The sequence below is a fragment of the Rhodovulum sp. DZ06 genome, from assembly GCF_050586345.1.
Taxonomy (GTDB): domain Bacteria; phylum Pseudomonadota; class Alphaproteobacteria; order Rhodobacterales; family Rhodobacteraceae; genus JBOCEF01.
On sequence record NZ_JBOCEF010000027.1, the window covers coordinates 1 to 55,625 of the forward strand.

Sequence of the window (55,625 nt, forward strand, 5' to 3'; positions counted from 1 at the left end):
CCCCCCCCCCCCCCCCCCCCCCCCCCCCCCCCCCCCCCCCCCCCCCCCCCCCCCCCCCCCCCCCCCCCCCGGGCCGCTCAGAGTTGCCCGAGCTTCACCTCGGGCGAATACTCGCCCTCGGCCTCCTTCACCACGGCCTGTGCGCAGCGCACCACGCCGCGGGCGGCGTCGAAGGTCATGGTGGGAGAACCGTGGAGGCTCCAGCCCTTGTTCAGGGCGTCGGTGACCTTGTGGCAGAAGGCGGAGGTGTCGTCCTCGGTCAGCAGGCGGTAGGCGATCATCGGGTCTCTCCGTTATGCGGGTCAGCCCGGGACGGGGCTGACGCCCGCCCAGATATGGACCCAGACGATGACGCCGTAGAGGACGATGGTGGCGACCGCCAGCCCGATGTCGCGGGTGATGGGCGACTTGGGCGGCTTCACCCATTCGCCGTCCCGCTTGTTGAGCTGGATCATCGCCAGCACGGCCCAGCCGAGGATGCCGCCGAACAGGATCACCGAGGCGAGGTCGCCGTTCACCATCAGGTGCGCCAGCGCCCAGGTCTTGGTCCCGATCAGCATCGGGTGGCGCACCACGCGGCGAAGGTTGCTTTTCGAATCCCCGGCGCCGAGCAGGGCGATGGCGAACAGCATCAGCAGGTTGTTGATATGGGTGAAGAAGGTCGGCGGGTACCAGACGTCGATCCATTCGGCATGTGCGTAGCCGACGCCCATCAGCAGGACCGAGAACAGGATCACGACGGCCATGATCCCGCGGGCCTTCTTGTCGCCGTGCTTCGCCGAGAAGGCGGCGCGCTTTTCGGGGAACATCGGCTTGAACAGGTGTGCGCCCCACCAGAGGGCGAGGCCGAGGAGGAGGATGACGTAGAACATGTGGCGGCTCCGGCGGGCGGCGGCTTGCGGGGAAGGCGGATGCGCGCCGCCCGGGGACGGGCGGCGCGCGGGGGGACCTTAGCGCATTCGCGCGGGCGGGCGCCGCTCGCATTCCCGTGAAGGGTGGGAAGGTCGCGGGGGAGGCGCCGACGTCCCCCGCCCTGTCCGTGTCCGTGTCCGTGTCCCTGTCCGGTCTGCGCCGCGCCCGGCCCGGGCCTGGCCCCGCGGCGGCCCTTGTCCTGCAGGGCTTGTCCCGCAGCCCGGGGCCCGCCCCGGGACCGCGACAGGCCCGCGCGTATTTCAGCCGCGGTCGACGCCGGTCATCTGGCGCATGCGCTTGAGGGCCCATTCCCCGCGATAGCCCTGGGCGGCGACCTCCTGGATCCAGGACTGCTCGTAGGCGCCGCCGCGGGTGCGGATCAGCTGCTCGACCTCGTCCGGGGCGCGGGTCAGGGCGACGCCGCGCTCCTCGAACAGGGTGCGGCCCTTGTGGTCGACGAAATCGAAGCTCTTGGCCGCCAGCAGGGGCACGAACTCGCGCGACACCTGCTGCACCACGCGCCGGTCGCGGCGGCCGAGATCGTCCCAGGCCTTGGGCGACATGCCGAGGAACCAGGTGGCGTTGTAATAGCCCCCGGGCAGCTCCGACACCTCGGTGGTCTGGTCGACGATGCCGAAGGAGAGGCCGCCCTCGTAGGGGAAGGCGACGCCGTCGATGGCCCCGGCCTCCATCGCCTCGCGCGCCTTGAAGGGGGGCATGGGGACGGTCTCGGCCCCCAGCTCCTGCAGGAGCCTCGAGATGTAGCCGCCGGAGGTGCGCAGGCGCAGGCCCCTGAAGTCCTCGGGGCCGCGGATGGAGCGGTTCTTGAGGAACAGGAAGCCGGGCCCGTGCTGGAAGGCGGAGAGGAGCTTGATCTCCTGGTGTTCGGCCTGCGGGTCGAGCAGGTCCCAGTAGACCGAGGAGAAGGCCTGGGTGGCGGAGTAGCTGTCGCCGAGGAAGGAGAACTGGCCGACCTGGCTGCGCTTGAACGCGTCGTCGCCGGAATAGCCGTGGAGGGCGAAGGTGACGTCGGCCTTGTTCTCGGCGATGATGCCATAGGCGGCCGGCGGCGGGCCCATGGGTGTCTCGGAGAAGCGGAAGGTGACGCGGCCCTCGGTGCGCCGCTCGATCATCTGGGACCATTCGGTGAGGACGAGGTCCGGGACCAGGTGCTGCTGGGGCAGCCAGTTGTTGATGAGCATTTCGCGCGGCGCGGCGCGCAGCACGCCCGGGGCGGCGAGCATGGCGGCGGCGGCGGCGCCTGCCGCCAGCGCGCTGCGGCGATCGATCCTGGCGGAACCCTTGCGCATGACGTGTCCTCCCGATGACATGCGGTGGCGTGGCGGCCGCGGGCCGCCGACGGGGGAGACGGTACCACGGACCCCCGCCCGGGACCAAATCCGAAGCGCGGGAATTTCCACGTGGCGAAACGCGCAAGGCGTTGTTTTATTTTGCATTTTCAGGTTGTTCTGAGGGGGTGCACTACATGTCAGGGCTGAGCGGGGACGGCGCCGGGCCATGGGTTTCGGCGGAACTGGCGGCGGCGGTGAACCAGGTGCGGGCCGAGGCGGGGCTGGGGGCGCTTGCGGTGCACCCGGCGCTGGAGGCGGCGGCGCTGGCGCATGCGCGGGACCTGCTGTCGAACGGGGCGTTCGACCATGCGGGCTCGGACGGGTCGCTGCCGCTGGAGCGGGTGGCGCGGGGGGGGCTGGTTGCGCGGATGGCGGCGGAGAACATCGCGATGGGCCAGCCGGATGCGGCGGCGGCGATGGCGGCGTGGCAGGGCTCGGACGGGCACCGGGCGAACAACCTGGCGCCGGGGGCGGAGCTGGTCGGCGCGGCGGAGGCGGTTTACGGGCGGCGCGGGCTGGTCACGGATGGCGCGCGGCTTTGGGTGATGGTGGTCGGCGCGGGGTTCTGAGGGGGTCTGCGGGGGAGGCGAGCGGGTCTCGCTCCGGGCTTGCGCCCTGCGCATCGCCCGCCCGCCCGGCCCGTTCCGGGCCTCTCCCCGTGCGGGCCTTGCGGCCCGGGGCGCACCCCCCACCGGAATGCAAAAGGGCGCCCCGCGGGGCGCCCTTCGCGTGCGGTCGGACCAGGTGGTCTCAGGCCAGGTCGGCTTCCAGCGCCTTGATCGCATCGGCGAGCGCGAGGCGCGCCTTGGCGGTCTCGACATGCAGGTTCTCGACGATCTTGCCGTCGACCACCGCGACCGCCTCGCCCTTGGCGCGGGTCTCCTCGAACGCCGCGACCTGGCGGGCGTAGAGGTCGAGATCCGCCTGCGACGGCGCGAAGACCTCGTTGGTCACGGCGAGCTGCAGCGGGTGGATCAGGGTCTTGCCGTCAAAGCCCATGGCGAGGCCCTTCTCGCACTCGGCCCGCAGCCCCTCGTCATCCTTGAAGGCGTTGTAGACGCCGTCGATGCAGGCCAGCCCGTAGGCCTTGGCGGCCAGCAGGCAGATCGACAGCGACGCCAGCACCGGCGCGCGGTCCGGGGTGTGGGCGGCGTTCAGCTCCTTCACCAGGTCGTTGGTGCCCATGATGAAGCAGGTCAGCCGCGGCGCCTGGGCGATGGCCTGGGCGTTGAGGATGCCGAGCGGCGTCTCCATCATCGCCCAGATCTTCGTGGACTCCGGCGCGCCCTCTTCCTCCATGATCGCGCGCACCGCGGCGATGTCATCGGGCGAGGAGACCTTGGGGACCAGGATCGCGTCCGGCCCGGCCTTGGCCGCGGCGCGCACATCCGCCTCGCCCCACTGGGTGTCGAGGCCGTTGACGCGGATGATGACTTCGCGCTTGCCGAACGCCTTCGCCTTGACCTTCTCGACCACCAGGTCGCGCGCCAGGTCCTTCTCGGTCGGGCCGGTGGCGTCCTCGAGGTCGAGGATCAGCGCGTCGGCGGGCAGGCCGGCGGCCTTTTCCAGCGCGCGGGTCTTGGCGCCGGGCATGTAGAGGACGGAGCGGCGCGGGCGGACGGGGGCGTCGGTCATCGGCGAATTCCTTGGCATGGAGCGGCTGTCGGGGCAGGGCGTAGCGGAGATTTCGCAGGTGCGCAAGATTATGTCGCAACGCGGCGGGACGGGGTGGTTTCGTGTCGCGAAATGGGCGCGCCGTTGCGTCCCGCGGCGGGGAGCGCGCGGTCGTTAAGTTTATTTAAAGCATGGCGGCGCATTCTCGGCGTCAATACCGCACTGCGGCGGAGTCCGGGGTCCCCCCGTCCATGCCGCAAGCGGATTCGGCGGCGCGGGGGCTGTCTCCGGGGATCGCCCGCTCCGTGCGGACCATGACGCAGACACCATCGCACCGGCGCCATCCAAGGGTCGGGGGCGGGCGCTGGGCCCGTCCCGCGGGTCCCGATGCGCCTGATGAACAAGCGGGAGCGCACGCTGATGTCTTTCTTCTCCAATGCCTTCCGGGGTCTCGCCTCGGTCTTCACCCCCTCCCCCGCCCCGCGCGATCCCGCGGCCCCCGTGCCGCGGCCCGATCCGGCGGTCGGGTTCTGGGCGGGCCTGTTCCGCACCGCCGTCGACGTGGCCCTGACGAAGAAGGGCGGCGGCCGCCGGACGGAAAAGATCCGCAAGGCGCTGACCGGCGGCGCGGGCGCGCTGATGCTGGCCGCGGTGCTGGCGGGCGGCGCGGGCCAGCGGGCCGAGGCGCAGGGCGCGCTCTGCGCCGACCGCGCCGACGTGGTCCAGCGCCTGCAGGAAAAGTATGGCGAGAGCCGCCGCGGCATCGGCCTGCTGCAGGACCAGCGGGTGGTGGAGATCTGGACCTCGCCCAATTCGGGCACCTGGACCATCGTGATCACGCTGCCCGACGGCTCCACCTGCCTTCTCGCCGCCGGCGAGGACTGGGAGGTGATGGACGAACCGGCCCCGGTCGCCGACCGCGACGCCTGAGGGCGGCGCGGCCCACGCGCCGCGGCGGAGACGTGCCGACCATGGCGGCGCCCCTGGGGGCGCCGCCATTCGTGTTTTCTGGCGGGGGCCTCGCGGGCGGCATCAAGGCCGGGGCCGGGGCGGGGCCGGCGCCGGCGCGGGCCCGGCGGGCTCCGGCGAAAGCCCGGAGGCCGACCCCTGGCGCCGACCCGCGGCGCTGGCCGCCGACCCGCCCGCCGCCCGGGCGCGATCCGATCTTCGCTTTCTCCCGGCCTCCCTCCCGCGCCGCCTCCTCCCTCCCGCACCCGCCGCGCCCCGCGCGGCGCGGGCGGCCGAGCGGGGGCCTTGCGCCCCCCGAGGGCGCCCGCCCCCGCAAGGACCTGCCGCCCCGGTCTGCCGCCCCGGTCTGCCGCCCCGATCTTCCGGCCGGGCCGCCGCCGCGGACAGGGGCGCGCGCTGCTTCCCCCTCGGCGCTTGCCGGCCGCCTCGGCGCCCGCGCCCTTCTCGCCGCGGTCGCCTGCACATCTGCGCATCCGCCTAAAAAGCCGCGCCGCGGGGCGTGAACGCGCTCTTTGCACCCTCGCGCTTTCCCGCTAGGCTCGCTCGAGCGCCCTGTCGGGGCGGCGCGCACGCGCCGCGCGGCATGACCAAGTCGGCGAAACAGACCGACGCGCGCAGCGGGGGGAAGGAACGCCATGACGGCCAGCAAGGTGCTGATCGCAGAAGACGAACCGCATATCGTGGAATCCCTGGCCTTCCTGCTCGGGCGGGAAGGCTTCGACGTCCAGTCGGCCCCGGACGGAGAGGCGGCCTTCACGCTCGTCTCCACCATCCGGCCCGACGTGATGATCCTCGACGTCATGCTGCCGCGCATGAACGGGTTCGAGGTGCTGCGCCGGGTGCGCGCCGACCCGCTGCTCAAGGGCCTGCCGGTCATCATGCTCACCGCCAAGGGCCAGAACCAGGACCGCCAGCGCGCCGACGAGATCGGCGCCGACGCCTTCATCACCAAGCCCTTCTCCAACCGCGACGTGATCGACCAGGTCCGCGCGCTCGTGGCTGGATGACGGCGCCCGGGCGCGCGTCGCCGCCCGGGGCGGGCCGCCCCGCCGCGCCGCCGCCCCCGGGGCCCGCCGCGCCCGAGGTGTTCCCGCCGCGCCTGCGCCCGCGCCGCGCGCAGGCCCTCGCGGCCATGGCGCCCGTCGTCGGGACCTTCCTGCTCACGCCCCCCTTCATCCTCGTCTTCGCCGCCGACGCGACCGTGTTCGGCGTCCCGCTCCTGCTCGCCTACCTGCTGGCGGTGTGGGTCGGGCTGATCTTCGGGGCCTGGCGCCTGTCGGGACGCCTGCGCCGGCGGCTCGAGCTGCACGGCGCCGCCCGCCGCGCCGGCCGCCCCGCGCCGCGGAGCCGCCCATGACCGGGAGACGCCCATGACCCTGGGGCCCGACGTCGTCATCATGATCTGCGTGGCCTACGTGGCGTTCCTGTTCGGGGTCGCCGCCTGGGCCGACCGGCGCACGGCGCAGGGGCGCGCGCGGATCCTGCAGGGGCCGCTGGTCTACACGCTCTCGATCTCGGTCTACTGCACCAGCTGGACCTTCTACGGCGCCGTCGGCTCCGCCGCCCGCACGGGGCTGGAGTTCGTGACCATCTATCTCGGCCCCACGCTGGTCTTCGTCGGCTGGTGGTGGCTCCTGCGCAAGCTGGTGCGCATCGGGCGGGCGCAGCGCATCACCTCGGTCGCGGACCTGCTCTCCTCGCGCTACGGCAAGTCCCCGGCGCTGGCGGTGCTGGTGACGCTGATCGCGGTGCTCGCCTCCACCCCCTATATCGCGCTGCAGCTCAAGGCCGTGACGCAGAGCTTCTCGATCGTCGGCGGCGCGGATTTCGCCGGGGGCGTGGCCACCGCCTTCTGGGTGGCGGCGGGCATGGCGGTGTTCACCATCCTGTTCGGCACCCGCAACGTGGATGCGAACGAGCGCCACCACGGCGTCGTCGCCGCCATCGCCATCGAGGCGGTGGTCAAGCTCGGCGCCCTCGTCGCCGTCGGGGTCTTCGTGGTCTGGGGCGTGGGCGGGGGCGTCTCCGGCGCGCTCGACCGCATCCCGGCCGAGATGCTGGACCCCGAGCAGGTCTTCGGCCCGCGCTGGGTCACCATCATGGGCCTCTCCGCCGCCGCGGTGATCTGCCTGCCGCGCCAGTTCCAGGTGACGGTGGTGGAGAACGCGGACGAGCGGCACCTGGCCACCGCCTCCTGGCTGTTCCCGGCCTATCTTCTGCTGATCTCGATCTTCGTGCTGCCCATCGCCGGGGCGGGGCTGGCCGAGTTCGACGCGGGCGGCGAGCCGGACATGTTCGTGCTCACCCTGCCGCTGGCGCATGGGCAGCAGGAGCTGGCGATCCTCGCCTTCCTCGGCGGCTTCTCCTCGGCCACCTCCATGGTCATCGTCGCCTCCATCGCCCTGTCGACCATGGTGTCGAACCACATCGTCACGCCGCTGGCGCTGCGGGCGACGGGGGGCGAGGTGACGCGCTCGGGCGACGTGCGCAGCCTGCTGCTCATCTCCCGCCGCGCGTCCATCGTGGGCATCATGCTGATGGGCTTCGCCTATTACCGCCTGACCGAGGGGTCGGGCACGCTCTACTCGCTCGGCCTCGTCGCCTTTGCAGGCGCGGCGCAGTTCGTCCCGCCGCTGATCGGCGGGCTCTACTGGCGCCAGGCCACGGGGCGCGGCGCGGTGGCGGGGCTGACCGCGGGCGCGCTGGTCTGGCTGTGGTGCCTGGTGCTGCCGACCTTCCCGGGCACCTGGCTGATGCCCGCCTCGGTGCTGGCCGAGGGGCCGTTCGGGATCGGCCTGCTGCGCCCCTCGGCGCTGCTGGGGCTCGAGGGGTTCGACCCGCTGGTCCATGCCGTGTTCTGGTCCCTGTCCGTGAACATCGCGCTGCTGGTGGGCATTTCGCTGATGCGCGAGCCGAAACCCATCGAGTGGCTGCAATCCGCGCTCTTCGTCGACGTGTTCCGCACCGCCTCCGGCGATGCCGACCGCTTCGTGCAGCGCTCCGCCGCGGCCGAGGACCTGTTCATCCTCGCCCAGCGGATCCTGGGGGTGGAGACGGCCCGGCGCCTCTTCGCCCAGGCGGCGGCGGAGCAGGGGCTGGACGGCGGGCTTCCCGCCGCGACGGACGTGTTCATCGCGCGGCTGGAGCGGGAGCTGGCGGGCTCCGTCGGCGCCGCGTCCGCCCATGCCATGGTCTCCCAGGCCGCGGGGGGCGAGACGATTTCGTTGGGCGAGCTGATGCGCATCGCCGACGAGACCGCGCAGCTGGTGGAATACGCCGCCGAGGTGGAGCGCAAGAGCCGCGAGCTGGAGGCCGCGGCCGAGCAGCTGCGCGCCGCCAACGCCCAGTTGCGGGAGCTGGATGCGCGCAAGGACGACTTCCTCTCCCAGGTGAGCCACGAGCTGCGCACGCCGATGACCGCCGTGCGCTCCTTCTCGGAGATCCTGCTGGAGACGGAGGACCTGTCGGACGACCAGGCGCGCCGCTTCCTGACCATCATCCATGACGAGAGCCTGCGCCTGACGCGGCTTCTGAACCAGATCCTTGAACTCAACGTGCTGGAGCGCGGCGAGGGCGCCATTCCCACCGCCCCCGTCGATGCCGCCGACGCCGTGCGCCGCGCCGTCGACACCACCCGCGGCGTCGCGCGCGAGGCGGGCGGGCGGCTCGAGGTCGGGGCGCTGCCGATCCCCGCCCAGGCGCTGGCCGAGCCGGACCGGCTGGCGCAGGTCTTCATCAACCTCGTGTCCAACGCGCTGAAATACAACGACAAGGACGCGCCGCTGGTCACCGTCACCGGGCGGCGGGACGGCGAGCTGCTGCGCTTCGAGGTCGCCGATAACGGCCCCGGCGTGGCCGAGCGGGACGTGGAGCGGATCTTCCAGAAATTCTCCCGCGGGTGGGACCGGACCGATACCGGCGGCGCGGGGCTGGGGCTGGCGATCAGCCGCCAGATCATGCGCCGCTTCGGCGGCGACCTGGTGCTGGCGGAGGCCGCCGGCGGCCCCCATGGCGGCGCGGTGTTCGAGGTGACGATCCCCGCCATGGCGCAGGAGGCGGCGGCGGAGTGACGGGCGCGCCCGCGCCCCCGCCGCGCGGCGCCCGGAGCGGCGACCCGGAGAGGCGAGCCGGGAAGGCGACCCGGAAAGGCGAAAGGGGCGGCCCCGGCGGGCCGCCCCTTCGTTCATCCAGACCCTGAAGGCGCGGGTCAGGAAAGCCCCGCGCCGGGCGCCCTCAGCCGACGCGGCGGCCGGCCAGCGAATTTGGCATCGCCCCGGTGATCTCGACCTCGACGATCCGGCCCACGTCGGACGGGTCCGCCTGCAGGTGGACGGCCTGGAGCCAGGGCGATTTGCCGACCATCTGGCCCGCCTCGCGCCCGGCTTTTTCGATCAGCACGTCCATGCGCTTGCCGACCATCGAGGCCTGGAAATCGCGCTGATGCTCGGTCAGGAGCGCCTGCAGGCGCACCAGCCGCTCCTGCGCGACGTCCGGCGCGACCATGTCCGCGGCGCCCGCGGCGGGGGTGCCGGGACGGGGCGAATACTTGAACGAATAGCAGGCCGCGTACCGAACCTGGCGGCACAGGTCGAGCGTGTCCTCGAAATCCGCCTCGGTCTCGCCCGGAAAACCGACGATGAAATCTCCGGACATCGCGATGTCGGGGCGCGCGGATCGGATGCGCTCGATCAGCCGGAAGTATTCATCGCGGGTGTGCTTGCGGTTCATCGCCTTCAGGATCCGGTCCGATCCCGACTGCACCGGCAGGTGCAGATAGGGCATCAGCTTGGGTTCCTCGCCATGCGCGGCGATCAGGTCCTCGCTCATGTCGTTGGGGTGCGAGGTGGTGTAGCGGATCCGCGCCAGCCCCTCGATCTTCGCCAGCTCGCGCACCAGCCGCGCCAGGGTCCAGTCGCCGTCCGGCCCCTCGCCGAGATAGGCGTTGACGTTCTGCCCCAGCAGCGTGATCTCGCGCACGCCCCTGTCCGCCAGCGCCTTCGCCTCGTCCACCAGCCGCTGCGCGGGGCGGCTGACCTCGGCGCCGCGGGTGTAGGGCACGACGCAGAAGGCGCAGAGCTTGTCGCAGCCTTCCTGCACCGTCAGGAAGGCGGCGGGGGCGCGGGCGGCGCGCTTGTCCTTGGGCAGGTGGTCGAACTTGTCTTCCTCGGGGAAGTCGATGTCGACGCCGCCGTCGCGCACCAGTTTCGGCAGGCGGTGATAGGTCTGCGGGCCGACCACGAAATCCACCATCGGCTGGCGGCGGCGGATCTCCTCGCCCTCGGCCTGGGCGACGCAGCCGGCGACGCCGATCTTCAGGTCGGGCTTCGCCTCGCGCAGCGGCTTCAGGCGGCCGAGCTCGGAATACACCTTCTCGGCGGCCTTCTCGCGGATATGGCAGGTGTTCAGAAGGATCAGGTCCGCGTCTTCGGGGGTCTCGACGGTCTCGTAGCCCTCGGGCGCGAGGGCCGCGGCCATGCGCTCCGAATCGTAGACGTTCATCTGGCAGCCATAGGTGCGGACGAACAACTTGCGCGGATCGCTCATCGAGGGGTCCTCCGGGGCGCCCCGGGGGCGCGTGCAAACAGAAACAGGGCGACGTGCGGCGCCACTCCGCTCGTCGCCCTTTCATGAAGGGTGCGCGGCGCCACTCCGCACACCGATGCTCCTTACAGGCGCCCGGCCCGGCCCGCAACGTCGCCCCCGGAAATTGGCGGCGCCGCGCGCGGGCCCGGCCGGATCGCGCCGGCAGGTCGTCCCGATCAGGCCGCGGACTTGCGCGGCTTGCGGCCGAGGCCGATTTCCTTGGCCAGTTCCTGGCGCTTGCGCGCATAGGCCGGGGCCACCATCGGGTAGTCGGCGGACAGGCCCCACTTGGCGCGATAGTCTTCGGGGGTCATGTCGTAAGCGGTTTTCAGGTGCCGCTTCAGCATCTTGAGCTTCTTGCCGTCCTCGAGACACACGATGTAATCGTCGGTCACCGATTTCTTGATCGGCACGGCCGGGACCAGCTCGACCTTCGGTTCGGGCTTGTCGACGGCCAGCTCGTTGAGCTTGTCGTAGACGGACTGGATCACGCCCGGCAGGTCGCCGGTCGGGACGGGGTTGTTGGAGACGTGGGAGGAGACGATTTCCGAGGTCAGCGCGAGGATCTCGGATTTCTCCAGCATCGGGGAGTCGGTCATGTGTTCCCTCACTATGGAATGTCGTGCTTGTGCACGGATGGGTTCGGATGCGACCGGGAGTGTTCCCTGCGCCCGGCCGCGGAATATCCAGAGCCCGAGTTATGGAATAGATAAAAACAGAAAAGGGGTCAATTGCCCGTAAGGCGATTTCTGCGACGACTTTGGACAACCCGCAGGTTTGAACGACGCTCAAGGCCGATTCACGAAGTGTTAACGAATGGCCTTTTCAATCCATCCGCAAGCCGGTGAAACGCTGCTCGAATGTGGGGGCGACGGCCGGGAGGTCCGATGCGGTTTCATATGGGGCCTGCACGCCAGGTCGATCAAGGGCTGAAGGGGCTTCGCGCGGCGCCGCCCGGCCCGGTCGCGGCGCTGCTGTGCGACGGCGCGCTGATGGCCGCCGCCTCGGCCCGCTGGGCGCTGCGCCTCGGGGCCGCGGCGCTGGTCGTGATCGGCCCCGACGCGGCGCTTCGCCGGGCCGCGGCGGCGGCGCAGGATCTTGGTCTTTCGCCCGCCGCCCTCGTCCCCGTGCCCGCCGGTCCGGTGGGGCGGGACGCGGCCCCCGCCTGGCTCGCCGCCCTCGCCCCCGCGCTTGACGGGCGCTGGGTCCTGCCGCTGTTCAACGGCGAATTCCCCGTCTTCCCCTGGTGCGAGAGCCGCGGCCTCGCCGATCTCGCCGCCTTCCAGGAGGGGGAGCGGCGGCGCGGCGTCGGCGGCTGGGTCGTGGACATGCACGCGCCGGGCCTCGCCGCCGCGGCCGAGGCGGACGATCCCGACTGGGCGCCGCCGGGCCGCGCGCTCTACGATCTCGGCGGCTGTTTCGCGCTGACCGGCGCGCCCGAGCCGTGGGAGGCTGAGGGCGCCGGCCCGGTCCCGCCCGAGGCGCCGCGCCTTTACGGCGGCGTCGGCTGGCGGTTCCAGGAGCGGTTCGCCCGGCCGCCGCGGCTCGACCGCACCGCCTTCTTCCGGGCCTTCGCGGGGATGACCCCGGACGAGACCTTCCGCCTCGGCGATCCGAAGGCGGACGGGCTGTCGGGCGCCTGGCACCGCAGCCCGACCATGGCGGTGATGTCCTTCCGCACCGCGCGCGCGCTGCTCGCCCAGCCCGAGATGGCCGAGAACCCGCCCGAACTCGGCTGGTCCGGGGCGCGCTCCTGGGGGTGGAGTTCGGGCGAATTGCTCGACGCGGGGGTGATCGAGCCGGGGCAGTGGTTCTGAGCGTCCCGGGCGCGGCGGCTCAGCCGTAGTCCCGGCGCAGCACCAGCGCGTCGACCCGCGCGCCGCCCGGCCGCTCGGCATAGGCGCGGCGGCGGCCGACCTCGGCCCACCCGGCGCGGCGGTAGAGGGCCTCGGCCCCCGGGTTGTCGACGGCGACTTCCAGGAACGCCGCCTCGGCCCCGCGGGCCCGCGCCTCGGCGTCGAACCGGGCGAGCAGCGCGGCGCCCAGGCCCATGCGGCGGGCGGCGGGGGCGGCCCCGATGCTGAGCAGTTCCGCCTCGCCGCCCGCGGCGCGGCCCAGCAGGAAGGCGGTGGCGGCGGCGCCGGGGACGGGCGCGGCGAGCAGCGCGAAGCCCCCCGGCGCGGCGATCAGCGAAGCGAATTCCTCCGCGCTCCAACCCCGCTCCATGCCCGCGAAGGCGGCTTGGTGGAGGGCGGAGAGGGTGGCGGCGTCCTGCGCCCCCGCGGCGCGGACCTCCGCCCCCTCAGCCATCGAGCAGCGCCGGCGGGCGGTCCGAGGACGGCGCGGCGTCGGCGGGGCGCAGGTAGACGGGCGCGGCGCGCGGCGGCGCGCCGCCCGCGGCGAGCGCCGCGGCGGCGAGGCGGGCGATGGTCCCGGGCGCGGGGCTGTCGGCGGGATCGACGGCGGCGAAGGGCGCGGCGCCGAGGGCGGAGAGCGCCTCGGCCAGCGCCTCGGCCTCGGCCCCGCGCATCGCGGCGGCGCGGCCCGCGAGATGGGGCGCGAGCGCGGCGGCGACGTCCGCAGGGGCGCCGGTGACCGGCGCGGCGACGGGGACGGGGACAGCCACGTTGACGGGGGCGCCGGTTTCGAACAGCCCCGCGTGGATCTCCCCGCGCCGGGTCGGCAGGGCGGCGAGGACCAGCTCCCCGGGCGTGTCGGCGGCCAGCGCCTCGAGCCGGTTCACCCCGATCGCCGGGACCCCCAGCGCCAGCGCCAGCCCGCGGGCGGCGGCCACCCCGATGCGCACGCCGGTGAAGTTGCCCGGCCCGGTGCAGACGGCGACGGCGGCGAGGTCCCGCGGGGCCGCGCCCGCCTCGGCCGCCACCTCCTGCGCCAGCGGCACCAGCCGCTCGGCCTGGCCGCGGGCCATGGGTTCGGAGCGCGCAGACAGCACGACGCCGCCGCGAAGGATCGCGGCGGCGCAGAGCGCGGCTGAACTGTCGAGCGCGAGGATCGCGCCGCCTTGGGCCGTGTCGGTCATCTTCCGTCCGTGTCCGTCGGTTCCTGGGCAGGTCCCGGGCGGGATCAGAACTGGACCCCGACGGGACGCACCTCGGACACCTCGGGGATGTAGTGGCGCAGCAGGTTCTCGATCCCGGCCTTGAGGGTCATGGTCGAGGACGGGCAGCCCGCGCAGGCGCCCTGCATGTGCAGGTAGACCACGCCGCGCTCGAAGCCGTGGAAGGTGATGTCGCCGCCGTCCTGGGCCACGGCGGGGCGCACGCGGGTGTCCAGCAGCTCCTTGATCTGGCCGACGATCTCGGCGTCCGGGCCGTCATGCTCGGCATGGCCGACCGAGGCGTCGTCGCCCTTCACCGCCGGCTCGCCGGACTGGTAGTGTTCGAGGATCGCGCCGAGCACGCCGGGCTTCAGGTGCGCCCAGTCGCGGGCGTCGGCCTTGGTCACGGTGATGAAGTCGGGCCCGAGGAACACGCCCTCGACCCCGTCCACCGCGAAGATGCGGGTGGCGAGCGGAGAGGCCGCGGCCTTGTCGCGCGCCGGGAAGTCGGCGGCGCCGGCGGTCATCACCGACTGGCCGGGCAGGAATTTCAGGGTCGCCGGGTTGGGCGTGGATTCGGTCTGAATGAACATCGCGGATCTCCTTCGCGGTTACATGTGCGCCGAAGCGGCCCGAAGTTCAAGAATGATTCTAAACTGTCACGTCGGGAAACGGGCGCGCCGGGCCGGGCGCGCCTTCGATGCCGTGCGGGCGGGTGGGCGCGGGGGGGGGCGCGACGTCGCGCCCAATTGTTCTGGTTAGGGTACTCTGTGAAATTCAAGTTTCATGAAAACCGGATTTGTCGGTGGATCAGTCGATATGCCTTTCAGCGAACTTTCTTTCGAAGCCGCCCGCCTGGAAGGGGTGGCGGTCCTTCCCAACGCGCGCGCGGCGGAGCTCATCTTCGGCGGGGTGCGCAAGCATGACGCCGACGGCTCCTTCTCGCTCAAGGTCCGGTTCGCCGAGGTGGCCCATGTGACGGGCCTGCTCGACCTCGTGCGGCTGGACATGATGGGCGGCGAAGGCAATGTCGCAGGCGTGTCCGAGGACGAAAGCGACGGGCGCCTGCGATGGCGCTTCCCGCTGACCGCGGGCTGCCTGATGATCGAGGGCGCCGGCGTGGTGGTGGAGCGGGTCTGAGCCCGTCGCCCCGGAAAGACGCCCCGCTGAGACGTCCCGGCCCTCCCGCCGTCGCGGGGGGGGAGGGCGTCACGCGATCGCGATCACCTCTTCGCGGGTCATGTGCCCCGGCACGATGGTCAGCGGCACCGGCAGCCGCCCGGCCATGCGCCCGGTGGCGAGGGCCGAGACCAGCGGCCCGGGCCCTTCGCCCTCGGCCCCCGCGCCCAGCACCAGGACGCCGATCTCCGGGTCCTCCTTGATCTGGGCCAGCACCTGGTCCTTGGCGTCGCCCTCGCGGATCACGAATTCGGGCATGATGCCGACATTGTCCTGCAATTTCCCCGCAAGCTCGATGAAACGGGCCTCGGCGGCGTCATAGGCCTCCTGGCGCATCACCTCGGCCACGCCGATCCAGTGCTGGAACTCCTCGGGGCGCAGGATGAAGAGCATCTGCAGCCCGCCGCCGGTCTTGTAGGCGCGGCGCGCGGCGAAGCGCACGGCGTTGAGGCATTCGGGCGTCTCGTCGATGACGACCAGGAACTTGCGCATGGGCCCATCCTCGTGGCGCCCGCGCGTGACGCGGGCCGGGACCCCCGAGGATGACGCAGCGCCCCGCTTCGTGCAACGGCGCCGTTGCGGACGGGCGCGCGGCGGGCGACAAGCGGGGGAAATCCGCGCGCGCACAGGAGGATGCGATGAAGATCTACGGGCTGAAGAACTGCGACGCCTGCCGCAAGGCGGTGAAGGCGACGGGCGCGGAGCTGGTGGACGTGCGGGCCGCGCCGCTGGACCGCGCGACGCTGGAGCGGTTCCAGGCGGCGTTCGGCGCGGCGCTGCTCAACACCCGCTCGACCACCTGGCGGGGGTTGCCGGAGGAGGCGCGGGCGGGCGATCCGCTGGCGCTGATCGCCGCGCACCCGGCGCTGATGAAGCGCCCGGTGATCGAGGCGGATGACGGGACGCTGCACCTCGGGTGGGGCAAGGACGTGCAGGCGGCGCTGGGCGCCTGAGGGGGCCGGGCGGGACGCAAAACGCCCCCGCAGCGGCTGCGGGGGCGTTCGCGGTCGTGCGATGGGGCGCGGATCAGCGCGGGCGCGAGCGCAGCAGCCCGACCTTGTCATAGGTCGCGTCGATGATCGGGTTGGCGATCGCCGCCGCCCGCTCGGCCCCGTCGCCGAGGATGCGGTCGATCTCGGCCGGGTCGGCCAGGAATTCCCGCATCCGCCCGGCGATGGGCGAGAGCTTCTCGACCGCCAGGTCGGCGAGGGCGGGCTTGAAGGCGCCGAACTGGGCGCCCGCGTACTCGGCCACCACCGCCTCGGCCGTGGTGTCGGCCAGCGCGGCGTAGATGCCCACCAGGTTGCGCGCCTCGGGCCGCTCGGCCAGCCCCTCGAGGCTGCCGGGCAGCGGGTCGGGATCGGTGCGCGCCTTGCGGATCTTCTGGGCGATGGCGTCGGAATCGTCGGTCAGGTTGATGCGGGACATGTCCGAGGCGTCGGACTTGGACATCTTCTTGGAGCCGTCGCGCAGCGACATGACGCGGGTGGCCGCGCCCTCGATGATCGGCTCGGGGAGCGGGAAGAAGTCCGGGCAGCCGAAGTCGTTGTTGAACTTGGTCGCGATGTCGCGCGTCAGCTCCAGGTGCTGCTTCTGGTCCTCGCCCACCGGCACGTGGGTGGCCTGGTAGGCCAGGATGTCGGCGGCCATCAGCACCGGGTAGCCGTAGAGGCCGACGCTCGCGTTCTCGCGGTTCTTGCCGGCCTTCTCCTTGAACTGGGTCATGCGGTTGAGCCAGCCGACCCGCGCGACGCAGTTGAAGATCCAGCCGAGCTCGGCATGGGCGGCGACCTGGGACTGGTTGAACAGGATCGACTTTTTCGGGTCGAGCCCGCAGGCCATGAAGGCGGCGGCCAGCTCGCGGATCGAGCGGGTCAGCTCGGCCGGGTCCTGCCAGGTGGTGATCGCGTGCAGGTCGACCATGCAGTAGAGCGTCTCGCCCAGGCCTTCATCCTGCATCTCGACGAAGCGCTTGACGGCCCCGAGGTAGTTGCCCAGATGAAGGTTGCCCGTGGGCTGAACGCCCGAGAAGACGCGGCGGGGGTGCGTGGCGGCGGCGTCGCCAGCCTGCGTCGGCATGTCCGTCATGACCGTTCCTCTTGAGCGGCTATTAATTGGTCCGGCCTTATCGGACGGCCCCGCCGCATGGTCAAGGCGCGGGGGCGCCGCGTGGGGTCCGTCGACCGGAGAGAGAATGTTCCAGTTTCCGCCCCTGCCGCCGCTCAGGTCCCATCACCGCCGGATCGTGTTCGGGCTGACCGCGATTTTCGCGGTGATCGAGGTGCTGTTCCAGCTCTCCGATGTCGGGGTCCTGCCGCAGGGCTGGCGGTGGGAGGCGTATCAGCAGTTCTCGTTCTACGACCCGTGGTTCGACGACCTGGTGGCGGGCCGCCCGGCGCCGCCGCAGGTGGCGTGGAACATGCTGACCTACGCGTTCCTGCACGGCTCGCTCGAGCACATGCTGATGAACTGCGCGGCGTTCATGGCGCTGGGCCTGGTGACGATGCGGATCTTCGGCGCGCCGCTCTTCGCGCTGTTCTTCGGGGCGACCGCGGTCGGGGGCGCGCTGTGCTTCGGGCTGATCGCGCAGTCGGACGCGCCGATGGTGGGCGTCTCGGGCGTCGTGTTCGGGCTGATCGGGGTGCTGAAATACGCCGAGCTGGCCTTCATCCGGCACCGCGGCGGCTCGGTCGGGGCCTTCGCGGTGTCGATGGGGGGGCTGGTGGCGATCAACGCGGTGATCTCGGTGCTGCTGGCCGATTTCATGGCGTGGGAGACGCACCTGGGCGGGTTCCTCGCCGGCTGGTTCGCGGCCTGGTGGGTGATCCCGAAGCCGGAGCGGTGAGGGGCGCGCGCCGGGGGCGCAGGCGTCATGGGGATGCGAAAAGGGGCCGCGGTTGCGGCCCCTTTTGCGTTTTCGGGTTGGGTGGCGCGCGCGGCGCGCGGCTCAGCCCTTGCGCGCGGGGATCAGCTGCTGCGCGGCGCCGGCGCCGAGCAGGTAGATGCTGCAGGCGATCAGCGCGATCTCGGCGATCCCGTGCAGGTCGAAATCGGTGAGCGCGGCGAAGATGGCGAGGCCGACCCAGGCGGCGGTGACCGGCAGCGAGACGGCGCGCCAGCGCTTGGTGCGCACCGGGTGGATGAACTTGACCGGGAAGAACATCAGGGTGGCGAGCACGGCGATGATGAGGAGCATCAGCTGCCAGGGCGGCTGGGTGGCGAAGAACACCAGCACGACCATGTTCCAGCAGCCGGGGAAGCCGGAGAAGGAGTTGTCGGCGGTCTTCATGCGGGTGTCGGAGAAATAGAGCGCCGAGGCGAAGGAGGTTCCGAGCACCGCCAGCCAGCCGGTCCAGCCGGGCAGCAGGCCGGACTGGTAGAGGGCGAAGGCCGGGATGAAGACGTAGGTGAGGAAGTCGATGATCAGGTCGAGCAGCACGCCGTCGATGATCGGCGCGGTCTTGCGCACGTCGTAGCGGCGCGCGAGGGGGCCGTCGATGCCGTCCACGGCGAAGGCGACGACCAGCCACAGGTACATCTGCGACCAGGACTGTTCGGCCGCGCTGATGATGGCGAGCATCGAGAAGATGGCGCCGGTGGCCGTCAGCAGGTGGACCGAGTAGGCCTTGAACACGAGTTTCTTGCTTTCCATGCGTTCCAATAGGCGCAGGGGGGCGCCCGGTGCAAGCCGCGCGTTGGGGTTGCGCGCGCGCACCGGGGTCGATAACGGCGCCGTTGCGGCAGGCGGGGGCGGCAGGCGGGGGCGGCAGGCGGGGGCGGCGCGCGGGACTCGCGCGGGGCTGCGCCCCGGCGCATCGCCCGCCCGCCCCGGCCCGTGCCGGGCCTGCCCCCGGCGCGGGGCCCGGGCGGCGCGGCGCTCAACGTCCGCGGCGGACCATGCCCTTGAGCTCGGAGACCGACAGCCCCCCGAGGGCGGCGGCGGCGGCGAAGTAGATGGCCATCGCCGCGGCGACGATCAGCCCGAGCGCGAGGATGCGCAGCCCCGGCGCGGCGAGGACGTCGGCGGACAGCCCCGCGAGCGCCCAGGCCCCGAGACCCATCAGCAGGCTCGCCGCCAGGATCCGCGGCGTGCGGGCGATCAGCCGCGCGTCGGGCCGCGCCGCCTGGCCGAAGCCGCGCGCGCCGCGATAGAGCATGGCGAGGTTGATCCACCCCGCCGCCGTCGTGGCCACGGCCGCCGAGAGGAACCCGATCACGGGCGCGAGGCCGATGGCGAGCACGAGGTTGGCGGCCATGCCCCAGAGCGCGATCTTGAACGGCGTCCGCGTGTCCTCGCGCGCGAAATAGATCGGTTGGAGGACCTTTTGCAGCACGAAGGCGGGCAGGCCGAGGCCGTAGACCGCGCAGGCCAGCGCCGTGGCCTCGGCGTCCTCGGGCCCGAAGGCGCCGCGGCCGAACAGGACCGAAACCAGCGGCCCCGGGATCGCCGCCAGCGCGATGGCGGCGGGCAGGGTCAGGGCGAGGGCGAACTCGGCGGCCCGGTTGGCGGCGGCGCGGCCGCCAAGCTCGTCCTCCTGCCGCAGGCGGCGCGAGAGGTCGGGCAGGAGGACCACGCCGATGGCGACGCCGACCACCCCGAGGGGCAGCTGGTAGAGGCGGTCGGCGTAGTAGAGCCAGGCGACGGCGCCGTCGAAATGCGACGCGACCTGGCGGCCGACCACGAGGTTGATCTGCACCACGCCCCCGGCGAGGGCGGCGGGGGCGGCGATGATCGCCAGCCGTTTCAGCTCGGGCGTCATCCGCGGGCGGCGCAGGCGCAGGCGCATCCCGGCCTTCGCGGCGGCGCGCCAGAGCATCGCCATCTGCGCCACGCCCGCCGCCGCGACGCCCCAGACCAGGGTGCGCCCGTCATCGAGCCCGAACAGCGCGGCGAGACCGAGGGCCGCGAGCAGGATCACGTTCAGCAGCACCGGCGCGGCGGCGGCGGCGGCGAAGCGGTCGAGCGCGTTCAGCACCCCCGAGAGCAGCGCGGCGATGGAGATGAAGAGGATGTAGGGAAACGCGACGCGCCCGTAATCGGTCGCCAGCGCCAGCCGCCCGTCATCGGCGAAGCCCGAGGCGAGGCCGAGCACCATCCAGGGCATCGCGGCCATGGCGACCAGGGTCAGGACCACGAGGACGGAGGCGAGCCCGGCCATGGCGTCCTCGGCGAAGGCGCGGGCGGGGGCGTCGCCCTCGCCGTCCAGCTTCTTGGTGAACATGGGCACGAAGGCCATGTTGAACGCGCCCTCGGCGAAGAAGCGCCGGAACAGGTTGGGCAGCGAGAAGGCGATGACGAAGGCCTCGGCCGCGGGGCCGGCCCCGAGGGCGGCGGCGATGGCGATGTCGCGCGCGAAGCCGAGGATGCGGCTCGCCATGGTCCAGCCGCCGACGGTGGCGAAGGCGCGGAAGAGGCGGGACATGGGCGGGGACTCCGGGTCTGGCGGCGGGCCGGGGCGGCGGGCTGATCCCTCTCTATGCGCCGGAAATGGCCGGGAGGTGAAGGGGAGGCGGCGGCGGCGCGGCGGAGGGGCGCGGGGGGGCTGGGCGGGACTCGCGCCGCTGCGCGCCGCATCGCCCGCCCGCCCGCCCCGGCCCGTGGCCGGGCCTTCCCCGGTTGCGCGCCCGGCCCGCGCGCGCGGTGGATCAGCCAGGGGCGCGGCGTCTGCGCCGCCAGGCCCCGGGGGCGGCGCCGCGCGGCAGGGCCGGGGCCATCGGCGCGACCATCAGGACCGGCGCGGCGAGGAGGGCGGCGAGGAGGGCGATGGACGGCGGCGCGCCCCGCGTGGCGGCGTCCTCGACCGCGATCCAGCCGCGCCCGGCGAGAAACGCCGTGCCCTCCGACGCGGCGGCCGGGCGCGTATCCGGCGCCGCCGCCGACAAGGCGTGCGACGATGGTGGGCGGCGCCTCCTCCATGATCCTGTCGCCTTTTCTCCCGTGGGAGCGACCAGGACGGGAACCTCCCGGCGGGGGGGCAGGCGGGTCGCGGCCGGGGGGGGCGCAGACCGGCGGGCGCGCAAAGAAGAACGCCCTGCGCCGGGACGGGGCGCAGGGCGTTGCATCGAACTCGGTCGGCCGGGATGCGGCCTGTCGGGGGATCAGCCCTCGTCGACGGAGACGTCCGGAAGCTCGATGGTCACCGAGGCCTCGTCCGGGCCGAAGGGCGGCTGGTCCGTATAGGCGAGGTAACCGAGGCCGCAGACCGCCACGAGCAGGGCGCCCACCGCGAAAGCAAGGATCGGGTTGCTGCCATTGCCGTTCGACATGGATCTAATCTCCTTGGTCAGTTCACTGTCATTAATCGTGAATGGCGAGATAGGCGGGCGGTGGGGGGAGTCAAATTCAAAATCACTCGGTGCGATTTCGGATCCGCCTGCGCGCGGCGGCGCCGCCGCTCAGCAGCCCGACCAGGATCGGGGGCAGCACGAACAGGCCGAGCATGAAGACGCCGAGCGCCGCGCGGCCCTCGGCCTCGGCATGGAGCTGCGCCAGGAACGCCACCGCCCCGAGGGCCGGGAGCGCGGCGAGCGCGGGCAGGATGCGCGCCGCGCCATAGCCGAGAAGGGCCGAGACCAGGAACAGCGCCAGGATGATCAGGAATATCTGCATGGGACGGACTCCGCCGCGAATGAAGGTCAATGAACAATGTTCATGAACCACGTTCACGGCATTCCGTCAAGCCCGGAGGTCCCCGCGACGGCCCAGCCTCGTCGCCCGGGATCGCGCGATCCCGCGGCGGGTCCGGGGCCGCCGCGCCGATGACGGGGCGGGGAGATGAAGGGGCAGGGAGATGAAGGGGCGGGGGGAGGAGGCGCGCCGTGACCGGCCCGGCAAGGCGGCGGCGCGGAGAAGGGGGCGGAGCAGGGCCGGCGCCGACCGGCCTCCGACCGCCGGCGGACGGGCCCGGGCGAGGCGGGCGGGCCCGGCCGCGCCGGTCCCCGCCCCGCCTCCCCATCCAGGCGAGGGCGCGTCAGCCGTCCGACTGGCCCGCGCGCTCCACCGCTTCGCGGATCGCCTCTTCGATCTGCTCCATCTTCGAGGCGTTGCGGATCTTCAGCCCGAACAGGTCGCGCACGTAGAACACGTCCACCGCCTGCTCGCCATAGGTGGCGATGATCGCCGAGGCGATGGCGGTGTTGCAGGCCGCCAGCCCGCGCGCGAGGTCATAAAGCAGCCCCGGCCGGTCGCGGGTGTCCACCTCGATCACCGTGTAGATGTCCGAGCTGGAGTTGTCGAAGGTCACCCGGGTCGGGACGGTGAACTTGCTCTCGCGCTTCTTGACCTTGCGCTTGGGCTTGAGGGCGTCGCGCGCCACCACCTCGCCGTTCAGCGTGCGCTTGATGGTGCGGCGCAGGCGGTCGAGCTGGGTGCGGTCATAGGGCTTGCCCTCCGAGCTCTGGATCCAGAAGGCCGAGGAGGTGTAGCCGTCCTTGGTGGTGAAGGTGCGCGCGTCCACCACGTTGGCCCCGGCCAGCGCCAGCGCCCCGGCCATGCGGCTGAAGATGCCCGGGTGGTCGGCCATCACGAAGCAGGCGCGCGAGACGTCGGCGGCGGTGTCCTGGGTGATGTCGCTCTCGACCCGGTCCTCGGCCCGGTCGCGGCCCAGGATCGCCAGCTGGGCATGGGCGTCGGTGTCGAGGCCGAGCCAGTAGGCCGGGTAGTGGCGGGCGATCTCGGCCTCCAGCTCCTCGGCGTCCCAGTCCGACAGCTTCTCGCGCAGGGCGGCCTGCGCCTCGGCCACCCGCTCCTTGCGCGACCGGCTCTCGGCGCCGCCGGTCAGCTGTTCGCGCGCGTCGGAGTAAAGCTGGCGCAGCAGCTGGGCCTTCCAGTTGTTCCAGACGCCCGGGCCGACCGCGATGATGTCGCAGGCGGTGAGCACCAGCAGCAGCCGCAGCCGGGTGGGCGAGCGGACGACGTCGGCGAAGGCCTTGACGGTGATCGGGTCCGAGATGTCGCGCTTCTGCGCCACGTCGGACATCAGCAGGTGGTGGCGGACCAGCCAGGCGACCGTCTCGGTCTCCTCCGGCTTCAGGCCGAGGCGGGGGCAGACCTCCTCCGCCACCCGGGCGCCGACCTCGGAATGGTCCTCGGGCAGGCCCTTGCCGATGTCATGCAGCAGCAGGGCGACATAGAGGACGGTGCGGTCGACCCCCTCGTTCATGATCATCGAGGACAGGGGCAGGTCGGTCTTCAGCTCGCCCTTCTCGATGCGGTGGAGCGTGCGGATCGCCATGATCGTGTGCTCGTCCACCGTGTAGTGGTGATACATGTTGAACTGCATCATCGCCACGACGCGGCCGAATTCGGGCAGGAAGCGGCCCATCACCCCGGTCTCGGTCATCCGGCGCAGGGCGCGTTCCGGGTCGCCGGAGTTGAGCATCAGGTCGAGGAAGATGCGGTTCGCCTCGGGGTTGGCGCGCAGGTCGTCGTCGACGAGGTTGAGATGCGCGGCCAGCATCCGCAGCGCGTTGGGGTGGATCAGCGCGCCGGTCTTCAGCGCGTGGCTGAAGATGCGCAGGATGTTGATCGGGTCGCCCGTCAGCACCTCTTCCGAGCGGATGTCGAGCCGCCCGTCGCGCATCGGGAACGGGTCGTCCCCGCGGCTGTTCTGGGCCGAGAAGAAGCGCAGGATGCCCGAGATGGTGGGGCGCTTCTTCACGTGCTGCGCCTCGAGCGCGGCGAGGAAGATGCGGGTCAGCTCGCCCACGTTGCGCGCGTGGCTGAAATAGGTCTGCATGAACCGCTCGACCCCGCGCTGGCCGCCCTCGTCCTCGAAGCCGAGGCGCTTGGCGACCTCGACCTGCTGGTCGAAGGTCAGCTGTTCGTTGGCGCGGCCCGAATTGATGTGCAGGTGGCAGCGGACGGTCCACAGGAAGGCCTCGGCCTCGCCGAAGATGTGCATCTCGTCCTCGGTGAAGAAGCCTTTCTCGACAAGGTCTTCCGGCCCGGTGGCGTGGTAGAGGTACTTGGCGATCCAGAACAGGGTCTGCAGGTCGCGCAGGCCGCCCTTGCCTTCCTTGACGTTGGGCTCGAGCAGGTAGCGCGAGCCGCCGTGGCGGGCATGGCGCTGGGCGCGCTCGTCGAGCTTGGCCTCGACGAATTCGGGGCCGGTCTTCTCGAACAGCTCGGACCACAGGCGCTGGTCCAGCTCCTTGGCCAGCGCCTTCTGGCCGGAGATGAAGCGGTTCTCCAGCAGCGCGGTGCGGATGGTGATGTCCTCGCGCGCCAGGCGGATGCAGTCGTCGATGGTGCGGACCGAGTGCCCGACCTTCAGCCGCAGGTCCCAGAGCAGGTAGAGCACGTTCTCGACCAGCTTCTCGACCCAGCCGGTGGATTTCCAGGGGGTGAGGAACAGGAGGTCGACGTCCGAGAACGGGGCCATCTCGAACCGCCCGTAGCCGCCGACGGCCAGGACGGCGATCTTCTCGCCCTCGGTCGGGGACGGGTTGGGGGCGAGCCAGCGCTGGGCGATCTCGATCGTGGCGCGCACGGTTTCGTCCGTCACCCAGGCGATGGAGCGGGAGGCGGCGGGGCCGGAGGCGGGGGCCTCTTCCAGCGCGTCGGCGACGCGGGCGCGGCCGGCCTCGAGCGCCTCGCGCAGGATCCGGGCGGCGTCGGCGCGGAAGGCGGGGTCGTCGGCGGCGGTTTCGCGGGCGGCCTCGACCCGCGCCATGACCGCGGCGGCGTCGAACAGCGTGCGCGGGGACATGATCAGGCGCGAGCCGATCCAGTCGGCGAGCATGGCTTCGCTGTCGATTTCATCGGGCCCGGCGGGGGCGGGCGCGGGGGCGATGGGGGAGGAGGCGGAGTCGTGATCGGTCAAGGCGGTCCGTCCGGGCTCGGAAGGGGAAGGGGCGTCGGCGCCCGGCTCGGTCGGCCCGGCGCGGGCGCTGGCATCTCGGGGGGCGCGTCCGGCCCCTCGGGGGGGCGGGCCCCCCGCTCGGGGCCGGAGGGGCGCCGGGGGCGCCCCGCGCGCCGTCCCCTGCGCGGCGCCGGGGCCGGGGGGACGGGGCCGGGGGGGGGCGCGGGGGCCCGGGTCAGGAGCCGGGGCGCAGGCCGGGCGCGGCCGCGGGGGCCGGGTCGGCGACGATGAAGCCCTCGGGCGAGACCTCGAGCACCGCGAGGGCGCGGCGGTTCAGCCCGTCCGGGGTGAAGCGGAACGCGCCGGTGGCGCCGGCGAAGCCGCCCGGGTCGGTGATGGCGGCGGCGTCGAAGGGCGTCGCGTCGCCCGCGTCGCGGCCGCGCCGGGCCATCTCGGCCGCGGCGGCGACCACGTCGTAGCCCAGGTGCGCCAGCGGCGTGGCGGGGCGGCCGGTGCGGGCCTCGAACGCGTCTTCGAACTGCGCCAGCCTGAACGGGTCGGGCGCCGCGAACCAGCCGCCATGCAGCGAGCGTTCCTTGAGCGTGCCCGGGTCCTTGATCCAGGTGCCGAGGCCGAGGAACTTGTTCGCCCGCGCCGAGACGCCGTGGAATTCGAGGAAGGCGGCCGCGGTGCGCAGCGCCAGCCCGTCCTCGGGGAGGAGCACGGCGTCGGCCCCGGCGGCGCGATGCTCCTGCGCGTAGGGCTGCGAGGCGGCCTCGATCCCCTCGAAGCTGCGGTTGTAGGCGGTGTCGGCGAGGATGGTCATCCCCGCCTCGGCGGCGGCGCGGCCCGCGGCGCGGCGGGCGGCGGCGCCGTAGGGGGTGTCGGGGCGGAAGATGCCGAGGCCCGAGCGCCCGTTCCGGGCGGCGAAGCCGAGCACGCGCTGCGCCTCGTCCGAGGGCAGCAGCCCGGCGAGCCAGACATTGCCGCCCGCCACGGTGGCGTCGGTGGAGAAGGAGATGACGTTGATCCCGCGCGGCGCGGCGGCGGCGGCGGCGGGGCCGGTGTTCGCAGAGGTCGCTGGGCCAAGGATCAGCTGCGCGCCGCCCTCGACGGCCTGGCGCGCGGCCCCGGCGGCCCCGGCGGGCGTCCCGCCGGTGTCGAGGATGCGCAGCGCGATCGCCTCGGCGCCGAACTCCGAGGCGGCCATGCGGGCGGCCTCCGCCACACCGCGAGCCCTTTCGCCTGCTTCGCCGTCGGCCCCGAGGGGCAGCAGCAGCGCGACCGGCAGCGGGGCCGAGAGGTCGGCCTGCGGCGTCGCGGGCGCGGCGGGCTGCGCCGCCTGGGGCGCGCGCGCGCGATCGCCGCCGGCGGTCTGCCCGCAGGCGGCGGCCAGGGCGCAGATGCCGGCCAGGGCGAGGCCGCGAAGGGCGCGGCGGCGGGGTCGATTGCAAGTCGCGGATGCGCTGGTCATGATGGCTCCTCGATTTTCCACCGCGCGGCGCGTCTTGGCGCCGCCCGTCCCTCGGGCGCCGCGCCGCCCGCCCCGGATCGGGGGCGGCGGGCGCGGACGCCCCATGGGTCCTGCCATGACGGAGCCTTCATGAAAAGCGAGGAAGAGGGCGAGACCGCGGCCGGTCCCGGCGCGGGACCCGTTCGCAACAGCCCGGCGCCCGGCGCGGACGCAGCGGAAGCCCTTGGCGATGAAGGGGAAACCGGCGGGGCGGACTCGCCCGATGCGGGCGGTCCGCTGGAGCCGTGGCTCGCCTCCGCCGCCCGCCGCGGCAAGGTCCCGCCGGGGCTGCACCTGGTGGCGACGCCGATCGGCAATGCCGGGGACATCACCCTGCGCGCGCTGGACGTGCTGGCGCGGGCGGACGTGCTGGCGGCCGAGGACACCCGCACCCTGCGCAAGCTGATGGAAATTCACGGCATCCCGCTGAAGGGCCGCCCGCTGGTGGCCTATAACGACCGCAACGGCGCCGCACGCCGCCCGCAGATCATGCAGATTCTGCGCGAGGGCAAGTCGGTGGCCTATGCCTCGGACGCCGGAACGCCGCTGGTCTCGGACCCCGGCTGGAAGCTGGCGGCCGGCGCGGTGGAGGAGGACCTGCCCCTGACCGCGGCCCCCGGTCCCAGCGCGGCGCTGGCGGCGCTGTGCCTGTCGGGGCTGCCCTCGGACCGGTTCCTGTTCAACGGGTTCCTGCCGCCCAAGGCCGGGGCGCGGCGCCGGGCGCTGGAGGAGCTGGCCCCGGTCCCCGCCACGCTGATCTTCTTCGAATCGCCCCGCCGCGCCGCCGCGACCCTGGCCGAGATGGCCGAGGCGCTGGGCGAAGACCGCGAGGCGGCGTTCTGCCGCGAGTTGACCAAGCGCTTCGAGGAGGTCCGCCGCGGCACGCTGCGCGCCCTCGCCGACGCCTTCGCGGCCGGGGACCCGCCCCGCGGCGAGGCGGTGATCGTCGTCGGCCCGCCCGGCGAGAGAAAGGCCGACGCCGCCGATGTCGACGCGCTGCTGACGGACGCGCTGGCCCGGATGTCGGTCAAGGACGCGGCCCGGGAGGTCGCGGCGGCCACGGGGCTGAAGCGCGCCGACCTCTACACCCGCGCGCTCGCGCTGCGGGATGAGGAACGTTAACGGAACATTCGCAAATCGAGGGGATAAACCAAGAACGCCGGAACGAGAGGAGAACGTCCATGGCCTTCGATTTCATCCCCGGGGAAAGGCCGTTCTCTCCGCCGAAGCGGCGCGGCGGCGGCGCCTCTGCGAAAATGGCCGGGATGCTGGCCGAACAGGCGGCGCTGCGCCGCTACGTGAAGGGCGGCGCGAGGCTGCTCGACAAGAACTGGCGCGCGCCGCGGCTTCACGGCAACGGGGAGCTGGACCTGGTGCTGGAACGCGACGGCGTGGTGATCTTCGTCGAGGTGAAGCAGCGGCGCACGCTTCTGGAGGCCGGCTATTCCATCACCCGGGCGCAGCTGGAGCGCATGCGCATGGCGGCGCTGGCCTGGATGGACGCGCATGGCCGCTGGGGCGGGGCGATGCAGTTCGACCTCGTCTATTGCGACCGCTACGGGGCGATGGAGAAGGTTCCCAACATCTGGTTCGACGACTGATCCGGCGGGGGGCGCCCCCGCGCGTTTCGAGGACGTGAAGGCCGCGCCATCTGGCGCATGCGGCCCGGCCCCGCTACATCCAAGGGGCAGGGCGTCCGGGGAACCGGGCGCCGCGACCGCACGCGTCCAGGAGGGAACCCGCGCATGAGCCTTTCCGTCGCCATCCAGATGGATCCGATCGCCGGCGTCGACATCGACGCCGACAGCACCTTCCGCCTGGCGGAGGAAGCCCAGGCCCGCGGGCACCGGCTGTTCTACTACCACCCCGAGGACCTCGCCTATGACGAGGGCCAGGTCCGCGCCACCGGCTGGGACCTGACCGTCCGGCGCGAGCGGGGGAACCATTTCAGCCTCGGCGAGCGCCGGAGCATGGACATGGACGATTGCGACGTGGTGCTGCTGCGCCAGGATCCGCCCTTCGACATGGCCTACATCACCAACACCCACCTGCTGGAGCGGGTCCATCCCGGCACGCTGGTGGTCAACGACCCGTTCTGGGTGCGCAACTGCCCCGAGAAGCTGCTGGTCCTCGACTTCCCGGAGCTTTCCGCCCCGACCATGATCGCCCGGTCCATCGCAGACCTGCGCGCGTTCAAGGAGCGGCACGGCGACGTCATCCTCAAGCCGCTCTACGGCAATGGCGGCGCCGGGGTGTTCCGCCTGACGCCCGAGGACCGCAACCTCAACTCGCTGCACGAGCTGTTCTCCGGCGTGAACCGCGAGCCGCTGATCATGCAGAAGTTCCTGCCCGCGGTCTCGGAGGGCGACAAGCGGGTGATCCTGGTGGACGGCGAGCCGGTCGGCGCCATCAACCGCGTGCCCGCCAAGGGCGAGACCCGCTCCAACATGCATGTCGGCGGGCGGCCCGAGAAGACCGCGCTGACCGAGCGCGAGCGCGAGATCTGCGCCGCCATCGGCCCGGTCCTGAAGGAGCGCGGGCTGGTCTTCGTCGGAATCGACGTGATCGGCGGCGTGCTGACCGAGATCAACGTCACCTCCCCCACCGGGATCCAGGAGCTGGAGCGTTTCGACGGCGTCAACATCGCCGAGAAGGTCTGGCAGGCGATCGAGGCGCGCGCCGCGGCCGACTGACCCGGGCGCGGCGCAGGCGCGCCGCCACCCGCCCGCTCTCCCCCGCAAACGAAAGAAGCCCCCGCCGCGGCGGGGGCTTCGTGCTGTTCGTCCATGACCGGGGCGGGGGATCGCCCCGCCGGGGCCGCGCCGTCAGAGGGCGCCGCCCAGCACGTCGCCGACGCCCTCGATCGCTTCGCTGACCAGGCCGTCCTCGGACGCCTCGTCATCGAGGATGAACGGCTCGAGGAACGAGGACAGCTGCTTGTCGCAGGTCCGCAGGTGCATGTTGCCGGCGAAATTGGTCTTCGACTCGCGCGCCTCGATGTACAGCCCGCCCGCCTGGTGCAGCGCGCCGCCCGCGTTCAGACCGCCGCCCGCGACGATCATCACGCCGAATGCGCCCTTGATCGGCTCGTCCGAGGCGCCGCCGGCCTCGTTCTCCTTCTTGCCGCTGTTGCCGTTGCCGCCCAGCGTGGTGCGGTCGCCGGAAATCAGCGTCACGGTGTACTCGCCGATGTCGCAGAACTCGGACAGCGTGTAGCCCATCTGCGCGTTGCCGGCGTTCTTGATCTCGCCGGTCGCGAAGATGAACACGTCCTTGAGCACCACGTCCGCGCCGCCGCCGAAATTGACGTCGCCGTCGACGAACAGCGCGGTCTGCGACAGCGAGACGCCGCCGGTGAAGTTCATGTCGCCGTTCCACTGCCAGACGTCGTAGGGCTTGATCTGGCCGTCCTCGAACTTGAAGTTCTTCAGCGCCTTGGCGGGAATGCCGAGGTTGTTGCGGTAGTTCGCGCGGCCCGCGACGTTCGGGGCCGGCATGAACACGCTCTCGGGCAGCGGCGGGCCGAAATAGTTCTGCGCCGGGCCGAGGCCGCCGATGGTGTACATCTTGGTCGAGCCGACGGTGGACAGCGCGCTCCAGTAGGCGCTGAACAGCCCGTCATCCATGGCGTCGAGCATCGGGGTCTCGGTCTCCATCGCCTGGACGATGGCGTCGGGCGAGGCCGAGCCGTCCTTGAGCGGCATGCCGAGGGTCACCAGGTCGACCGAGGGCGCGGTCACGTAGACGCCGGCGGGCATGTAGTCGTTGCCCGCGGTCTTGACCTCCTCGTGGCCGTGGAAGCAGACGCCCGGCTCGTAGGTGTTGTTGGCCGCGGTCTGCAGCATGCCGGTGGAGATGATGTTGGCCGAGGGGCAGTCGCCGCCGCCGCCGCCGGTCCAGCCGCCGCCGCCATAGAGCGCGACGGCCACGGACTTGGCGGACACGGACCAGTTCTCCTGACCCGCGAACTGGAACATCCAGGTCGGCACCGGGTTGCCCCGCATGGTGTCGCGGCCGGCCATGACCTGCACCACCTCGGCCGCCTGCGACGGGTCGGGCAGGGCCACGAACTCGCCCTGGCCGTTGTACTTGCCGAACACGATGTCCTCGGGGCGGATCACCTGGCCGTGCTGTTCGACCGGCATGTTGAGGGCGGCGAGCTCGATCGCCGCGGTGCGGGCGGCCGCGCGGTCCTTGATCTTCATCGCCGCGGCGAGGGCCGAGGCGTCGGCCACGGCCTGCAGGCGCGTCTTGTAGGTGTAGGCGTTGGTCGAATCCATCGCCACGCCGCCGAGCATCGCGAACCCGATGGTCCAGCAGATGGCCCAGACGGTGGTGGAGCCGCGTTCCTCGGCGAAGGCGTCGCGCGTGCGGGCCGCAAGGGTCCGGGCGCGGACGGCGGGATCGAAACGTTTGGTGAGCATGACACGCCACCTCTCCGTTGGCGCCGGGCGTTCAGCCGGCGCGGACACTCGGATTCAAACGCCGGAAACAGCCATTCTCGACCGGCCCCGGAAACGCCTGTGCGACCGCGGGTTCTCCGCGCTACGCAACACTTGGCCTCGCGCCGCGATCCTTCCCCTCCTGCACATCAATCGAAGGGTCGAAAGGAAAATGACCGCAGCTTGAAAACAGTGGTCATCTTAGTGGAGGACCGCGCCCTCTTCCAGTCCCGCAACCTGCGGCGGAGCGCGGCGGCGATCACGTGCGAATTTCGGCATGTCGTTGAACGGGCGGTAAAATTCGACACTTGACGAAAAGACCAAGAAAAACGAGACAAAAAAAATATCGCGCCTGCGAAGCGCGAAGCGACGCCGGGCGGCGTTTGGGGCCGTGGCCGGGCGAACTGAGTCGGAACGGCGCCGCGGACATGCAAAGGCCCCCGCCGGGGGGGCGGGGGCCTTGCCGTCGCGCCGCTGTCGCGGGCGTCAGTTCGCGGTTTCGACCAGCTGCAGCAGGTCCACGACGCCGTCGTTGATGTGCAGGAACGGATCGGTCCCGCCGGCGGTCTCGTAGCCCGTGTCCTCGTCGTCCAGCTCGAAGGACTCGAGGAAGTTGCTCAGCTGCACGTCGCAGGCGCGGATGTCCATGTCGCCGCCGAGCGAGGTCCAGGGATTGTCCACCTCGACATAGAGGCCGCCGCCGCCGTTGCGCAGGGCGCCGCCCGGGTGCAGGCCGCCGCCCGCCGCCACGGTGGCGCCGTACATGCCGTTGGCGCCGCTGCCCCAACCGCCGAGGCCGATCGTGCCCTCGGCGATCATGAACACGGTGTATTCGCCGGTGGAGCAGAAGTTGGACGGGTCGCCCCACATCGTGTCGCCCGAGGCCTGGATGTTGCCCTTGGCGAAGAACACGACGTTGTTGAAGCTGACATTCGCGCCGCCGCCGAAGTTGATGTTCCCCGTCACGAAGAACGCGGCGTTGTTGAAGTCCACGTCGCCCGCGAAGCCGACATTGCCCTTCCACAGGTAGATGCCGTTGGACATGACTTCGCCCGGCTGGAAGGTGTAGTCGATCTGGCTGGGCGAGGTCCGATCCAGCGGCATCACCTTGTAGGCGCGGCCGGTGTCCTTGAAGAGCCACTTGGGCAGCGACGGCCCGTAGTAGTTCTTGTAGGGGCCGAAGCCGTACATCTTGATGCCGGTCGCCTCGATCGCGGCCCAGTAGTCGTCGAACAGGCCGTCCGCCACCGCGTCGAGCACCGGGGTCACGGTGTCCGCGGGGTGCTTGATGTTCTCCTCGGTGTCGGAGCCGGGGGCGAGCCAGTTGATGGTGATCGTGCCCTCGTCCACCGCGCTGATATGCGCGCCGGGCTCGATCAGGTCGTTGCCGCCGGTGCGCACGCCGTCGGCGCCGTGGACGCAGACGCCGCGGCCCAGGTGGTTGCCGCCGCCGGTGTCGATATAGCCGGTGCTGATGATGTTGGCCGAGGAGCAGAGGAGGTCGTCGCCGCCGCCGCCGCCGCCGCCGCCCAGGCTCATCTGCGCGACCGCGGTGGAGGAGACGTTGACCTTCCAGTCCTCCTGGCCGGCCAGGCTCATCATCCAGGTCGGGATCGGCTCGCCGCGCACGCCGTCGCGGCCGGCGACCAGGTTGACCACCTTGATCTCGGGATCGCCGTCGGGCAGCTCGACGAAGGAGCCGGTGTCGTCCAGCTTGCCGAAGCGGATGTCCTCGCGCCGGATGACCGCGCCGTGCTTGCCTGGGGGCATGTTGGACTCGGCGAGCGCGACGGCCGCGTCGCGGGCGTCCGACTGGTTCTGGATCTTGAGCGCGGCGGCGAGGGCCGAGGCGTCGGCCACGGACTGCAGCTGGCTCTTGTACGTATAGGCGTTGGTCGAATCCATCGCGACGCCGCCCAGCATGGCGAGGCCGATGGTCCAGCACACGGCCCATGCCGTGGTGGCGCCCCGTTTGTCCGTGAACGCGTTCTGCGCGCGGGCGAGCGGGGCGGCGGGGACTTCAGGCATATTACACATGACGCGACCTGCAGGTTCTTGCCGACATTTCTTCGCCGGACTCGAGGGACACACGACCGCCGCGCTGACTTCGCCGCCCGGCAAGGCGGCCGCGTTGGCGCGGCGGGCCGGACATGCCGACGGCGCCGATCCGAACGCTTCCAGGCGGGAAGCGGCCTTGGCGCGGCCCCAGCACTATAGACCCGACGTCCCCCCACCAAAGATGAACACGGCCGGCAGGAAAAGGGGTTCTTGACGTTTTCCCGGCGGAAAAGCCGTTTTTCGCTGAATGGGGCGTGAATAATAATCCACAAGTTTATCAAGTGGGGATGCAAAACCGCCCCAGGTTGCGGATCGCGCCTGAACAAGGCGAATCGTTTCTTTGATTAAAAGAGGAAATGTTCCCCGGCGGCAAGCTCTCGCTGCGGGGCGCCGGCGCGGCGGCCCGGCCGCGAAGGCCCGCCGAAGAAGGGGGATCAGTCGGCCAGGTAGGCGCCCGTCGGCTCGCCCGTGCCGGGATCGACGGCCAGGTTCACCGGCATGGTCATGCGGATGTACAGCTCATCCGAATTGAAGAAGCCGCGCTGCGCCAGGTCGCGGCCGAACAGCATCGCCTTGCTGTAGGGCACGCGCACCTCGGCGGTGACGAACTTGTCGTCGATATCGGTGGTGACGGTCACGTCGGCGACGCCGGTGGGGAACATGTCCTTGGCGAAGTCCCGCGCCTCGTCCGCCGGGCCGATGCGCAGCGCGTAGTAGCGCGCGGCGGAGGTGGCGGCGTCGAGCATCTGGGCGCGCATGTTCAGCAGCAGGCTGACATCGACGATGAGCGCGAGCAGCCCGAGGAAGAACGGGATCCAGAACACGAATTCGACGGTGGCGGCGCCGCGGCGGTCGCGGGCGGCCGCGCGGGTGCGGGAGAAGAGGCGCGTCATCAGGATCCGCCCTCCGGCGCAGGTTCGACGATGCGGCGCATCGTGGCCGTCAGCTTCTTGTCGCCGGCCAGGATGTCGCTGAACAGCAGGTTGCCGGTGAACAGCATGACCGAGGAGAACGAGGTCGAGATCTCGGCCGTCACGGTGTTGCCGGAGCCGTCGGGGGTGACCTTGGCGGTCATCTCGCCCGGCTCGAAGTCCTGGAAATAGCCGATGGCGATCGCCTCGGCCTCGGCCTCGGTGTCGTGATTCACGGCGAAGGCGATGGCGGCCTCGGTGGCGGCGTTCACCATGCGGGCGCGGGTGTTCAGGATCAGGGCGATGTCGGTGAAGACGGCGAGCATGGACAGGAAGAAGGGCAGCCAGACGACGAATTCGACGGTCGCGCCGCCGCGTCGCTCCTTGAACGCCGATCTCAAAGCATCCCGCAGGGACATTCGGTCACCAACCCGATTGCGACGGCGATACGCCGCCGCATACACACACCGCCCGGACCCATGGGGATCCACGCGAAAACGCTGCGCAATCTAGCTTGCAAGGGATGTAGAGTAAATGAACGCGCGGGGGCGGGGGCGCCGAAAACCCCGCGAAACCCCGGGTTTTCAAGGCGTGCGGCGGAAAAACGGGGGCGTGCGGGGCCGCGGGGCAGGGGCGTGGAGCGGGCGCGGCGAATCGATGCGGCGCGATGCAAGACCCGGCGGTTCCGAAAGCCCGCGCCCCGCATTCCCCGCCCGTCCCGCGTGGCCGCCCGCCGCGGACGCCTGATGTAAACACCGCGTTAACCATGTCGTTCTAGCCTTTCCCGGTCACATGAACCGGGGAGGGCGCGCGATGGCGAGCTGTTGGTCCGTCGCCTTCTGCGGGCTCGAGCCGCGGGCCGTTGAAATCCAGTGCCAGGTGATGGACGGCGCGGCCGGCTTCGCCATGGTCGGGCTGCCCGACAAGGCGGTCGCGGAATCGAAGGAACGGGTGCGCGCCGCGCTCTCGGCCCTCGGGCTGTCGCTGCCCAACAAGCGCGTGGTCCTGAACCTCGCCCCCGCCGACCTGCCGAAGGAGGGGGCGCATTACGACCTGCCCGTGGCGATCGCGCTCCTGGCCGCGCTCGGCGCCATCCCCGAGGACGAGGCGTCGCGCGTCGTGGCGATGGGCGAGCTGGCGCTGGACGGGCGGCTGGTGCCCGTGGGCGGCGCGCTTCTCGGCGCGATCTCGGCGGCCGCGGAAGGGCGCAGCTTCGTCTGCCCCTCGGAATGCGGCGCCGAGGCGGCGCTTGCGGGCGCGGGAGAGGTCCTGGCCCCGCCGAGCCTGACCGCCCTGGTGAACCATTACGCGGGCCGCCGCCCGCTGGCCGCCCCGCCCCCGGCGGCGGCAGAACCGCCGCGCCCGGCGCGGGACATGGCCGACATCAAGGGGCAGGAGAAGGCGCGCCGCGCGCTCGAGGTCGCGGCGGCGGGCGGGCACAACATGCTGCTCATCGGCCCGCCGGGCGTGGGCAAGTCGATGCTGGCCGAGGCGCTGCCGGGCATCCTGCCTCCGCTCTCGCCGGCCGAGGCGCTGGAAGTGTCGATGATCCGGTCCCTGAAGGGGCGGTTCGCGGAAACCGGCCTCGCCCGCCTGCGCCCGTTCGAGAAGCCGCATTCCGGGGCCTCGGTCGCCTCGGTGATCGGCGGCGGGCGCTTCGCGCGGCCCGGCTCGATCAGCCTCGCGCATCGCGGCGTGCTGTTCCTCGACGAGATGGCGGAGTTCGCGCGCCCGGTGCTCGACGGGTTGCGCCAGCCGATGGAGAGCGGGGAATGCGTGATCGCCCGCGCCCAGGCGCAGGCGCGCTACCCGGCGCGGTTCCAGTTGATCGGGGCGATGAACCCCTGCCGCTGCGGGCATCTCGCGGATGCGGGCAAGGCCTGTTCCCGCGCGCCCAAATGCGGCGAGGATTACCTCTCGAAGCTCTCCGGCCCGCTGCTGGACCGGATCGACCTGCAGGTGGAGACGCCGCCGATCCCGGCGCAGACCCTGGCGCGGCTGCCGCGGGGCGAGGCGTCGGCGCAGGTCGCCGCCCGCGTCGCCGCGGCGCGGGAGATCCAGGCCGAGCGCTGGGCGGAGTATGGCGTCGGGTTCCTCAACGCCCATGCCGACGGGTTGGCGCTGGAGGAAGCCGCGGCGATGGATGACGAGGCTCGGGACCTGCTGGCGCGGGCGGCGCAGAAGCTGGCGCTGTCGCCGCGCGGGATGACCCGGGTGCTGCGGCTGTCGCGGACGGTGGCGGACCTTTACGGCGAGGAGGGCGTGCGCCGCCCCCATATCGCCGAGGCGGTGGGGTATCGCGCGGCGCTGAGCAAGTGGTGACCGGCGGCGCCGGGGCATGACGGTCCGCGGGATGCGCCCGCTCGGAGGGGGCGGGCCCCCGCCTCGCGGCCGCAGGCGGCGGCGCCGCCGCCGGGCGCGCGCGGCGTCGGTCGCCCTTGGCCGCCGCGCCGTCCCGCGAAACGGCCGCCGCCGCGCCGGTCCCGCCCCCTGCCGTCGGCACGCCCTTCGCCCGGCGCGGCGCGGGCGGGTGAGCGGGGGCCCCGCGCCCCCCGAACCCGGCCGCCCCTCGCCCGAAACCGCGCCGCGCCCTCTTCACGCCCCCCGCGCCCGCATGCTACCGAACCCCTCGCGATCGCAGCAGCAGGGGAGCGCCGCAGTGGCCGGAGGCAATGACGGGGCCGTGACCCCGATGATGGCGCAGTATCTCGAGATCAAGGGGCGCCATCCCGACGCGCTCCTGTTCTACCGGATGGGCGATTTCTACGAGCTGTTCTTCGACGACGCCCGCCAGGCCGCCGCCGCGCTCGACATCGCGCTGACCAAGCGCGGCAAGCACCTCGGGGAAGACATCGCCATGTGCGGCGTTCCCCAGCATTCCTCCGAGTCCTACCTCAACCAGCTGATCCGAAAGGGCTTCCGCGTCGCCGTCTGCGAGCAGATGGAGGACCCGGCCGAGGCGCGCAAGCGCGGCGCGAAATCCGTCGTTAAACGCGACGTGGTGCGCCTCGTCACCCCCGGCACGCTGACCGAGGACGGGCTGCTGGATGCGCGCTCGCACAACTACCTCGCCGCCTTCGCCGAGCTGCGCGGCGAGGGGGCGGTGGCGTGGATCGACGTCTCCACCGGCGATCTCTCGGTCGCCGCCTGCCCGCGCGCAGGGCTCGGGCCGATGCTCGCCCGCCTCTCCCCGGCCGAAGTCATCGCCGCCGAGGCCCCCGAAGACGACGCCGCCCTGCGCGAGCAGATCGAGGAGACGGGCGCCGTCCTCACCCCCCTCGCGCGCAGCGCCTTCGACAGCGAGGGGGCCGCGAAACGCCTGCAGGACCTCTACGCCGTCAAGTCGCTCGACGCCTTCGGCGCCTTCACCCGCACCCAGCTCTCCGCCCTCGGCGCCGTCATCGCCTATGTCGAGATCACCCAGCGCGGCCGCCTGCCGATGGTCAAACCCCCGCGGCTCGAGGCCCCGGGCGGCGCCATGCGCATCGACGCCGCCACCCGCCGCAACCTCGAGATCACCCGCGACATGCAGGGCGGCAAGGAGGCGTCGCTGCTGCGCGCCGTCGACCGCACCGTCACCGCCGCGGGCGCGCGCCTGCTGGAAACCCGCCTCGCCGCCCCCTCGACCGACCGCGCCCTGATCGCCGCCCGCCATGACGCCGTGCAGGCGCTGGCCGAGGACCGGCGCCTGGCCGAGGACCTCTCGGACGCCCTGCGCGCGGCGCCCGAGATGGAGCGGGCGCTGACCCGCCTCGCCCTCGACCGCGGCGGGCCGCGCGACCTCGCCGCCCTGCGCGGGGCGCTGGCGCGGGCCGAGGACCTCGCGGCCCTCCTGTCCGGCGACCTGCCGCCGGTGCTGCGCGAGGCCGCCCGCGCCATGGAGGGGCATGACGAGCTGGCCGCGACCCTCGAGGACGCGCTGGTGGCCGAACCGCCGCTCCTCTTGCGCGACGGCGGCGTCATCGCGCCGGGGGTGGACGAGGAGCTCGACGACGCTCGCCGCCTGCGCGACGAGGGCCGCGGGATCATCGCCAAGATGCAGGCCGACTACGCCGCGGAGGCCGGGATCAGCGCGCTGAAGGTCAAGCACAACAACGTGCTGGGCTATTTCATCGAGGTCTCCGCCGCCCATGCGAAGAAGATGATGGAGCCGCCCCTGTCGGAGCGCTTCATCCACCGCCAGACCCTCGCCAACGCCGTGCGCTTCACCACCGTGGACCTGTCGGACCTCGAGGCGCGGATCCTCAACGCCGGGGCCCGCGCGCAGGGGATCGAGGAGCGGATCTTCGCCCAGCTGCGCGAACAGGTCCTGTCCCGCGCCGTGACGCTCTCGGACTGCGCCCGCGCGATGGCCGAGGTGGACGTGGCCTGCTCGGGCGCCGCGCTCGCCGCGCAGGAGGGGTGGAGCCGTCCCGAGATCACCCCCGACCGCGCCTTCCAGATCACTGGCGGGCGGCACCCCGTCGTGGAACAGGCGCTGCGCCGCGCCGGGGACGGGCCCTTCGTGGCCAATGACGCGGACCTCTCGGCGGACGGCGAGGAGGCGCGGCCCTGCTGGCTGCTCACCGGTCCGAACATGGCCGGTAAATCGACCTTCCTGCGCCAGAACGCGCTGATCGCGCTGCTCGCCCAGGCGGGGCTGTTCGTGCCCGCCGACAGCGCGCGGATCGGCGTGGTCGACCAGCTCTTCTCCCGCGTCGGGGCGGCGGACGACCTCGCCCGCGGGCGCTCCACCTTCATGGTCGAGATGGTCGAGACCGCCGCGATCCTGAACCAGGCCGGGCCCGGCGCGCTGGTGATCCTCGACGAGATCGGCCGCGGCACGGCCACCTATGACGGCCTGTCGATCGCCTGGGCGACGCTCGAGCATCTCCATGACGTCAACCGCTGCCGCACCCTCTTCGCCACCCATTACCACGAGCTGACGGCGCTGGCCGACCGCCTGTCGGGGCTCAAGAACGCCACCATGTCGGTGCGCGAGTGGGAGGGCGAGGTGATCTTCCTGCACGAGGTCCGCCCCGGCGCCGCCGACCGGTCCTACGGCGTGCAGGTGGCGCGGCTCGCGGGCCTGCCCGACGCCGTGGTCGGCCGCGCGCGCGAGGTGCTCGACGCGCTGGAAGCGGGCGAGCGCGAGGGCGGGCGCAAGCCCAAGGCGCTGATCGACGACCTGCCGCTCTTCGCCGCCGCGCCGCCGCCGCCCCCGGCGCCTGCCGTTGCGGCGCCCGCGGAGTCGGCCACGCTCGCGCGATTGGCTCAATGCGCGCCCGACGATCTCTCTCCGCGAGAGGCGCTGGAGCTGCTTTATGAATTGCGCGCCGCAGCGAAAGCCGAGTGCGGCGCAGCAAATTGAAATTTCTCCGCTTTTACCCCGTGAATTTGGAAGATCGGGCCTTGCGCGGCTTGACATGGCGCCTGCGCGATGCGTTCTGGGGGACGAGCGAGACGACCAGCATTCTGGAGGACCCCGAAGGTGAAAAAAGACGAACTCGTGACCGCCCTGGCCGAAGCGAGCGGCCAGACCAAAGCGAGCGTTTCCGCCGTGCTCGCCGCCCTGCCGGGCGTGGCCGAGGCCGCGCTGAAGGACGGCAAGGCCGTGACCCTGGGCGGCGTGGGCAAGCTCGAGGCGGTCGAGCGCGCGGCGCGCGAAGTGCGCAACCCGCAGACCGGTGAGAAATCGATGGCCGAAGCGCACATGGCGCCGCGGTTCAAGTTCGCCGCTCCGTTCAAGTCCGCCATCCGCGGCTGAGCGCGAGCGCGCGGCGATCCGGCTGCGCATGCCAGGATCGCCAGGTCGCCCCCCAGGCGGGCGACGGGCGTCGGCGGGAGGGGAGGCCCGCCGACGCATCTTTCCAGGGGCCGGGGCGCAGCCGCATGGCGCGCCGGGAGGACGAGGCCCCGGGAGCGAACGGCCTGAGACGAAAACCGGGGGACCGCCCCCACCTGCCGGGCGCGCCCGGCCCGCGCCGCCCGGTCCCGCCGGGCGGCGTCGTCGTTCCGGGGGGGCGTTCCCGGGGGGGGGCGGGGGTCGGCGGCGCCTCGGCCCAGCCTCAGCCCGGCCTCAGCCCGGCTTCAGGCCAGCGGGCCGGTCCGCCACAGCCGCACTTTCAGCCCGCCATGGGCCACCGGCGCGTCCGGTTCCCCGAAGGGCAGGCCGGTGGCGCGCGCCAGCTGCGCCTCGGAAGTCACGATCCCCACGCGCCAGCCCTTGAACCGCTCCGCCAGCGTCTTGCCGAGCGTCCCGTAAAGGGGCCGCAGCTTGCGCACCTCGCCGATCCGCGCGCCGTAGGGCGGGTTGACGATCACCAGCCCGGGCGCGCCCTCGGGCGGCTTGATCGAGCCGGCGGGCTTTTCGCGGAACCGGCAGAGGGGGGCGACCCCGGCGCGCTCGGCGTTCTGCAGCGCCCCGCGCACGGCCCCTGCATCGCGGTCCGAGCCGTAGAACAGCGGCCCCTCCCAGGGATCGGCGGGCGTCGCGGCGTGGCGGGCGCGCAGGGCCTCCCACGCGTCCCGGTCGAAGCTGGCGAGGCGTTCGAAGGCGAAGCCGCGGGCGCGGCCGGGAACGAGGCCCGCCGCCATCTCCGCCGCCTCGATCACGAAGCCGCCCGAGCCGCACATCGGGTCCAGCACCGGGGCCGAGCCGTCGAACCCGCAGCGGCGCAGGAACAGGGCGGCCATGTTCTCTCGCATCGGGGCCTTGCCGACGGCGTGCTTGAAGCCGCGCTTGTGCAGAAGCGCGCCCGAGGTGTCGATCGAGAAGCTGCACCAGTCGTCCTCGATCCGCACCTGGAGGCGCAGCGCGTCGCCCTCCGCGCCCTCGCCCTCGGCGCCCGGGGTCGCGATGGGGGCGCCGAGCGTCTCGGAGATCGCGGCGGCGACGCGCTGGGCGGCGGCGCGGTCATGGTAGATGCGCGACTTGCGGCACACCGCCTCGATCCGCAGCGGCGCGCCGGGGCGCAGCACGTCCCCCCAGGGGAACTTGCGCGCCCGCTTGTCGAGCTGCGCAAGGTGCATGGCCCGGAAGCCGCCGAGGCGCACCAGCACGCGCGACGGCCCGCGCAGCACCAGGTTGGCGCGCCAGGCGTCCTCCCAGCTTCCCTGCACCTCCACCCCGCCGGGGACGGGGGTCGCGGGGGCGAAGCCGGCCGCCGCCGCCTCCTCGGCCAGGAGGGTTTCCAGTCCCGGCGGGACGGCGAGGAAGATGTCGAGGGGGGCGCTGTCGGTCATGCTGCATCCATGCACCCAAAACGCGGGCGCGTCGAGGCGGCGCGGGGCCTCGGCCCCCCGCCGCGGGCCCGCCCCCTTCGATGTCCGTCAGGCGCGATCCGGCGCGGCGCCGGATCAGACGATCAGCTCCTCGGCCCAGAGCCGCCCGCCATCCCCGGCCAGCGCGAAGATCGACGCGCTTTCGGCGATATGCGCCAGCTCGCCGTCCGCGCTCTGGTCCTCGATGGCGGCGATGCTGACCCCGGCGGCGGTCACCCCGTCATAGCGCAGCGAGGCCGGGTCGGCGCCGACGAAGCTGTTCAGCCCGCCGATCACCGTCGGCGCCGCGGTGAACAGCCCGGCGGCGAAGTCGAACATGTCGAAGCTCTCGTCCACCACCTCGCCGGTGTCGGCCACCTGCAGCGCGTTGCCGTTCCACGACCCCACGCCGCCCTCGATGGCCATGTAGCCGATGGTCTCGGAGGTGTGGCTGCCGGAGTTGTTGGCCTCGTCCTCCTGCATCGCCACCTCGAAGCCCGCGGCGTCGATGTTGCGCAGGCGGGTGGTCACCCAGTCCGGACCGCGGAAGGACTGCACCTGGGTGAACACCTCGGGCGCCTCGGTGAAGGCGGCGTCGAAGCCCTGCGCGGCGAACCCGGCCGAGGAGAGCAGCTTGGTGTAGAGCGTGCCGACCTCGAGGATCCGCCCGTCCTCGAGCTGGTAGGTCCCCGCCTCGACCACGAGGTAGGAGATGTCCTCGAGCCCGTGGTAGCGGTCCCCTTCCGAGGTCTCCTGCACGAAGGCGGTGAAGCTGTCGGAGGAGACGTTGGTGATCCGCGTGGTCGCCGCGACCGGGCCGTTGAAGCTCGGCATCATCGCGAAGACCACCGGGTTCTCGAACGCGTGCTCGAGCGAGACGGTGACCAGCGCGTTGCCGGCCTGGAAGGTCCCATATTCGGCCATCCACGGGCGGGCGACGTCGGCGGTCAGGATCCCGCCCGGCCCGTCCACCGCGAACCAGTCGAGGTCCTCGACCCCGTGGTAGAGCTCGTCATCGACCGTCTGGTCCTCCTGCAGCTTGCCGGTGAACCCCGAGGCGGTCAGCCCGTCGACCCCGGCCCAGGTCGGGTCGATCCCGTTGACCCCGGTGACCGAGGCGAACAGCGCGGGGGCCCCGGTGAAGGCCGAGGCGAAGCTCTCGAGGGCCGAGAGGTGGTCGGTCTGCAGCGCGCCCGCCTCGATCGCGCGGCCGTCCCAGGACGCGCTCCCGTCGGCGATGGCGAGGAAGCCGACATCCTCGGCCCCGTGATAGCCGTCGGCCTCGACTTCCTGCAGCCAGACCTCGGCGCCGTCCGCGGTCACGTTCTGGGTGCGGGTGACGGCGAAGTCGGGGCCGTTGTCGCTCTGGACCTGGGTGACCAGGGTGGGGGCGGCGTCGAAGGCGAAGCCCTCGAACCCGAAGGAGGTCGGCGCGCCCTGGGTCCCGACCGCGCTGGTCAGCCCGGCCTGGAGCACCACGCCGTCCGCGAATTCCCACACGCCTTCCTCGATCACGAGGAAGGAGACCTCCTCGTAGCCATGCGGCGTCGCCGGGGCGCCCGGGGCGACCGGGTTCTGCAGCTTCATGGTGAAGCTGTCGGACTGCACGTCGGTGATGCGCACCGTGGTGTAGGTCGCGTCCTCGGCCGAGTGCAGCAGCGCGAACACCACCGGGTTGGTGAAGCTGCGGTCGAGCTGCACGGTCAGCGGCGCGTCCGACAGCAGCGCCGAGCCGAGCTGGGCGATGTCATGCGCGCCGGTCCCCGCGGCGGGGGCCGAGACCTGGATCGCGGCGGTCGTCTCGTTGTTGGTCTCGTCCGCCTCCCAGGTCCCGCCATCGGCGTCGATGACCGCGCCCACGAGGTCGGCCCCGGCGGGGAAGCCCGCGGGCAGCTCGGCGAAATGGTGGGTCAGGGTCACGCTCTCCCCGGCCGCGAGCGGGCCGACCGAGAGGGTGGCGAAGGACCCGTTCCACGCGCCGGGGACGCCGGTGTCGCCGAAGACCAGCGCCAGGTCCTCGGTCCCGCTCGCGGTCGGGCCCGCGTTGGTCACCGTCACCTGGATGTCGAACGCCTCGCCCGCCGCGAGATGGGACGAGGACAGCCGCAGGTCCGAGACCGAGAGGTCGGGCGACCCGGGCAGGGTGTAGGAGACCGAGGCGATGTTGTTCACCTCGCTCAGCTCGCCCAGGACGTCGCCGTCATCGGCCACGAGGAACAGCCAGGCCGGGGTCTCGGCCGGGACCAGGAAGTCGGGCGCGGGGGCGTCGGTCACCGAGAAGGTGAAGGACTCGCCCGCCGCCAGTTCCGGCACGACGTCGGGGCTGAGCAGCAGGTCGCCCGCGTCGAGCACGTCGTCGAACGAGAGGTACAGCCCCGCGGTCGAGGCGGCGGCGGTCCCGTAGCCGTCGTTGCGGATCTCGAGCGAGAAGTCGACCAGCAGCTCGGGGTCGCCCACATGCGGGTTGGCCTTCACCGCCAGGTCGAACGCCGGGATCGTGAGGTCCGGCACGTCGGGCAGCACGGTGACCAGCAGCGGCGTGACGCTGGCGTTGTCGGTCTCGTCCCATTCGGGGATCGCGTCGAGCGGGTCGGCGATGGCGCCGAGCCAGTAGGTCCCCGGCGCGACGCCCGAGAGCGAGAGCGTGATCGGCCCCGAATCCACCGGCCCGGAATAGGCGTCGAGCGGGCCCTGGTTCACGTCGCCGATGAAGATGTCGCCGGCGTCGATCACGGAATCCGTCGACAGGTAGAACCTGGTGGCGACGTCCAGCAGCGTGCCGTAGGGGCCGGTATTGGCGTTGACCACCGAGACGTCGACCGTCCCGCCCTCCAGCACCGAGATGTCGCCGAAGGGCGCGTCCGGCAGGGTGACGACGGGGGTCGACAGCTCGGGCTGGCCGTCGAGATAGACCTCGCCGAAATAGAGGCTGTTGTTGTCGACGGTCTCTTCGGTGAAGACCGCGCCGAACGGGTCGACGATGGCGCCGAAATGGTAGGCCCCCGGCAGCAGGTCGAGGTCATAGAGCGACACGTCGAGGCCGAGATAGCTGTCGGCGGCCTGGCCGGGCAGGAAGAAGCCGAAATCGTCGAAGCCGATCAGCAGGTCGAACGGGTCGATCACGTCGTCATAGGACAGGTAGTAGCCGACCGAGACGAACTCGCCGTCCACCGCGGTGAAGCTGTCATTGCCGATGGTGTAGTCGACGAACAGCTCGTCCGTGGGATCGTTGAGGTTCACCAGCCCGTCCGAGACCAGCAGCCCGCCCGACAGCGTCAGGTCCGGCGGCGTCGCGTCGACCTCGATCGTCAGCACGTTGGAGACGTTGTTGCTCTCGTCCGTCTCGGCGAAATAGTTCAGGTCGTCGGCGAGCAGGGCGATGTAGTAGGTCCCCGGCGCCAGCATCGGGATCTCGAGCAGCACGTCGGTGATGGTCTCGGACCCGCCCGGCGCGGTGGCGCCGTGGGACTGGTAGGCCAGCAGCACGTCGCTGGTGGTGAAGGTCAGGTCGTCCGACAGCCAGAACCCGGATTCATGCGGACCGCTGACCCCGGCGGGCACCGGGTCGGCGCCGATATTGGCGATCTCGCCCGACACCAGGATCTCGGAGCCCGGCGCCAGCGGGACGGCGAGCGAGGAGGAGGTGGTCAGGTTGCGCGCCACCAGGTCGGGCATGCCGACGATCTCCACCGCGCCGCCGGTGAACAGGTTGTTCGCTTCGTTCGACTCGGCGACCGCGCCGCCGGCGTCGACCTCGGCGAACAGGGTGTAGCTTCCCAGCGCCATCGCCGCGTCGATGGCGAGCGAGAGGCTGGCGGTCAGATCGGCGCCCGCGGCGAGCGGCCCGAGCAGGACCGACCCGATCAGCGTGTCGCCCGCGTCGAAGGTCCCGTCCGCCGAGAGGTAGAGGTTCAGCGCGTGCTCGACCGTCGCGTCGGCGTCGCCGATGTTCTCGACCGTGACGTCGAGGTCGAACGGGCCGCCCGCGACCGCCCAGTCATCGAGAAAGGAGAGGCCGGCGAGGCGCAGGTCGGGGGCCGCGATCTCGGCCGAGACGAGCGCCGAGACGGGCGCCGAGACGGGGGAGCCGTCGGGGCTGGTGAAGAGGGGGTCGGAAATCACGCCTTGGTCGCTCATGGTCGCCTTCCTGCGGCGCGCGGGGGGGCGCGCCATGTACGCAAATCGGCGGGCCGGGCGCGATCGCGCCGCCGTCCCGCCGGGAAAAACCGCCCGGCCTGCCGCGCGAGCGGAGAGGCGCCGGGAACCCAGGCGCCCCCCGGCGCGGGCCTCGCCCCCTGTCGCGGCGAGGGCGCGGAACGGGAGGCGGACGCGCGGGGCGGCGCCGGGGCAAGATCGCCGTTCGCTGCACCCCGCGTCAATACGAGCTTAATATTTCAGGGGTTTTCTGAAGAATTGTTCATGTTTCGACGGGAGTCGATCCGGCCCCGCGGGGCCTGCGCGGTCTACGAAATCCCTTTCCCGGCAAGGGGTTTCGCGGCGCGGCGGGCCGTGCGCCGGGCCGGCGGCGCGCAGGCCGCCCCGTTTCGCGACATCTGGAAATGAGCGAATCAACCCGCGGCGCCGCGGCGATGTTCATCCAGGCGCCCGGAATCGGGCGTCGGCCCCTGCGATCGGGCGCCGGCGCCGCCGGACCCGTGCGGCGCATGGGGGCTTGCCCCGGCGCGGCGCGTCTGCATTTGCTTGGGGCGCGCCGCCGCAACCGCTGCATGTAGGAGAGAGATGATGGACCTGACGACCTGGCTCGCCTTCGCGGGGGTGAGCGCGATCCTTGTGGCCATTCCCGGCCCCACGGTGCTGTTCGTGATCGGCGCGGGGCTGCGCCACGGCGCGCGCGGCGCGCTGGCCGCGGCGCCGGGCGTGGCGCTGGGGGACCTGGTGGCGATGACCGCCTCCATGGCCGGGATCGGCGCGCTGCTGGCGGCCTCGGCCCAGGCCTTCACGGCGGTGAAGCTGGCGGGCGCGGCCTGGCTGGCGGTGCTCGGCTGGAAGATGCTGCGCGAGGCGGCGCGGGGGGGCTTCGCGGCCGATCTCGACGCCGACGCGCGGGACGCGGCCGGGCAGGGGCCGGGGCGGGGAGGCGAGCGGAAGATCTTCGCCCATGCCTTCGTCATCACCCTGCTGAACCCGAAAAGCCTGATGTTCTTCGTCGCCTTCGCGCCGCAGTTCCTCGACCCCGCGGCGGCCTTCGCCCCGCAGGCGGCGGCGATGGTGCTGACCTTCACCGCGCTGGGATGGCTCAACGCGCTGGCCTGGGGGCTGGCGGCGGGCGGCGCGCGGGCGCGGCTGACCCGGCCCGCGGCGCGGGCCTGGATGGGGCGCGCGGGGGGCGGCTGCCTGATCGCCGCCTCGGCCGCCACGGCGCTGACCGCGCGCAGCTGATGCGCGCAGGCGCGGGGGCGCGAGACCCGCGCCCCCGCGTCGCAGGCGGGCGTCAGACGTGCTTGCCCGCGCCCATGTACATCAGCGTCGCCTTGATCGAGTTCTTGACGAAGAAGTTGCAGTCCTTCTCGCCCGGCCAGTGCATCGCCTCGGACGCCACCATCCGTTTCTTCTTGGCCAGCTTGTAGATGTCATAGGGCGTGTCCACGCCCCAGGTGTTGAAGCTGCCGTGATAGCCGGATTCGATGGCGTTGGCCGCCTGGCTCGAACACACCCCCGACCCGAGATAGTCGTCGTCGTTGGTGATCGACCCGAGGATGTATTTCAGCACCTTGCCGTCCGAAACGACCGAGTTCATCTTTTGCACGATGACCGGCCGGTGGACGTTGCGCGCAAGGTATTTCTTCAGGCTGAACTGCAGCCACCCCGACGCGTTGCCGCCCCAGTCGATGTCCTGGAACGTGTAGACGGTGCCGTTGACGTCGATGCACGAATGCCCGGGGCCCATGCCCCCGCCATTCGTGACGCAAGTGAGGAGAGAAACGGGCATGGTCCAATCCCTGTGATGTGCTTCAATGGAAAAAAGAATGGGGATTGCCCCCGGTGGATTCCACCTTTTTCCTCTGCTTCCCCGCGCCTGAACCGACCCTGAAGGAGCCTGCCCATGTCCGCCGCCCCGATCCCCTCCTGGCCCGACGTCGCCGCCCGCCTCGTGGCCGTCGCCGCCGGCCGCGCCCATGCCGACATGGTGATCCGCGGCGGGACTTGGGCGAATGTCCACTCGGGCGAGTTCATCCCCGGCATCGACCTCGCCATCGCCGACGGCCGCTTCGCCTATTGCGGCCCCGACGCCTCGCCCTGCATCGGCCCGGACACGGAGGTGATCGAGGCGAACGGGCGCTACCTCGTCCCCGGCCTGATCGACGCGCACATGCACGTGGAATCGGGGATGCTGACGGTCACCGAGTTCGCCCGCGCCGTCGCCCCCCATGGCACCACCTCGATGTTCATCGACCCGCACGAGATCGCCAACGTCCTCGGCGTCCCCGGCGTGCGGCTGATGCATGACGAGGCCCTGGAGCAGCCGGTGAACGTCTTCGTGCAGGCGCCGTCCTGCGTGCCCTCCGCCCCGGGGCTGGAGAATGCGGGGGCGGAGCTCGGCCCCGACGAGATCGCGCAGATGATGACCTGGCCGGGGATCGTCGGCCTCGGCGAAGTCATGAACTTCCCGGGCGTCGCGGCCGGGGACCAGAAGATGCTGGGCGAGATCGCGGCGACGGCGCGCGCGGGCAAGACCGTGGGCGGCCACTACGCCTCGCCCGATCTTGGCCGCCCCTTCCACGCCTATGCCGCCGGAGGGCCCGCCGACGACCATGAGGGCACCCGGTGGGAGGACGCCGCCGCCCGCGTCCGCCAGGGAATGCGCGCCATGCTCCGCCTCGGCTCCGCCTGGCATGACGTGGCCGAGCAGGTCCGCGCGGTCACCGAGATGGGCCTCGATTCGCGCAACTTCATCCTGTGCACCGACGACTGCCACTCCGGCACCCTGGTGAACGACGGACACATGAACCGCGTCTACCGCCATGCCGTCGCGCAGGGGCTGGCGCCGATGACGGCGCTGCAGATGTGCACGCTCAACAGCGCCTCGCATTTCGGGATGGAGCGCGAGATCGGCGCCATCGCCCCCGGGCGGCGCGCGGACGTGATCCTCACCTCCTCCATGGCCGAGCTGCCGGTGGAGATGGTGATCGCGCGCGGCAAGGTGGTGGCCGAGGATGGCGCCATGCTGGCGGCCCGTCCCGGCTTCGCCTACCCGGACAGCGCCAAGAACACCGTCAACATGGCGCGCGACCTGGCGGCGGCGGACTTCATGCTGGCGGCCCCCGCGGGCGCCGAGACCGTCCGCGCCCGCGTCATCGGCGTGGTGGAGAACCAGGCCCCCACGAAGGCGCTGGAGCTGGACCTGCCGGTGGTGGATGGCGGCCTGCCCGGCGACCCGGCGCAGGATGTCTGCCGCATCGCGCTGGTCGAGCGCCACCGCGCCGTGGCGCCCGAGGACGGGGGCGTGGTGAACGGCTTCGTGTCGGGCTTCGGCTATGACATCCCCTGCGCCGTCGCCTCGACCGTCGCGCATGACAGCCACCACATGATCGTGGTGGGGACGTGCCCCGAGAACATGGCCCTGGCCGCCAACCGCCTGCGCGAGGTCGGCGGCGGCGTGGTGGTGATGAAGGAGGGGGCCGAGGCCGCGCTGGTGAAGCTCCCCGTCGCGGGCCTGATGTCCGACGCCCCGGCCGAGGAGGTCGCCGCGGCGGCGGACGGCATGGTGCGGGCGATGGAGGATTGCGGCTGCCGGCTGAACAACGCCTACATGCAGCACTCGCTGCTGGCGCTGGTGGTCATTCCGGAGCTGCGGATCGGGGACCAGGGGCTGGTGGATGTGCGGGTGTTTGAGAAGGTGGGGGTGTTGGTGTGAGCGCTGGCATCAAAGAAGTCGAATTTCGCTTGGCCGCGCTTAAGAAAAGCGTTGGCGCGCTTCAGGCTGCGGAAGAGCATGGGGACCTTCGCCCATTGTGGGAAGATTTTCTTTTTAGCTTTGGGCGGGCGATTGGTAAATGCATCAGTTTTGGGATGTCAAATTCGCTGGGCAAGAAGGTCGGTTATCGACTTAAAAATGCTTCGACCAAAGACGACGAGGGATTAGTCTACCTCCGCGAGGCACGCAATGCGGCTGAACATGCGCTAGAGCAATCCGCACAGTACAAACGAGGGATGTTGGCCCTTGGGCAAAAGCGACCACTGATCCAGTTCGCGGGAGCGAATGTCGATATGAAAGACAGCTCCATCGATGGGGCGCTGCATGATTTTCGAGGCAGAGTCGACGAAAATGGGTTGACCAGGGTTGAGGCGGGTCTGGCTCCGTTTGCAAGTATCGTCCCCGCCAAGGTCATCCTCGAGCCGATTTACAACGAGGAGAAGGGCAAGACATTCCCAGTCCCTCAGTCGGTCTGGGGAGAGGCTTTGGCGCATGATGATGTCATCGACTTTGCTGCAAAGGCGGAGCGGGGTCTGCGGAACTATTGGTGCAATATGAGTTGAGGCGCCGACCATAACGCTGGCCGCACTCCCAACGCAAAACGGCGGCAGGCCCTCGCCCGCCGCCGCTCCGCATCTCACCCCGCACGGCCCCCCTCAAAACGCCGGCACAACCCCGATCGTCACCAGCGCCCCGAGGCAGGCGTCCACCGCCACCGCCGCCAGGATCATGCCCATCACCCGGCTGACCACCGCGGCCCCGCCGCGGCCGATCACCCGCAGGATCGGGTTCGCCGCCAGCAGGATCCCCCAGGTCGCCAGCGCCACCACCACCACCAGCCCCGCCGTCACCGCCTGCTCCGCCACCGAGAAGCGGTTGTTGTCGGTCAGAACCACCGCCGCCAGCATCGCGCCGGGCGAGGCGATGGAGGGGATCGCCAGCGGGAACACCGCCCCCTGCGCCCCGTCGTCATGCAGCTCGGACGCCGGCTTCCCGTCCCCGAAGATCATCGTCAGCGCGAACAGGAACAGCACCATCCCCCCCGCCAGCTGGAACGAGGGCAGGGCGATCCCCAGCCCCTCGAGCACGAACTGGCCGACCAGGATGAAGGCCAGCAGCACCGCCGTCGCCACCAGCACCGCCTTGCGCGCCACGCGCTTGCGCTCGGACGCCGCAAGGCCCGCGGTGACGGCGATGAAGACCGGCAGCGTGCCGATGGGGTCGATCACGACCCAGAGGGCGATGAACTCGCGGAACAGCTCTGAAATCTCGGGCATGGAAGGTCCTGGTGGCGAAACACGTCCTTGAAAATGCGAAGCGGCGGCTGGGCTTCAAGCCCACCCGCCGCCGCGAAGGCCCCGCGCGGGGCTATGTCGCAAGGATCAGCCGACCGCGTCGGAGCAGCGCCCGCAGAGCCCGCCCTCGGCGGTCACCTCCGGCAGCACCTTCCAGCAGCGCCCGCACTTCTCGCCCTCGGCGGCCAGCGGCTCCACCGCGACACCCGGAACGTCGTCCAGCCGGAACGCCCCCTCCGGCCCCGGCCCGTGGGCGATCTTCAGCCCCGAGGTGATGCACAGGTCGCCGAAGGCCGCGGCGCCCAGCTCCTCGACCAGGAAGAACTTGGCGAATTCCGGCCCCTGCGGGTCCAGCCACAGCGTCGGGTGCGCCTCCAGCGACGCGCCGACGCGCTTCTCACGCCGCTCGATCTCCAGCGCGCCGGTGACCACCGAGCGCACGCGGCGCGCGCCGGCCCAGGCCTCGGCCAGGTCCGTGGCCAGCCACTCGCGCGGGGTCTCGGGGAAGTCCTGGAGATGCACCGAGGACTCCTCGCCCGGATGCCGCTCGAGCCACGCATCCTCCATGGTGAAGGGCAGGATCGGGGCGTACCAGGTCACCAGACGCTCGAACAGCGCGTGCATCACCGTGCGGGTGGCGCGGCGGCGCAGGGCGCCCTCGGCGTCGCAGTAAAGCGCGTCCTTGCGGGCGTCGAAGAAGAACGCCGACAGGTCCGTGGTGCAGAAGTTGAACAGGCGGCTCTGCACCTTCTGGAAGTCATAGGCGGCGTACCCGTCGCGCACGGCCTCGTCCAGCTCGGCCAGCCGGTGCAGGATGAAACGCTCCAGCAGCGGCATGTCGGCGGGGGCGACGGCCTCGTCCTCGGAATAACCGTCGAGGGCGCCGATCATGTAGCGGAAGGTGTTGCGCAGGCGGCGGTAGCTGTCGGCGACGCCCTTGAGGATCTCCGGGCCGATGCGCTGGTCGCCGGTGTAATCCGTCTGGGAGACCCAGAGGCGCAGGATGTCGGCGCCGTACTGCTTGACGATGTCGGCGGGCGCGATGGTGTTGCCCAGCGACTTGGACATCTTCTGGCCCTTCTCGTCGAGCGTGAACCCGTGGGTCAGCACGCCGCGATAGGGGGCCCGGCCGATGGTGCCGCAGGCCTGGAGCATCGAGGAATGGAACCAGCCGCGGTGCTGGTCGGTGCCCTCGAGATAGAGATCGGCGAGGCCGTCCTCGGTCCCGTCGGCGCGGTCGCGCAGCACGAAGGCATGGGTCGAGCCGCTGTCGAACCACACGTCGAGGATGTCGTCGACCTTGGTCCACTCCTCCGGGTTCACGCCGTCGACGCCGTTCAGGAAGCGCTCTTTCGCGCCGTCTTCGAACCACGCATCGGCGCCCTCGGCGCGGAAGGCTTCGGAGATGCGGGCGTTGACCTCCTCGTTCTTCAGCACCTCGACCTCGCCCGGGCCGGTTTCGCGCATGAAGCAGGTGAGCGGCACGCCCCAGGCGCGCTGGCGCGACAGGACCCAGTCGGGGCGGGTCTCCATCATCGCGCGCAGGCGGTTGCGGCCCGTCTCCGGGGTGAACTTCACCAGCGTGTCGATCGAGGTGAGGGCGCGGGCGCGGATGGTGTCCCCGTGCTCGCCCATGCCGTCGTCGAGCGGCTTGTCGATGGCGGCGAACCACTGCGGTGTGTTGCGGAAGATCAGCGGCGCCTTGGAGCGCCACGAGTGCGGGTAGGAGTGCTTGATGCGGCCGCGGGCGGCGAGGGCGCCGAGTTCCTGCAGCTTCTCGATGACGCGCTTGTTGGCGTCGCCTTCCTTGCCCTTGTGGGTGAAGATCACGGCGCCGGCGAAGAAGGGCAGGTCCGCGCGGAAGGAGCCGTCCTCGAGCACGTTATAGGTCATCGGCAGGCCGTGCTTCAGGCCCAGCACGTAGTCGTCGGCGCCGTGGGAGGGCGCGGTGTGCACGAAGCCGGTGCCCGCATCATCCGTGACGTGATCGCCCGGCAGCATGGGGACGTCGTAATCCCACTCGCCATTGGCGCCCTCGGCCCCGGCGAAGGGGTGAGCGCAGGTGATCAGCTCGAGTTCCGCGGCGGTGACGTCGCGGACGCGCTCATAGCCCTCGGCGCGCGACTTGGCGAAGACGTCTTCGGCCAGCGCGTCGCCGAGCACCAGCAGGTCGCCCGCCACCACCCAGTTGTCCTCCGGCGCCGAAGTGCAGCGGTAGAGGCCGTAGGAGAGGGCGGGGTTGAAGGCGACGGCGCGGTTCTGGGGGATGGTCCAGGGGGTGGTGGTCCAGATCACCACGTCCGCGTCGAGCAGGTCTTCGGGCGCGGTCTCGCCCTGGGCGCCGACCGAGGTCACCGGGAATTTCACCCAGATCGTGTGCGACTGGTGGTCGTGATACTCGACCTCGGCCTCGGCGAGGGCGGTCTTTTCCACGACGGACCACATGACGGGCTTGGAGCCGCGATAGACCGTGCCGTTCATGACGAACTTCATGAACTCCTCGGCGATCACCGCCTCGGCCTGGTAGTTCATGGTCAGATACGGCTCGGCCCAGTTGCCCTGGATGCCGAGGCGCTTGAACTCGTCGCGCTGGATGTTCACCCAGTTCTCGGCGAAGCGGCGGCATTCGCCGCGCAGCTCGTTGAGCGGCACCTCGTCCTTGTTCTTGCCCTTGGCGCGGTACTGCTCCTCGATCTTCCACTCGATCGGCAGGCCGTGGCAGTCCCAGCCGGGGATGTAGCGCGCGTCGCGGCCCATCATCTGGTGGGAGCGGACGATGATGTCCTTGAGGGTCTTGTTGAGGCCGTGGCCGATATGCAGGTGCCCGTTGGCGTAGGGCGGGCCGTCATGGAGCGTGAAGGGCTTGCGCGGGGCGTCGTCCTCCATCGCCTTGACGGCCTTTTCGCGCAGGCGGTCATAGATGCCGATCTTCTCCCAGCGCTCGAGCCAGCCGGGCTCGCGCTTGGGCAGGCCGGCGCGCATCGGGAAGTCGGTCTTCGGCAGGAAGAGGGTGGATTTCCAGTCGGGGGTCGAGTCGGAGGACATCGTGTCGGTCTCTTCTGGATTGGGTCGGCCGGACGGCGGCCTTCATGGGGCGGGGCGCCGCGCGAGGTGGGCGGCGCCTGAAGGGCGAGATCGCAAAGGAGGGGGGCGGCGCGCGTGGGCCCGCATGCGCCATTGGTCCCGGCGCCCCCGACGTTGCGACGTCAGGAGGCCGGGCGGGTAATTCGCGGCGCGGCGGCGGGGCCGCGGCGGAGAGGGGCGAAACGTCCGATCATGGGCGGTGGTTTACGCCAAACGGGGGCGGAGGGGAAGACGGCGCGGCGCGGCGGGGGCGCGCGGGGCGGGGCGGGGCTTCGCCGTCGCGGTTCGGGGCGGCGCGCGGCGGCGGGGGAGGCGGCCGGGACTCGCTCCGGGCTGCGCCCTGCGCATCGCCCGCCCGCCCGGCCCTTGCGGGCCTCTCCCCCGTGCGGGCCTTGCGGCCCGCGCGCGCCCCCCCTCGCGCCCCGCTCACGCTTGGTTGACCGGGGCGCCGCGGTCTCGCCGCCCGGGGGCCGCAATCGCCTGCCAGCTTGATCCTCGGAGGGGGGATCGCCCCGCCGCGGCCCGGCCCGCCCGAGAGGCGGCCCCGCCCGGCGCGGCTTTCCCCGAAAGGAGACCGAGATGCTTCGTACCCATGCAGTCGCCCGCGCCCTCGGCGCACCGCGGATGGCGGCGGCGACCGCCCTCGCCGCCGCGCTCGCCCTCGCGCCCCTCGGGGCGCCGGAGGCCCGCGCCGACCAGGGCGAGAAGGCGCTGATCGCGATCGGCGTCGGCGCGGCCGTGCTCGGCGCCGCGGCGATCCTGGGCCGGGACGACGCCCGCGCCGCCCCGCGCCGGGAAACCCACCGCCACGGTCACGGCCATGATGCGGGCCATGACGCGGGCCGCGACGCGGGCTGGCGGGTCGTGCCCGTGGCCGGGAGCCATGGCCACGGCCGCAGCGCGGCCGAGCTGCGCCGGGAGCTGGAGCTGCTGCGCCTGCAGCGGCTTCACCACGAGCGGATTCTCTCCGACGATGTCGGCGGCGGGCGCCGGGCGCGGGAACACGCGCGCCGCAGCCTCGCGGATATCCTGGCCCGCGAGCGGGAGCTGGAGCGGCAGGAACGGCTGGCCCGCTCCCGCGCCGCGGCCTGGGAGCGGCGCGCCGACCGGCTCGACCGTCGGGGCGACCGGCTGGACCGGGCCCTGGACCGGCGCGAGGGTCTGTGGGAGCGGCGCGAGGACCGCTGGCATCGCCTGAACGACCGCTTCGAGCGCCGGGACGAGCGGCGCGATGACCGCTGGGACCGCCGCACGGACCGCCGCGAGCACCGCGGCGAGGAGCGCCACGAGCGCCGCGAGGAGCGCCACGAGCGCCGGGCCGAGGTCGGGACCCGCTGGGACCGCTGAGCGCGCGGGGCCGCCCGCAAGGCGCCCGCCCCCCGGACCACCCCGGAGAACGCGAAGGGGCGGCGCCATGCGCCGCCCCTTCCCCTTGCGTCCCGCCCCGGGCGGGGGGCGCGTCAGGCGCCCTTCGCGATCACCTCGGCCGCCGCGGCAAGCCCGGTGGGCACGTCGTAGCCGAGCGCGTGCAGCCCCGCCTCGGTCGCCCCCAGCGTGCCCATGATCATCGGCGCGTTGACATGGCCCATGTGGCCGATGCGGAAGGCGCGGCCGCCGAAATGGCCGATCCCCATCCCGAGGATCAGGCCGAGCTTGCCCTCGCAGAACTCCCGCAGGTCCTGCGGGCCCTTGCCGGGCGCGGTCATGCCCGGGGTCAGGATCGTGGTCACCACGTCCGAGCGCGCCTCGGGCCGCTCCACGTTCAGCTCCAGCGCGCCGCCCTCGGCCCAGGCCGAAACGCAGGCGCGCACGGCGTCGGCCAGCACCTTGTGCCGGGCCCAGGCGTTCTCGATCCCCTCCTCGTGCACCAGCATGTTCAGCGCCTCGCGCAGGGCGAACAGGTGCTGCACCGGCGCGGTGCCGCAGAAGCGCTGGTAGAACATCTCCGGCTCGATCCGCGTGCGCCAGTCCCAGTAGGTGCTGACGAGATCCCCGTTGCCGGACATCGCCCAGGCCTTCTCGCCCACCCAGACGAAGCCGAGCCCCGGGGGCGTCATCAGCCCCTTCTGGCTGCCGCCCACCATCACGTCGACGCCCCATGCGTCCGTCTCGAACGGCATCGAGCCGAGCGAGGCGACGCAATCCACCATCAAGAGCGCCGGGTGCCCCGCCGCGTCGATGGCCGCGCGCACCGCGGGGATGTCGTTGGCGGCGGAAGACGCGGTGTCCACGTGGACCAGCAGCACCGCCTTGATCTCTCCGGCGGTGTCCTTGCGCAGGCGCTCCTCGAGCCGGTTCGGGTCCACCGGTCCGCGCAGCCCCTCGTCCGACACCTCGGTCTTCACGCCCATCCGCTCGGCCATCCCGGCCCAGCCGGCGGCGAAGCGGCCATTGTCGAGCGCCAGCACCTTGTCCCCGCGCGAGAACAGGTTGGAGGCCGTCGCCTCCCACGCGCCGTGGCCGTTGGAGATGTAGATCGCCGGGCGCGCCTTCTTGGTGCGCGCCACCGCCATCAGGTCGGGGGTCAGCCCCTCGACCATCTCGACCAGCCAGCCGTCATAGATGCTGGGCGAGCCCTGGCGCATCGCGTTCAGCACGCGGTCCGGCATCACCGAGGGGCCGGGAATGGACAGGAACTCTCTTCCATGGGACAGGGACATCTGGAAACTCCTGG

The 55,625-nt window shown here is 71.9% G+C and carries 46 protein-coding genes; 19 read left to right on the top strand and 27 right to left on the bottom strand.

The window, feature by feature from the left end; translation table 11 throughout:
- Positions 1-77: 77 nt before the first annotated feature.
- From ACQ5SO_RS12755 to dctP, 3 genes are all read right to left on the bottom strand, one after another.
- A complete protein-coding gene (locus tag ACQ5SO_RS12755; RefSeq protein ID WP_430941990.1) occupies positions 78-281 on the bottom strand; it encodes a DUF1737 domain-containing protein in 204 nt (67 codons plus the stop codon).
- A gap of 21 nt (positions 282-302) precedes the next feature.
- Positions 303-872: an NnrU family protein gene (locus ACQ5SO_RS12760; protein WP_430941991.1), complete on the bottom strand. Its 570-nt coding sequence runs from the start codon at positions 870-872 to the stop codon at positions 303-305.
- A gap of 300 nt (positions 873-1,172) precedes the next feature.
- Positions 1,173-2,222, bottom strand: coding sequence for a TRAP transporter substrate-binding protein DctP (gene dctP, locus ACQ5SO_RS12765; protein WP_430941992.1), 1,050 nt, complete (start codon positions 2,220-2,222; stop codon positions 1,173-1,175).
- Positions 2,223-2,398: 176 nt separating this feature from the next.
- Between dctP and ACQ5SO_RS12770 the strand changes: the two genes are divergently transcribed.
- A complete protein-coding gene (locus ACQ5SO_RS12770) occupies positions 2,399-2,833 on the top strand; it encodes a CAP domain-containing protein (protein ID WP_430941993.1) in 435 nt (144 codons plus the stop codon).
- 181 nt (positions 2,834-3,014) lie between these two features.
- On the opposite strand, the gene ACQ5SO_RS12775 is transcribed toward ACQ5SO_RS12770, so the two are convergent.
- Entirely contained in the window at positions 3,015-3,899 is an 885-nt protein-coding gene (locus ACQ5SO_RS12775) for an HpcH/HpaI aldolase/citrate lyase family protein (protein WP_430941994.1), read from the bottom strand.
- A gap of 399 nt (positions 3,900-4,298) precedes the next feature.
- On the opposite strand from ACQ5SO_RS12775, the gene ACQ5SO_RS12780 reads away from it, so the two are divergent.
- The 4 genes from ACQ5SO_RS12780 (at position 4,299) to ACQ5SO_RS12795 (ending at position 8,917) form a co-directional block, all read left to right on the top strand.
- Complete coding sequence (locus ACQ5SO_RS12780; RefSeq protein ID WP_430941995.1) at positions 4,299-4,808, top strand: hypothetical protein; 510 nt, start codon at positions 4,299-4,301, stop codon at positions 4,806-4,808.
- Between the two features lie 674 nt (positions 4,809-5,482).
- Positions 5,483-5,854, top strand: a complete 372-nt coding sequence (locus tag ACQ5SO_RS12785; protein ID WP_430941996.1) for a response regulator transcription factor — start codon at positions 5,483-5,485, stop codon at positions 5,852-5,854.
- Between the two features lie 125 nt (positions 5,855-5,979).
- A complete protein-coding gene (locus ACQ5SO_RS12790; RefSeq protein ID WP_430941997.1) occupies positions 5,980-6,204 on the top strand; it encodes a hypothetical protein in 225 nt (74 codons plus the stop codon).
- A 13-nt stretch (positions 6,205-6,217) separates the two neighbouring features.
- A complete protein-coding gene (locus ACQ5SO_RS12795; RefSeq protein ID WP_430941998.1) occupies positions 6,218-8,917 on the top strand; it encodes an ATP-binding protein in 2,700 nt (899 codons plus the stop codon).
- 163 nt (positions 8,918-9,080) lie between these two features.
- On the opposite strand, the gene miaB is transcribed toward ACQ5SO_RS12795, so the two are convergent.
- Together miaB and ACQ5SO_RS12805 are read right to left on the bottom strand one after the other, a co-directional pair.
- Positions 9,081-10,391, bottom strand: a complete 1,311-nt coding sequence (miaB, locus tag ACQ5SO_RS12800; RefSeq protein WP_430941999.1) for a tRNA (N6-isopentenyl adenosine(37)-C2)-methylthiotransferase MiaB — start codon at positions 10,389-10,391, stop codon at positions 9,081-9,083.
- A 215-nt stretch (positions 10,392-10,606) separates the two neighbouring features.
- Positions 10,607-11,029, bottom strand: coding sequence for a MucR family transcriptional regulator (locus ACQ5SO_RS12805; protein WP_430942000.1), 423 nt, complete (start codon positions 11,027-11,029; stop codon positions 10,607-10,609).
- A gap of 288 nt (positions 11,030-11,317) precedes the next feature.
- Here ACQ5SO_RS12805 and ACQ5SO_RS12810 point away from each other — a divergent pair, with 288 nt between their 5' ends.
- The gene (locus ACQ5SO_RS12810; protein WP_430942001.1) at positions 11,318-12,247 is read left to right on the top strand and encodes a hypothetical protein; all 930 of its coding nucleotides are present in this window, start codon (positions 11,318-11,320) and stop codon (positions 12,245-12,247) included.
- A gap of 19 nt (positions 12,248-12,266) precedes the next feature.
- Here the strand turns inward: ACQ5SO_RS12810 and ACQ5SO_RS12815 are convergent, their stop codons facing one another.
- The 3 genes from ACQ5SO_RS12815 to ACQ5SO_RS12825 are packed head-to-tail and all read right to left on the bottom strand — an operon-like array spanning position 12,267 to position 14,081.
- Complete coding sequence (locus ACQ5SO_RS12815) at positions 12,267-12,740, bottom strand: GNAT family N-acetyltransferase (RefSeq protein WP_430942002.1); 474 nt, start codon at positions 12,738-12,740, stop codon at positions 12,267-12,269.
- Positions 12,733-13,470 (bottom strand): tRNA (adenosine(37)-N6)-threonylcarbamoyltransferase complex dimerization subunit type 1 TsaB, encoded by a 738-nt coding sequence (gene tsaB / locus ACQ5SO_RS12820; RefSeq protein ID WP_430942003.1) that lies wholly within the window; start codon positions 13,468-13,470, stop codon positions 12,733-12,735. Before tsaB ends, ACQ5SO_RS12815 begins: the two co-directional genes overlap by 8 nt.
- Positions 13,471-13,514: 44 nt before the next feature.
- Positions 13,515-14,081 carry a NifU family protein gene (locus ACQ5SO_RS12825; RefSeq protein WP_430942004.1) on the bottom strand — a complete coding sequence of 189 codons (567 nt, stop codon included), beginning with the start codon at positions 14,079-14,081 and terminating at the stop codon, positions 13,515-13,517.
- 226 nt (positions 14,082-14,307) lie between these two features.
- Between ACQ5SO_RS12825 and ACQ5SO_RS12830 the strand changes: the two genes are divergently transcribed.
- Positions 14,308-14,628, top strand: a complete 321-nt coding sequence (locus ACQ5SO_RS12830) for a hypothetical protein (protein WP_430942005.1) — start codon at positions 14,308-14,310, stop codon at positions 14,626-14,628.
- Between the two features lie 69 nt (positions 14,629-14,697).
- Here the strand turns inward: ACQ5SO_RS12830 and ACQ5SO_RS12835 are convergent, their stop codons facing one another.
- The gene (locus tag ACQ5SO_RS12835; protein ID WP_430942006.1) at positions 14,698-15,159 is read right to left on the bottom strand and encodes a universal stress protein; all 462 of its coding nucleotides are present in this window, start codon (positions 15,157-15,159) and stop codon (positions 14,698-14,700) included.
- Positions 15,160-15,305: 146 nt separating this feature from the next.
- Here ACQ5SO_RS12835 and ACQ5SO_RS12840 point away from each other — a divergent pair, with 146 nt between their 5' ends.
- On the top strand, positions 15,306-15,620 hold the full coding sequence (locus ACQ5SO_RS12840) for an ArsC/Spx/MgsR family protein (protein WP_430942007.1): 315 nt from the start codon (positions 15,306-15,308) through the stop codon (positions 15,618-15,620).
- Positions 15,621-15,693: 73 nt separating this feature from the next.
- Here the strand turns inward: ACQ5SO_RS12840 and trpS are convergent, their stop codons facing one another.
- On the bottom strand, positions 15,694-16,755 hold the full coding sequence (trpS, locus tag ACQ5SO_RS12845) for a tryptophan--tRNA ligase (protein ID WP_430942008.1): 1,062 nt from the start codon (positions 16,753-16,755) through the stop codon (positions 15,694-15,696).
- Between the two features lie 106 nt (positions 16,756-16,861).
- On the opposite strand from trpS, the gene ACQ5SO_RS12850 reads away from it, so the two are divergent.
- Entirely contained in the window at positions 16,862-17,512 is a 651-nt protein-coding gene (locus tag ACQ5SO_RS12850) for a rhomboid family intramembrane serine protease (RefSeq protein WP_430942009.1), read from the top strand.
- A gap of 102 nt (positions 17,513-17,614) precedes the next feature.
- On the opposite strand, the gene ACQ5SO_RS12855 is transcribed toward ACQ5SO_RS12850, so the two are convergent.
- From ACQ5SO_RS12855 to ACQ5SO_RS12880, 6 genes are all read right to left on the bottom strand, one after another.
- Entirely contained in the window at positions 17,615-18,319 is a 705-nt protein-coding gene (locus tag ACQ5SO_RS12855; RefSeq protein ID WP_430942010.1) for a CDP-alcohol phosphatidyltransferase family protein, read from the bottom strand.
- A gap of 226 nt (positions 18,320-18,545) precedes the next feature.
- Positions 18,546-20,090, bottom strand: coding sequence for a murein biosynthesis integral membrane protein MurJ (gene murJ / locus ACQ5SO_RS12860; RefSeq protein WP_430942011.1), 1,545 nt, complete (start codon positions 20,088-20,090; stop codon positions 18,546-18,548).
- 676 nt (positions 20,091-20,766) lie between these two features.
- A complete protein-coding gene (locus tag ACQ5SO_RS12865; RefSeq protein WP_430942012.1) occupies positions 20,767-20,934 on the bottom strand; it encodes a hypothetical protein in 168 nt (55 codons plus the stop codon).
- An 82-nt stretch (positions 20,935-21,016) separates the two neighbouring features.
- Complete coding sequence (locus tag ACQ5SO_RS12870; RefSeq protein ID WP_430942013.1) at positions 21,017-21,277, bottom strand: hypothetical protein; 261 nt, start codon at positions 21,275-21,277, stop codon at positions 21,017-21,019.
- Positions 21,278-21,638: 361 nt separating this feature from the next.
- Positions 21,639-24,410 (bottom strand): [protein-PII] uridylyltransferase, encoded by a 2,772-nt coding sequence (locus ACQ5SO_RS12875; RefSeq protein WP_430942036.1) that lies wholly within the window; start codon positions 24,408-24,410, stop codon positions 21,639-21,641.
- Positions 24,411-24,705: 295 nt separating this feature from the next.
- Positions 24,706-25,944, bottom strand: coding sequence for a penicillin-binding protein activator (locus ACQ5SO_RS12880; RefSeq protein WP_430942014.1), 1,239 nt, complete (start codon positions 25,942-25,944; stop codon positions 24,706-24,708).
- A gap of 129 nt (positions 25,945-26,073) precedes the next feature.
- Between ACQ5SO_RS12880 and rsmI the strand changes: the two genes are divergently transcribed.
- From rsmI to gshB, 3 genes are all read left to right on the top strand, one after another.
- On the top strand, positions 26,074-27,105 hold the full coding sequence (gene rsmI, locus ACQ5SO_RS12885) for a 16S rRNA (cytidine(1402)-2'-O)-methyltransferase (protein ID WP_430942015.1): 1,032 nt from the start codon (positions 26,074-26,076) through the stop codon (positions 27,103-27,105).
- A 59-nt stretch (positions 27,106-27,164) separates the two neighbouring features.
- The gene (locus ACQ5SO_RS12890) at positions 27,165-27,584 is read left to right on the top strand and encodes a YraN family protein (protein ID WP_430942016.1); all 420 of its coding nucleotides are present in this window, start codon (positions 27,165-27,167) and stop codon (positions 27,582-27,584) included.
- A 144-nt stretch (positions 27,585-27,728) separates the two neighbouring features.
- Complete coding sequence (gshB, locus tag ACQ5SO_RS12895) at positions 27,729-28,676, top strand: glutathione synthase (RefSeq protein WP_430942017.1); 948 nt, start codon at positions 27,729-27,731, stop codon at positions 28,674-28,676.
- 132 nt (positions 28,677-28,808) lie between these two features.
- Here the strand turns inward: gshB and ACQ5SO_RS12900 are convergent, their stop codons facing one another.
- The 4 genes from ACQ5SO_RS12900 to ACQ5SO_RS12915 form a co-directional block, all read right to left on the bottom strand.
- Complete coding sequence (locus ACQ5SO_RS12900) at positions 28,809-30,407, bottom strand: pilus assembly protein TadG-related protein (protein WP_430942018.1); 1,599 nt, start codon at positions 30,405-30,407, stop codon at positions 28,809-28,811.
- A gap of 504 nt (positions 30,408-30,911) precedes the next feature.
- On the bottom strand, positions 30,912-32,453 hold the full coding sequence (locus ACQ5SO_RS12905; RefSeq protein ID WP_430942019.1) for a pilus assembly protein TadG-related protein: 1,542 nt from the start codon (positions 32,451-32,453) through the stop codon (positions 30,912-30,914).
- Between the two features lie 464 nt (positions 32,454-32,917).
- Positions 32,918-33,376 (bottom strand): TadE/TadG family type IV pilus assembly protein, encoded by a 459-nt coding sequence (locus tag ACQ5SO_RS12910; protein ID WP_430942020.1) that lies wholly within the window; start codon positions 33,374-33,376, stop codon positions 32,918-32,920.
- Positions 33,376-33,813, bottom strand: coding sequence for a TadE/TadG family type IV pilus assembly protein (locus ACQ5SO_RS12915; RefSeq protein ID WP_430942021.1), 438 nt, complete (start codon positions 33,811-33,813; stop codon positions 33,376-33,378). The genes ACQ5SO_RS12910 and ACQ5SO_RS12915 overlap by 1 nt, the downstream gene beginning before the upstream one ends.
- 394 nt (positions 33,814-34,207) lie before the next feature.
- Between ACQ5SO_RS12915 and ACQ5SO_RS12920 the strand changes: the two genes are divergently transcribed.
- The 3 genes from ACQ5SO_RS12920 to ACQ5SO_RS12930 all read left to right on the top strand — a co-directional run bounded on the left by ACQ5SO_RS12920 (position 34,208) and on the right by ACQ5SO_RS12930 (position 39,140).
- Positions 34,208-35,716: a YifB family Mg chelatase-like AAA ATPase gene (locus tag ACQ5SO_RS12920; RefSeq protein ID WP_430942022.1), complete on the top strand. Its 1,509-nt coding sequence runs from the start codon at positions 34,208-34,210 to the stop codon at positions 35,714-35,716.
- Positions 35,717-36,086: 370 nt separating this feature from the next.
- Positions 36,087-38,744, top strand: a complete 2,658-nt coding sequence (mutS, locus tag ACQ5SO_RS12925) for a DNA mismatch repair protein MutS (RefSeq protein ID WP_430942037.1) — start codon at positions 36,087-36,089, stop codon at positions 38,742-38,744.
- A gap of 69 nt (positions 38,745-38,813) precedes the next feature.
- Complete coding sequence (locus ACQ5SO_RS12930) at positions 38,814-39,140, top strand: HU family DNA-binding protein (protein WP_430942023.1); 327 nt, start codon at positions 38,814-38,816, stop codon at positions 39,138-39,140.
- Between the two features lie 323 nt (positions 39,141-39,463).
- Here ACQ5SO_RS12930 and ACQ5SO_RS12935 read toward each other — a convergent pair whose 3' ends face one another.
- Together ACQ5SO_RS12935 and ACQ5SO_RS12940 are read right to left on the bottom strand one after the other, a co-directional pair.
- A complete protein-coding gene (locus tag ACQ5SO_RS12935; RefSeq protein WP_430942024.1) occupies positions 39,464-40,618 on the bottom strand; it encodes a THUMP domain-containing class I SAM-dependent RNA methyltransferase in 1,155 nt (384 codons plus the stop codon).
- A 114-nt stretch (positions 40,619-40,732) separates the two neighbouring features.
- Entirely contained in the window at positions 40,733-44,773 is a 4,041-nt protein-coding gene (locus ACQ5SO_RS12940) for a CARDB domain-containing protein (RefSeq protein ID WP_430942025.1), read from the bottom strand.
- Positions 44,774-45,379: 606 nt separating this feature from the next.
- Between ACQ5SO_RS12940 and ACQ5SO_RS12945 the strand changes: the two genes are divergently transcribed.
- Positions 45,380-46,036: a LysE family translocator gene (locus ACQ5SO_RS12945; RefSeq protein WP_430942026.1), complete on the top strand. Its 657-nt coding sequence runs from the start codon at positions 45,380-45,382 to the stop codon at positions 46,034-46,036.
- Positions 46,037-46,088: 52 nt separating this feature from the next.
- On the opposite strand, the gene ACQ5SO_RS12950 is transcribed toward ACQ5SO_RS12945, so the two are convergent.
- Positions 46,089-46,586: a hypothetical protein gene (locus ACQ5SO_RS12950; protein ID WP_430942027.1), complete on the bottom strand. Its 498-nt coding sequence runs from the start codon at positions 46,584-46,586 to the stop codon at positions 46,089-46,091.
- A 114-nt stretch (positions 46,587-46,700) separates the two neighbouring features.
- Between ACQ5SO_RS12950 and ACQ5SO_RS12955 the strand changes: the two genes are divergently transcribed.
- Complete coding sequence (locus ACQ5SO_RS12955; protein WP_430942028.1) at positions 46,701-48,512, top strand: adenine deaminase; 1,812 nt, start codon at positions 46,701-46,703, stop codon at positions 48,510-48,512.
- Complete coding sequence (locus ACQ5SO_RS12960) at positions 48,509-49,135, top strand: hypothetical protein (protein ID WP_430942029.1); 627 nt, start codon at positions 48,509-48,511, stop codon at positions 49,133-49,135. The genes ACQ5SO_RS12955 and ACQ5SO_RS12960 overlap by 4 nt, the downstream gene beginning before the upstream one ends.
- Positions 49,136-49,228: 93 nt before the next feature.
- On the opposite strand, the gene ACQ5SO_RS12965 is transcribed toward ACQ5SO_RS12960, so the two are convergent.
- The gene (locus ACQ5SO_RS12965; RefSeq protein WP_430942030.1) at positions 49,229-49,849 is read right to left on the bottom strand and encodes a MarC family protein; all 621 of its coding nucleotides are present in this window, start codon (positions 49,847-49,849) and stop codon (positions 49,229-49,231) included.
- 105 nt (positions 49,850-49,954) lie between these two features.
- A complete protein-coding gene (gene ileS, locus ACQ5SO_RS12970; RefSeq protein ID WP_430942031.1) occupies positions 49,955-52,912 on the bottom strand; it encodes an isoleucine--tRNA ligase in 2,958 nt (985 codons plus the stop codon).
- Positions 52,913-53,530: 618 nt separating this feature from the next.
- On the opposite strand from ileS, the gene ACQ5SO_RS12975 reads away from it, so the two are divergent.
- The gene (locus tag ACQ5SO_RS12975; protein WP_430942032.1) at positions 53,531-54,298 is read left to right on the top strand and encodes a hypothetical protein; all 768 of its coding nucleotides are present in this window, start codon (positions 53,531-53,533) and stop codon (positions 54,296-54,298) included.
- Between the two features lie 113 nt (positions 54,299-54,411).
- Here the strand turns inward: ACQ5SO_RS12975 and ACQ5SO_RS12980 are convergent, their stop codons facing one another.
- Positions 54,412-55,611, bottom strand: coding sequence for a pyridoxal-phosphate-dependent aminotransferase family protein (locus tag ACQ5SO_RS12980; RefSeq protein ID WP_430942033.1), 1,200 nt, complete (start codon positions 55,609-55,611; stop codon positions 54,412-54,414).
- Between the last annotated feature and the right edge of the window lie 14 nt (positions 55,612-55,625).

Coding starts and splice junctions, on each gene's coding strand:
- ACQ5SO_RS12755 (WP_430941990.1), bottom strand. CDS start 281: ATGATCGCCTACCGCCTGCTGACCGAGGACGACACCTCCGCCTTCTGC.
- ACQ5SO_RS12760 (WP_430941991.1), bottom strand. CDS start 872: ATGTTCTACGTCATCCTCCTCCTCGGCCTCGCCCTCTGGTGGGGCGCA.
- dctP (WP_430941992.1), bottom strand. CDS start 2,222: ATGCGCAAGGGTTCCGCCAGGATCGATCGCCGCAGCGCGCTGGCGGCA.
- ACQ5SO_RS12770 (WP_430941993.1), top strand. CDS start 2,399: ATGTCAGGGCTGAGCGGGGACGGCGCCGGGCCATGGGTTTCGGCGGAA.
- ACQ5SO_RS12775 (WP_430941994.1), bottom strand. CDS start 3,899: ATGACCGACGCCCCCGTCCGCCCGCGCCGCTCCGTCCTCTACATGCCC.
- ACQ5SO_RS12780 (WP_430941995.1), top strand. CDS start 4,299: ATGTCTTTCTTCTCCAATGCCTTCCGGGGTCTCGCCTCGGTCTTCACC.
- ACQ5SO_RS12785 (WP_430941996.1), top strand. CDS start 5,483: ATGACGGCCAGCAAGGTGCTGATCGCAGAAGACGAACCGCATATCGTG.
- ACQ5SO_RS12790 (WP_430941997.1), top strand. CDS start 5,980: ATGGCGCCCGTCGTCGGGACCTTCCTGCTCACGCCCCCCTTCATCCTC.
- ACQ5SO_RS12795 (WP_430941998.1), top strand. CDS start 6,218: ATGACCCTGGGGCCCGACGTCGTCATCATGATCTGCGTGGCCTACGTG.
- miaB (WP_430941999.1), bottom strand. CDS start 10,391: ATGAGCGATCCGCGCAAGTTGTTCGTCCGCACCTATGGCTGCCAGATG.
- ACQ5SO_RS12805 (WP_430942000.1), bottom strand. CDS start 11,029: ATGACCGACTCCCCGATGCTGGAGAAATCCGAGATCCTCGCGCTGACC.
- ACQ5SO_RS12810 (WP_430942001.1), top strand. CDS start 11,318: ATGCGGTTTCATATGGGGCCTGCACGCCAGGTCGATCAAGGGCTGAAG.
- ACQ5SO_RS12815 (WP_430942002.1), bottom strand. CDS start 12,740: ATGGCTGAGGGGGCGGAGGTCCGCGCCGCGGGGGCGCAGGACGCCGCC.
- tsaB (WP_430942003.1), bottom strand. CDS start 13,470: ATGACCGACACGGCCCAAGGCGGCGCGATCCTCGCGCTCGACAGTTCA.
- ACQ5SO_RS12825 (WP_430942004.1), bottom strand. CDS start 14,081: ATGTTCATTCAGACCGAATCCACGCCCAACCCGGCGACCCTGAAATTC.
- ACQ5SO_RS12830 (WP_430942005.1), top strand. CDS start 14,308: ATGCCTTTCAGCGAACTTTCTTTCGAAGCCGCCCGCCTGGAAGGGGTG.
- ACQ5SO_RS12835 (WP_430942006.1), bottom strand. CDS start 15,159: ATGCGCAAGTTCCTGGTCGTCATCGACGAGACGCCCGAATGCCTCAAC.
- ACQ5SO_RS12840 (WP_430942007.1), top strand. CDS start 15,306: ATGAAGATCTACGGGCTGAAGAACTGCGACGCCTGCCGCAAGGCGGTG.
- trpS (WP_430942008.1), bottom strand. CDS start 16,755: ATGACGGACATGCCGACGCAGGCTGGCGACGCCGCCGCCACGCACCCC.
- ACQ5SO_RS12850 (WP_430942009.1), top strand. CDS start 16,862: ATGTTCCAGTTTCCGCCCCTGCCGCCGCTCAGGTCCCATCACCGCCGG.
- ACQ5SO_RS12855 (WP_430942010.1), bottom strand. CDS start 18,319: ATGGAAAGCAAGAAACTCGTGTTCAAGGCCTACTCGGTCCACCTGCTG.
- murJ (WP_430942011.1), bottom strand. CDS start 20,090: ATGTCCCGCCTCTTCCGCGCCTTCGCCACCGTCGGCGGCTGGACCATG.
- ACQ5SO_RS12865 (WP_430942012.1), bottom strand. CDS start 20,934: ATGTCGAACGGCAATGGCAGCAACCCGATCCTTGCTTTCGCGGTGGGC.
- ACQ5SO_RS12870 (WP_430942013.1), bottom strand. CDS start 21,277: ATGCAGATATTCCTGATCATCCTGGCGCTGTTCCTGGTCTCGGCCCTT.
- ACQ5SO_RS12875 (WP_430942036.1), bottom strand. CDS start 24,410: ATGCTCGCCGACTGGATCGGCTCGCGCCTGATCATGTCCCCGCGCACG.
- ACQ5SO_RS12880 (WP_430942014.1), bottom strand. CDS start 25,944: ATGACCAGCGCATCCGCGACTTGCAATCGACCCCGCCGCCGCGCCCTT.
- rsmI (WP_430942015.1), top strand. CDS start 26,074: ATGAAAAGCGAGGAAGAGGGCGAGACCGCGGCCGGTCCCGGCGCGGGA.
- ACQ5SO_RS12890 (WP_430942016.1), top strand. CDS start 27,165: ATGGCCTTCGATTTCATCCCCGGGGAAAGGCCGTTCTCTCCGCCGAAG.
- gshB (WP_430942017.1), top strand. CDS start 27,729: ATGAGCCTTTCCGTCGCCATCCAGATGGATCCGATCGCCGGCGTCGAC.
- ACQ5SO_RS12900 (WP_430942018.1), bottom strand. CDS start 30,407: ATGCTCACCAAACGTTTCGATCCCGCCGTCCGCGCCCGGACCCTTGCG.
- ACQ5SO_RS12905 (WP_430942019.1), bottom strand. CDS start 32,453: ATGCCTGAAGTCCCCGCCGCCCCGCTCGCCCGCGCGCAGAACGCGTTC.
- ACQ5SO_RS12910 (WP_430942020.1), bottom strand. CDS start 33,376: ATGACGCGCCTCTTCTCCCGCACCCGCGCGGCCGCCCGCGACCGCCGC.
- ACQ5SO_RS12915 (WP_430942021.1), bottom strand. CDS start 33,813: ATGTCCCTGCGGGATGCTTTGAGATCGGCGTTCAAGGAGCGACGCGGC.
- ACQ5SO_RS12920 (WP_430942022.1), top strand. CDS start 34,208: ATGGCGAGCTGTTGGTCCGTCGCCTTCTGCGGGCTCGAGCCGCGGGCC.
- mutS (WP_430942037.1), top strand. CDS start 36,087: ATGATGGCGCAGTATCTCGAGATCAAGGGGCGCCATCCCGACGCGCTC.
- ACQ5SO_RS12930 (WP_430942023.1), top strand. CDS start 38,814: ATGCGTTCTGGGGGACGAGCGAGACGACCAGCATTCTGGAGGACCCCG.
- ACQ5SO_RS12935 (WP_430942024.1), bottom strand. CDS start 40,618: ATGACCGACAGCGCCCCCCTCGACATCTTCCTCGCCGTCCCGCCGGGA.
- ACQ5SO_RS12940 (WP_430942025.1), bottom strand. CDS start 44,773: ATGAGCGACCAAGGCGTGATTTCCGACCCCCTCTTCACCAGCCCCGAC.
- ACQ5SO_RS12945 (WP_430942026.1), top strand. CDS start 45,380: ATGGACCTGACGACCTGGCTCGCCTTCGCGGGGGTGAGCGCGATCCTT.
- ACQ5SO_RS12950 (WP_430942027.1), bottom strand. CDS start 46,586: ATGCCCGTTTCTCTCCTCACTTGCGTCACGAATGGCGGGGGCATGGGC.
- ACQ5SO_RS12955 (WP_430942028.1), top strand. CDS start 46,701: ATGTCCGCCGCCCCGATCCCCTCCTGGCCCGACGTCGCCGCCCGCCTC.
- ACQ5SO_RS12965 (WP_430942030.1), bottom strand. CDS start 49,849: ATGCCCGAGATTTCAGAGCTGTTCCGCGAGTTCATCGCCCTCTGGGTC.
- ileS (WP_430942031.1), bottom strand. CDS start 52,912: ATGTCCTCCGACTCGACCCCCGACTGGAAATCCACCCTCTTCCTGCCG.
- ACQ5SO_RS12975 (WP_430942032.1), top strand. CDS start 53,531: ATGCTTCGTACCCATGCAGTCGCCCGCGCCCTCGGCGCACCGCGGATG.
- ACQ5SO_RS12980 (WP_430942033.1), bottom strand. CDS start 55,611: ATGTCCCTGTCCCATGGAAGAGAGTTCCTGTCCATTCCCGGCCCCTCG.